Origin of the sequence: Stenotrophomonas mexicanensis, assembly GCF_032911605.1 — a bacterium.
GTDB classification, from domain to species: Bacteria; Pseudomonadota; Gammaproteobacteria; order Xanthomonadales; family Xanthomonadaceae; genus Stenotrophomonas; species Stenotrophomonas maltophilia_A.
Window position 1 is genome coordinate 1 of the sequence record NZ_JAWJTG010000006.1, and the last position, 56974, is coordinate 56974.

The 56974-nt window shown below is 66.6% G+C and carries 51 protein-coding genes (1 of these 51 cut by a window edge); 22 read left to right on the forward strand and 29 right to left on the reverse strand.

Features of this window, described 5'->3' with window-relative positions; all coding sequences use genetic code 11:
- Positions 1-438 precede the first annotated feature (438 nt).
- Both R1L06_RS04420 and R1L06_RS04425 read right to left on the reverse strand, forming a co-directional pair.
- A complete protein-coding gene (locus R1L06_RS04420; protein WP_317217019.1) occupies positions 439-1146 on the reverse strand; it encodes a YceI family protein in 708 nt (235 codons plus the stop codon).
- Positions 1147-1232: 86 nt separating this feature from the next.
- Positions 1233-1823, reverse strand: coding sequence for a malonic semialdehyde reductase (locus tag R1L06_RS04425; protein ID WP_004139510.1), 591 nt, complete (start codon positions 1821-1823; stop codon positions 1233-1235).
- A 120-nt stretch (positions 1824-1943) separates the two neighbouring features.
- Here R1L06_RS04425 and R1L06_RS04430 point away from each other — a divergent pair, with 120 nt between their 5' ends.
- The 6 genes from R1L06_RS04430 (at position 1944) to R1L06_RS04455 (ending at position 5872) form a co-directional block, all read left to right on the forward strand.
- Positions 1944-2909, forward strand: a complete 966-nt coding sequence (locus R1L06_RS04430; protein WP_317217020.1) for a mitochondrial fission ELM1 family protein — start codon at positions 1944-1946, stop codon at positions 2907-2909.
- Positions 2910-3037: 128 nt separating this feature from the next.
- Complete coding sequence (locus tag R1L06_RS04435; protein ID WP_004139505.1) at positions 3038-3265, forward strand: hypothetical protein; 228 nt, start codon at positions 3038-3040, stop codon at positions 3263-3265.
- A 48-nt stretch (positions 3266-3313) separates the two neighbouring features.
- On the forward strand, positions 3314-4165 hold the full coding sequence (locus R1L06_RS04440; protein WP_032130025.1) for a DUF2145 domain-containing protein: 852 nt from the start codon (positions 3314-3316) through the stop codon (positions 4163-4165).
- Positions 4166-4184: 19 nt separating this feature from the next.
- Positions 4185-4688: a hypothetical protein gene (locus R1L06_RS04445; RefSeq protein ID WP_004139502.1), complete on the forward strand. Its 504-nt coding sequence runs from the start codon at positions 4185-4187 to the stop codon at positions 4686-4688.
- Positions 4689-4720: 32 nt separating this feature from the next.
- Positions 4721-5236, forward strand: a complete 516-nt coding sequence (locus R1L06_RS04450; protein WP_317217021.1) for a hypothetical protein — start codon at positions 4721-4723, stop codon at positions 5234-5236.
- Between the two features lie 75 nt (positions 5237-5311).
- A complete protein-coding gene (locus R1L06_RS04455) occupies positions 5312-5872 on the forward strand; it encodes a queuosine precursor transporter (RefSeq protein ID WP_004139497.1) in 561 nt (186 codons plus the stop codon).
- Between the two features lie 362 nt (positions 5873-6234).
- On the opposite strand, the gene glnE is transcribed toward R1L06_RS04455, so the two are convergent.
- A complete protein-coding gene (gene glnE, locus R1L06_RS04460) occupies positions 6235-9030 on the reverse strand; it encodes a bifunctional [glutamate--ammonia ligase]-adenylyl-L-tyrosine phosphorylase/[glutamate--ammonia-ligase] adenylyltransferase (protein WP_317217022.1) in 2796 nt (931 codons plus the stop codon).
- Positions 9031-9414: 384 nt separating this feature from the next.
- Here glnE and scpC point away from each other — a divergent pair, with 384 nt between their 5' ends.
- Positions 9415-10929: a succinyl-CoA:acetate CoA-transferase ScpC gene (scpC, locus tag R1L06_RS04465; protein ID WP_012509864.1), complete on the forward strand. Its 1515-nt coding sequence runs from the start codon at positions 9415-9417 to the stop codon at positions 10927-10929.
- A gap of 134 nt (positions 10930-11063) precedes the next feature.
- Here scpC and hglS read toward each other — a convergent pair whose 3' ends face one another.
- The 9 genes from hglS to R1L06_RS04510 all read right to left on the reverse strand — a co-directional run bounded on the left by hglS (position 11064) and on the right by R1L06_RS04510 (position 22022).
- Positions 11064-12428 carry a 2-oxoadipate dioxygenase/decarboxylase HglS gene (hglS, locus tag R1L06_RS04470; protein WP_197617278.1) on the reverse strand — a complete coding sequence of 455 codons (1365 nt, stop codon included), beginning with the start codon at positions 12426-12428 and terminating at the stop codon, positions 11064-11066.
- A 176-nt stretch (positions 12429-12604) separates the two neighbouring features.
- Complete coding sequence (locus R1L06_RS04475; protein WP_317217023.1) at positions 12605-13093, reverse strand: hypothetical protein; 489 nt, start codon at positions 13091-13093, stop codon at positions 12605-12607.
- Between the two features lie 31 nt (positions 13094-13124).
- Entirely contained in the window at positions 13125-13877 is a 753-nt protein-coding gene (locus R1L06_RS04480; RefSeq protein WP_121504735.1) for an HAD family hydrolase, read from the reverse strand.
- Positions 13878-13972: 95 nt separating this feature from the next.
- A complete protein-coding gene (locus R1L06_RS04485) occupies positions 13973-14383 on the reverse strand; it encodes an EF-hand domain-containing protein (RefSeq protein ID WP_004139214.1) in 411 nt (136 codons plus the stop codon).
- 232 nt (positions 14384-14615) lie between these two features.
- Entirely contained in the window at positions 14616-14987 is a 372-nt protein-coding gene (locus R1L06_RS04490) for a hypothetical protein (RefSeq protein WP_032968343.1), read from the reverse strand.
- A 210-nt stretch (positions 14988-15197) separates the two neighbouring features.
- Positions 15198-15911, reverse strand: coding sequence for a M15 family metallopeptidase (locus R1L06_RS04495; RefSeq protein WP_317217024.1), 714 nt, complete (start codon positions 15909-15911; stop codon positions 15198-15200).
- Positions 15844-17397, reverse strand: a complete 1554-nt coding sequence (locus tag R1L06_RS04500; protein ID WP_317217025.1) for a serine hydrolase domain-containing protein — start codon at positions 17395-17397, stop codon at positions 15844-15846. The genes R1L06_RS04495 and R1L06_RS04500 overlap by 68 nt, the downstream gene beginning before the upstream one ends.
- Positions 17398-17480: 83 nt before the next feature.
- The gene (locus R1L06_RS04505; RefSeq protein WP_317217026.1) at positions 17481-20480 is read right to left on the reverse strand and encodes a TonB-dependent receptor; all 3000 of its coding nucleotides are present in this window, start codon (positions 20478-20480) and stop codon (positions 17481-17483) included.
- 51 nt (positions 20481-20531) lie between these two features.
- A complete protein-coding gene (locus R1L06_RS04510; protein WP_317217027.1) occupies positions 20532-22022 on the reverse strand; it encodes a transglutaminase-like domain-containing protein in 1491 nt (496 codons plus the stop codon).
- 132 nt (positions 22023-22154) lie between these two features.
- On the opposite strand from R1L06_RS04510, the gene R1L06_RS04515 reads away from it, so the two are divergent.
- The 7 genes from R1L06_RS04515 to lpdA all read left to right on the forward strand — a co-directional run bounded on the left by R1L06_RS04515 (position 22155) and on the right by lpdA (position 33423).
- Positions 22155-23591 carry a C40 family peptidase gene (locus R1L06_RS04515; protein ID WP_317217028.1) on the forward strand — a complete coding sequence of 479 codons (1437 nt, stop codon included), beginning with the start codon at positions 22155-22157 and terminating at the stop codon, positions 23589-23591.
- Positions 23592-24686 carry a dipeptide epimerase gene (locus tag R1L06_RS04520; protein WP_317217029.1) on the forward strand — a complete coding sequence of 365 codons (1095 nt, stop codon included), beginning with the start codon at positions 23592-23594 and terminating at the stop codon, positions 24684-24686.
- A gap of 654 nt (positions 24687-25340) precedes the next feature.
- Complete coding sequence (locus R1L06_RS04525) at positions 25341-26759, forward strand: ribosomal protein uL16 3-hydroxylase (protein ID WP_317217030.1); 1419 nt, start codon at positions 25341-25343, stop codon at positions 26757-26759.
- A gap of 9 nt (positions 26760-26768) precedes the next feature.
- Positions 26769-27665: a GNAT family N-acetyltransferase gene (locus R1L06_RS04530; protein WP_317217031.1), complete on the forward strand. Its 897-nt coding sequence runs from the start codon at positions 26769-26771 to the stop codon at positions 27663-27665.
- Positions 27666-27851: 186 nt separating this feature from the next.
- Positions 27852-30683 carry a 2-oxoglutarate dehydrogenase E1 component gene (locus R1L06_RS04535; RefSeq protein ID WP_032129626.1) on the forward strand — a complete coding sequence of 944 codons (2832 nt, stop codon included), beginning with the start codon at positions 27852-27854 and terminating at the stop codon, positions 30681-30683.
- A gap of 40 nt (positions 30684-30723) precedes the next feature.
- On the forward strand, positions 30724-31923 hold the full coding sequence (gene sucB, locus R1L06_RS04540; protein WP_032129627.1) for a dihydrolipoyllysine-residue succinyltransferase: 1200 nt from the start codon (positions 30724-30726) through the stop codon (positions 31921-31923).
- 63 nt (positions 31924-31986) lie between these two features.
- On the forward strand, positions 31987-33423 hold the full coding sequence (gene lpdA / locus R1L06_RS04545; RefSeq protein WP_008264626.1) for a dihydrolipoyl dehydrogenase: 1437 nt from the start codon (positions 31987-31989) through the stop codon (positions 33421-33423).
- Between the two features lie 149 nt (positions 33424-33572).
- Here the strand turns inward: lpdA and R1L06_RS04550 are convergent, their stop codons facing one another.
- The 11 genes from R1L06_RS04550 to R1L06_RS04600 all read right to left on the reverse strand — a co-directional run bounded on the left by R1L06_RS04550 (position 33573) and on the right by R1L06_RS04600 (position 47127).
- Positions 33573-33818, reverse strand: a complete 246-nt coding sequence (locus R1L06_RS04550) for a hypothetical protein (RefSeq protein WP_049420905.1) — start codon at positions 33816-33818, stop codon at positions 33573-33575.
- On the reverse strand, positions 33815-34027 hold the full coding sequence (locus R1L06_RS04555; RefSeq protein ID WP_295564941.1) for a hypothetical protein: 213 nt from the start codon (positions 34025-34027) through the stop codon (positions 33815-33817). Before R1L06_RS04555 ends, R1L06_RS04550 begins: the two co-directional genes overlap by 4 nt.
- 169 nt (positions 34028-34196) lie before the next feature.
- Complete coding sequence (locus tag R1L06_RS04560) at positions 34197-35786, reverse strand: alkaline phosphatase D family protein (protein ID WP_317217032.1); 1590 nt, start codon at positions 35784-35786, stop codon at positions 34197-34199.
- Entirely contained in the window at positions 35786-38029 is a 2244-nt protein-coding gene (locus tag R1L06_RS04565) for a TonB-dependent receptor family protein (protein WP_317217033.1), read from the reverse strand. Before R1L06_RS04565 ends, R1L06_RS04560 begins: the two co-directional genes overlap by 1 nt.
- A gap of 173 nt (positions 38030-38202) precedes the next feature.
- Positions 38203-39639 (reverse strand): replicative DNA helicase, encoded by a 1437-nt coding sequence (locus R1L06_RS04570; protein WP_032129633.1) that lies wholly within the window; start codon positions 39637-39639, stop codon positions 38203-38205.
- Between the two features lie 212 nt (positions 39640-39851).
- Entirely contained in the window at positions 39852-40412 is a 561-nt protein-coding gene (locus tag R1L06_RS04575) for an NADPH-dependent FMN reductase (protein WP_032129634.1), read from the reverse strand.
- Between the two features lie 66 nt (positions 40413-40478).
- The gene (gene asnB, locus R1L06_RS04580; protein WP_317217034.1) at positions 40479-42419 is read right to left on the reverse strand and encodes an asparagine synthase (glutamine-hydrolyzing); all 1941 of its coding nucleotides are present in this window, start codon (positions 42417-42419) and stop codon (positions 40479-40481) included.
- A gap of 3 nt (positions 42420-42422) precedes the next feature.
- Positions 42423-44702 (reverse strand): thiamine pyrophosphate-dependent enzyme, encoded by a 2280-nt coding sequence (locus R1L06_RS04585; protein ID WP_317217035.1) that lies wholly within the window; start codon positions 44700-44702, stop codon positions 42423-42425.
- Between the two features lie 78 nt (positions 44703-44780).
- The gene (locus R1L06_RS04590) at positions 44781-45437 is read right to left on the reverse strand and encodes a glutathione S-transferase family protein (protein WP_317217059.1); all 657 of its coding nucleotides are present in this window, start codon (positions 45435-45437) and stop codon (positions 44781-44783) included.
- Between the two features lie 175 nt (positions 45438-45612).
- Positions 45613-46155, reverse strand: coding sequence for a GNAT family N-acetyltransferase (locus R1L06_RS04595; protein ID WP_049460564.1), 543 nt, complete (start codon positions 46153-46155; stop codon positions 45613-45615).
- 126 nt (positions 46156-46281) lie between these two features.
- Positions 46282-47127, reverse strand: a complete 846-nt coding sequence (locus R1L06_RS04600; protein ID WP_317217036.1) for a glycine zipper 2TM domain-containing protein — start codon at positions 47125-47127, stop codon at positions 46282-46284.
- Positions 47128-47290: 163 nt separating this feature from the next.
- Between R1L06_RS04600 and R1L06_RS04605 the strand changes: the two genes are divergently transcribed.
- Together R1L06_RS04605 and R1L06_RS04610 are read left to right on the forward strand one after the other, a co-directional pair.
- A complete protein-coding gene (locus tag R1L06_RS04605) occupies positions 47291-47506 on the forward strand; it encodes a DUF6116 family protein (protein ID WP_032129638.1) in 216 nt (71 codons plus the stop codon).
- Positions 47503-48282, forward strand: coding sequence for a TatD family hydrolase (locus R1L06_RS04610; RefSeq protein ID WP_317217037.1), 780 nt, complete (start codon positions 47503-47505; stop codon positions 48280-48282). Before R1L06_RS04605 ends, R1L06_RS04610 begins: the two co-directional genes overlap by 4 nt.
- Before the next feature lie 72 nt (positions 48283-48354).
- Here the strand turns inward: R1L06_RS04610 and R1L06_RS04615 are convergent, their stop codons facing one another.
- Positions 48355-49182: a tRNA threonylcarbamoyladenosine dehydratase gene (locus R1L06_RS04615; RefSeq protein WP_049460567.1), complete on the reverse strand. Its 828-nt coding sequence runs from the start codon at positions 49180-49182 to the stop codon at positions 48355-48357.
- Between the two features lie 80 nt (positions 49183-49262).
- Between R1L06_RS04615 and R1L06_RS04620 the strand changes: the two genes are divergently transcribed.
- Both R1L06_RS04620 and R1L06_RS04625 read left to right on the forward strand, forming a co-directional pair.
- On the forward strand, positions 49263-49697 hold the full coding sequence (locus R1L06_RS04620) for a cytochrome c (protein ID WP_049398757.1): 435 nt from the start codon (positions 49263-49265) through the stop codon (positions 49695-49697).
- 136 nt (positions 49698-49833) lie between these two features.
- On the forward strand, positions 49834-50328 hold the full coding sequence (locus R1L06_RS04625) for a glycine zipper 2TM domain-containing protein (RefSeq protein ID WP_010486804.1): 495 nt from the start codon (positions 49834-49836) through the stop codon (positions 50326-50328).
- Positions 50329-50399: 71 nt separating this feature from the next.
- Here the strand turns inward: R1L06_RS04625 and R1L06_RS04630 are convergent, their stop codons facing one another.
- Complete coding sequence (locus tag R1L06_RS04630) at positions 50400-50609, reverse strand: cold-shock protein (RefSeq protein ID WP_005410290.1); 210 nt, start codon at positions 50607-50609, stop codon at positions 50400-50402.
- A gap of 236 nt (positions 50610-50845) precedes the next feature.
- Here R1L06_RS04630 and R1L06_RS04635 point away from each other — a divergent pair, with 236 nt between their 5' ends.
- The 3 genes from R1L06_RS04635 (at position 50846) to arsC (ending at position 52946) form a co-directional block, all read left to right on the forward strand.
- Entirely contained in the window at positions 50846-51331 is a 486-nt protein-coding gene (locus R1L06_RS04635) for a DUF456 domain-containing protein (RefSeq protein ID WP_049398758.1), read from the forward strand.
- Positions 51332-51450: 119 nt separating this feature from the next.
- Entirely contained in the window at positions 51451-52605 is a 1155-nt protein-coding gene (locus R1L06_RS04640) for a phospholipase A (protein WP_019337376.1), read from the forward strand.
- The gene (gene arsC, locus R1L06_RS04645; RefSeq protein WP_049420898.1) at positions 52605-52946 is read left to right on the forward strand and encodes an arsenate reductase (glutaredoxin); all 342 of its coding nucleotides are present in this window, start codon (positions 52605-52607) and stop codon (positions 52944-52946) included. Before R1L06_RS04640 ends, arsC begins: the two co-directional genes overlap by 1 nt.
- A gap of 70 nt (positions 52947-53016) precedes the next feature.
- Here the strand turns inward: arsC and R1L06_RS04650 are convergent, their stop codons facing one another.
- The 4 genes from R1L06_RS04650 to R1L06_RS04665 all read right to left on the reverse strand — a co-directional run bounded on the left by R1L06_RS04650 (position 53017) and on the right by R1L06_RS04665 (position 56155).
- Positions 53017-53652, reverse strand: coding sequence for a glutathione S-transferase family protein (locus tag R1L06_RS04650; RefSeq protein WP_049398760.1), 636 nt, complete (start codon positions 53650-53652; stop codon positions 53017-53019).
- Positions 53653-53710: 58 nt separating this feature from the next.
- Complete coding sequence (locus R1L06_RS04655; protein ID WP_317217038.1) at positions 53711-54046, reverse strand: hypothetical protein; 336 nt, start codon at positions 54044-54046, stop codon at positions 53711-53713.
- Between the two features lie 76 nt (positions 54047-54122).
- Complete coding sequence (locus R1L06_RS04660) at positions 54123-54518, reverse strand: hypothetical protein (protein ID WP_317217039.1); 396 nt, start codon at positions 54516-54518, stop codon at positions 54123-54125.
- 119 nt (positions 54519-54637) lie between these two features.
- Complete coding sequence (locus tag R1L06_RS04665; RefSeq protein WP_317217040.1) at positions 54638-56155, reverse strand: fumarate hydratase; 1518 nt, start codon at positions 56153-56155, stop codon at positions 54638-54640.
- A 147-nt stretch (positions 56156-56302) separates the two neighbouring features.
- Here R1L06_RS04665 and R1L06_RS04670 point away from each other — a divergent pair, with 147 nt between their 5' ends.
- On the forward strand, positions 56303-56974 hold the 5' portion of the coding sequence (locus R1L06_RS04670; protein WP_197615974.1) for an RNA polymerase sigma-70 factor. It continues 225 nt past the right edge of the window; only the first 672 of its 897 coding nucleotides appear in the window; its start codon is at positions 56303-56305; its stop codon lies off the right edge, out of view.

Genomic DNA, 56974 nt, shown 5'->3' on the forward strand with positions numbered 1-56974 from the left:
AGCACTCTCCGGCCCTGCATGAACCGGTAGTGGCCAACCTTGGTTGGCCCGCGAAATGCTCGTGTGCCAACCAAGGTTGGCACCTTCCAAAGCACTCTCCGGCCCTGCATGAACCGGTAGTGGCCAACCTTGGTTGGCCCGCGAAGTGCTCGTGCGCCAACCAAGGTTGGCATCTACCAAAGCACTCTCCCGCCCTGCATGAACCGGTAGTGGCCAACCTTGGTTGGCCCGCGAAGTGCTCGTGCGCCAACCAAGGTTGGCATCTACCAAAGCACTCTCCCGCCCTGCATGAACCGGTAGCGGCCAACCTTGGTTGGCCTGCGAAATGCTCGTGTGCCAACCAAGGTTGGCATCTACCAAGGCGTCCCCCACGCCCCAAAAAGAAGGCCCGCTTTTCAGCGGGCCTTCTGCCTTCTCACGACGAGTGAGCGGGGTGCATCAAGCGGCCGGCTTTTCGCCGGTGGCTTCGGTGGTGATGCGGATCTTCACTTCATCGCTGACGTTCGGGGCGTAGGCGCCGACGCCGAAATCGCTGCGCTTCAGGGTGGTGGTGGCATCGAAGCCGGCGGCCGGAACCTTGGCCATCGGGTGCTCGCCGCCGCCGTTGACGGTGACGTCCAGGGTGACCGGCTTGGTGATGCCCTTGATGGTCAGGTCACCGGCGACGGTCAGCTTGTTGGTGCCAGCAGCTTCCACCTTGGTGCTCTTGAAGGTGGCATCGGCGAACTTGGCGGCGTCGAAGAAGTCGGCGCTCTTCAGGTGCTCGTCGAACTTGGCGGTGAAGCTGTTCAGGCCGCTCAGCGGCAGCTTCACTTCCACGGTGGACTTGGTCACGTCTTCGGCGTTGTACACCAGGGTGCCTTCAACGTTGCCGAAGTGTGCGCTCGGGTTGGAGAAGCCGAAGTGGCTCCACTGGGCCAGCACGTCGGTGTGGGTCGGGTCCAGCTTGTAGGTGCCCGAGGCGATCTTGATCGCTTCGGCGGCCGGCGCGGCAGCAGCGGCATCGGCGGCCGGGGTGGCGGCCTGCTCGGTGGTGGCCGGGGCGGCGGCATCGGCGGCCGGGGCAGCGGTGTCGGCCGGCTTGGAGCAGGCGGCGATGGCCAGCGTCAGGGCCAGCGGCAGCAGCAGTTTACGGGTGGCGCTCATCTGAGGAACTCTCCGGATCGTAGGGTGGGTACACGGTGCAGCAAGAGCCTGCCACGGAACGGCAGGCCCGAAACCGATACAACGACTTACGCGATGCGCGCCGCTTCGTCGAACGACAGGCGCGGCAGACGCGGGAACAGGCCCGCCGAGTCACCGTAACCCAGGTTGACCAGGAAATTCGACTTGATGGAGGTGCCGGCGAAGAAGGCTTCATCCACCTTGGCTGCATCGAAGCCCGACATCGGGCCGGCATCCAGCCCCAGCGCGCGTGCGGCCAGGATCAGGTAGGCGCCCTGCAGGCTGCCGTTGCGGATGGCGGCTTCGTGGCGGCCTTCCTGCGGGCCGTCGAACCAGGCCTTGGCATCGGTGTGCGGGAACAGGTACGGCAGCTTCTCGTGGAAGTCCAGGTCGAAGCCGATGATGACGGTTACCGGGGCGGCCATGGTCTTGTCGTGGTTGCCTTCGGACAGGGCCGGGGCCAGCTTGGCCTTGGCTTCCTTCGAGGTGACGAAGACGAAACGGGCCGGCGTGGTGTTGGCGGCGGTCGGGCCCCACTTCACCAGGTCATACAGTTCCTGCAGCAGGCTGGCCGGGACCGGCTTGTCGAGGAAAGCGTTCTGGGTGCGGGCAGTACGGAACAGCTGGTCGAGGGCAGCAGCGTCGAGCGCGTGGGACATCGGTGGATCTCCAGGGCGGCTAAGGGAAGTCAGTGCCCGCGGGCGGCGCGGGGCGAAACGACGAGCCGCAGTGTAGAGTGTCGCGACTGTTGCAACACCCAGCAGGGCTGAAACGAATTAATGCCACAGGTGAAACGATCGAGTGCGCCCTGGACGGTCACGGACGGCCGTGCGGGCAATGTCCGCCAGGCGGTCGCGCTGGCCTCTGCGCTGCGCCAGGGCACCCATCGGCCGCTGGTCCTGCAGCCCCGCGCACCCTGGCGCTGGCTGTCGCCGCGGAGGCTGCCCGGTGATGTGAACGGCTACGGCGAGGCATTCGCGACGCTGGCCGCGGACGCACCGCCGCTTGCGATCGGCTGTGGCCGCCAGGCCGCCGGCGCACTGCGCGTGCTGCGCGCACGTGGCAGCCAGGTGGTGCAGATCCTCGACCCGCGCATCAATGCCCGCCACTGGGACATGGTGGTGGTGCCCGAACACGATGCCCTGCGTGGCAGCAACGTGCTGACCCTTCTCGGCAGCCTCAACCCGGTGGATGACGACTGGCTGGCCTGGGGCCGCGCCGCGTTCGCTGGCTTCAGTACCCTGCCCGGCCCGCGCACCGCGCTGCTGGTGGGCGGTCCGACGCCGCTGGCGCCCTGGGACGATACCGCGATGGTGGGCGTGTTCCAGGCGTTGGCCGAGCAGATCCGCAGCGAGGGCGGCAGCCTGCTGGCCACCACCTCGCGGCGCACGCCACCGGCCTTGGCCGAGATCCTGCGCGCGACGTTCGCCGACCTGCCGCACGTGATCTGGGGCGACGGCGGCGACGGTACGAATCCTTATGGCGGCCTGCTCGGCTGGGCCAACCGCGTGGTGGTCTCGCCCGATTCGGTGAACCTGCTGTCTGAAGCCTGCGCCACGCGCATGCCGGTGATGGTGGCGCTGGCCGATACCGTGCAGGGCCGGCTGGCGCGTTTCCAGCAGCAGCTGCGCGAGCGCGGCCGGCTGCAGGCGCACTGGCTGGACTGGCAGTACGACCGCATCGAGCCACTGCGCGAGACCGCGCGGATCGCGGCAGAAGTGAAACAGCGCCTGGCATTGGGGTAGTGCCGGCCGCTGGCCGGCAATCCTGGGCGCCTGGCATCACGGTAATGCCGGGTGCCCAGCGATTTCTGAACATTTCGATCCGGTACCGCGGTTAGAGTCCAGCTTCCCCCATCACTCTGAACGTCTTCATGCGTACCTTGCTCCTGCTGCCCCTGGCCCTGCTCGCGGCCTGCTCCACCACGCCCACCGAGCTGGATCCGATTTCGTATCAATGCCAGCAGCAGTTGGACGCGTACCGCGAACAACCGGCGCTGCGCGATCCGAAGGGCCAGCGCCCGCCGCTGCCGGTGGCCCCGATCAGCGATGCCTGCGACAAGGAGCTCCAGCGCAAGGGCGTGGATCGTCCCCTGCGCTGAGCAGCGTATGATCGGCGCGCGGGCCTGCCCGCCGTTGAAGGTATCGACATGGATCGTTTCTCCCACCTGCCGCGCGCCGCGCTGCTGATCGCCAGCCTGCTGGCGACCGCACCGGCCTGGGCCAACAGCACCGAATGCCGCGAGCGCTACCCGAGCGTGGCCGCGCAGGCGGCGATGCTGGACGTGGCCTGGACCACCGCTGAGCGCCTGGACGCGCTGCCCGATGTGGACGTGGTGGTGGCCGCGCGCGGTGGCCAGGACCTGAGCCGCTACGGCCTGCGCCACAGCCACCTGGCCTTCCTGGTGCGTGAGGACAATGGCCGCTGGCGCGCGATGCACCTGCTCAACCGCTGCAAGACCGACAGCTCGCAGCTGTACCACGAAGGGCTGGGCAACTTCGTCGGCGAGAGCGGCGGCCATACCGACCTGCGCATCGGCGTGCCCTCGGCGCCGCTGCGTGCCGCGTTGAAAGCGATGCTGGTGTCGCCGTCGATCCAGCCGAAGGCGCTGCACGAAACCAAATACAACGTGGTTGCCTACCCGTTTGCCACCGACTACCAGAACTCCAACCAGTGGGTGCTGGAGGTGCTGGCCGCGGCGATGGCGCAGACCGAAGGCGCGCCGGCCATCGTCAAGCGCGAACAGGCGCAGCAGTGGCTGCGCCAGCAGAAGTACCAGCCCAGCGTGCTGCATATCGGCCTCGGCAAGCGCGTGGGTGCGCGCCTGTTCGTGGCCAACGCCACCACCACTGACCATCCGGCCGGCGAGCGCATCTCCGGCAACTATTCGGTGGTGACGGTGGAATCGGTGTTCGACTTCCTGCACCAGCGCAGCCAGCTGCAGCAGGAACTGGTGATCCCTCACGTGCCGGTAGCTGGTGCTGCCGCCGCCACGCCCTGAATCCAGCAAGGAGAACGACATGCGTACCCTGCCCGCCGTCCTGATGCCGATGCTGATCGTCGCAAGCCTGGCCTGGTCCACGGCCGCTCATGCAGAGCGCCGCATCGTGATCATCCATGACCCGGGTCCGCAGGGACCGAGCCTGGAGATGTCCACACAGATGGTGACGTCGGCCCGCGCGGCGGCGGCGAAGGAAGCCCAGGATGCCGCCGATGCTGGCCAGCCGCTGGCCCGCCCGCAGCAGATCAAGCTGCCGCAGATGCAGGTGAGCGCGATCGCCACCACCGTGGATGGCCGCCGCGAAGTGCTGCTGCGCGATGCCAACGATCCGCAGAACACCGCATCGATGCAGTACCCGCGCGGCATCGGCGATCCCGCCGTGCAGTTCACCGTGGGCCAGACCGTGAACTTCGAACCGACCGGCGCCGACCAGGGCTGGCAGTTGAAGGACAACCAGGGCCGTCCACTGGAATACCTGCCCGAGGCCACCGGCCCGCGCGACATCTTCGATACCCGGCGCTGAGCCGCCGTCCCCACCCTGACCAGGAGGTCTCCATGTTCCGTTACCTGCGCGTTCCCGCCACTGCCCTGCTGCTTTCGGCGCTGGTGGTGCCCACCGTCCATGCCGGCGCCGCGCCGCAGTTGAACAGCGGCCAGACCAGCGTGTTGGTCACGTCGCTGATCGTGCTGTCGATTCCGTTGGCCACGTCGATGGGACTGGCCGAACTGTCCAAGGCCCCGTTCAAGGCCAGCGAGCGCAACGGCAAGGTCGCCGCACGCACGCCGGCGGTGCCGCTGCCACCGATGGAAGTGAAGCAGGTCGCCACCACGCCAGCCGGTGATCGCCAGGTGCACCTGCAGGTGCCCGGCAAGGCCGACCAGACCGCAACGCTGCAATGGCCGGCGGCTGCAGGCGATGATCCGATTGCCGGTTTCGTCGTCGGCCAGCAGGTGCGCTTCGACCCGACCGACGCGGGTGCCGGCTGGACCGTGAAGAGCGCGCAGGGCCAGGCGCTGGCCTATGTGCCGACCGCCTACGCCGCCGGCGATGTGATGAGCGAAACGCTGTAAAGCTGAACGGCCGGTTTTGGCATTGCCGCGAGCCGGGCGGATAATGGGCGATCCCCTTTGTCCCCCTGGCTCGCCATGTCCGTGCGTCCTGCCCCTGTGTTTGCCCCGTTGACCGCCCGCGCCCTGGTGCTGGCGGTGCTGGCCATGGGCGCGGTGGTGCTGCTGTCCAACGTACTGGTGCAGTACCCGATCAACGATTGGCTGACCTGGGGTGCTTTCAGTTACCCGGTCGCGTTCCTGGTCAGCAACCTGATCAACCGCCGCTTCGGCCCGGGCCCCGCCCGCCGCGTGGCGTGGATCGGTTTCGCGGTGGCGGTGCTGTTGTCGATCTGGGTGGCCACCCCGCGCATCGCCATTGCCTCGTGCTCGGCCTTCATCGTGGCGCAGCTGCTGGACATCACCGTGTTCGACCGCCTGCGGCGTGGCAGCTGGTGGCGCGCACCGATGGTGGCCACCACCTGCAGCGCGACGGTGGATACCACCATTTTCTGGTCGATCGCGTTTGCCGGTTCGACCCTGCCGTGGGTGAGCTGGGCTGCCGGCGACCTGGCGGTGAAGCTGGCGATCGGCGTCTGCCTGCTGGCCCCGTTCCGCGCGCTGTTGTGGAAGATGGCGCCGCTGCGCACCACCAGCTGACCGCCGTTGCTCTGGTAGGTGCCAACCTTGGTTGGCACACACCTTGAACCCGGTGGGTGCCGACCGTTGGTCGGCACGATCCTTCAGCGTTCATCGCTGCTGACAGATGGTGCCGACCAACGGTCGGCACCTACCAACGGCGACCATCGCCGAGCCATTGATCTGGTAGCTGCCAACCTTGGTTGGCGCTTTGCATTCATGCCAACCAAGGTTGGCATCTACCAACAGCGGGTCATCGCCGGCCATTGATCCGGTGGGTGCCGACCGTTGGTCGGCACGCCCTGCAGAACCCATCGCTGCCGACAGATGGTGCCGACCAACGGTCGGTACCCACCCAAAGTTGTTGCAGCATTTGCACCCACTCAGGCGAATGGCAGCTCCGCGGCAATGCACGCGGCGGTAATCGCGGCACATGCCTCTTCAATCGCGGGCGTGGTCGGTGCCAGTCGCGGGCGCCGGTCCAGGGTGCAAGCCAGACCCACGTCCAGCAGCGTGGCATGTGCTCCATGCAATGCCTGCGCCGTGTCTTCCGGCAGGAAACCAGCAACGGCCAACGCATCGATCAACGATGGCGTATCGCGCGGCTGCAGCAACGCCACGTGCTGCGCACTGCGCGCGAGCACGCCGGTCTGCAGCAGGAACTCCAGGTCCACCACGCCACCGGCACCCTGCTTCAGGTCCAGTCGCGCGGCATCGCTGCGGTCAAGTTCGGTGCGCATGCGGCCGCGCATCTTCAGCACGTCCGCGTACAGCACACCCGTGTCGCGCTCACGCCCAAGCGTCTGCGCACGCACCTGCTCGAAGTCGGCCAGCAGGCTGGCATCGCCGGCCACGCCACGCGCGCGCACCAGCGCCTGGTGTTCCCAGGTCCACGCGCGTTCGCGCTGGTATTCGGTGTAACTGGCCAACGAAGACACCAGCGAACCCTTGCCGCCATCCGGGCGCAGGCGCACGTCGATGTCGTACAGGCGCCCGGCGGCGGTGACCGCACCAAGCAGCGCCATCACCTTCTGCGCCAGGCGCGCATACCAGCGCCCCGGCTCCAGCGGACGCGCGCCATCACTGGCATCCACGCCGGCCGGGTTGTCGTGCAGGAACACCAGGTCCAGATCGGAACCGAAGCCCAGCTCAAGCCCACCAAGGCTGCCGTAGCCGATGATCGCGAAGCGCCCGCCGGGAATCTCGCCGTGTGCGGCATGCATGTCCGCTTCGGCCATCGCCAACACGGTGACCACCACGGCCTGCGCCAGCTCGGCCAGTTGACGCGTGCTGTCCACCGCACCCTGGCGGCCATCCAGCGTGGCCATCGCCATGCGGAAGCTGAGTGCCAGCCGCGTTTCATTGAGCCAGCGCAGTGCGGATTCCGGATCTTCCACCGCCAGTACCTGTTGGCACTCCGCCAGCATGCCGGCGGCATCGGGCATCGGCCCGGACACGCGCACGTCCAGTAGTTCGTCCAGCAGCAGCGGATACGCCGCCAACCGTTCGGCCAGCAGCGCGCTGCGCGCCAGCACGTCCACCAACCGCGCCAGTGCGCTGGGCTGTTCGTCCAGCAAGGCGAGATAGCTCGTCCGGCGCAGCACCGCCTGCAGCAGGCCAAGCACGCGCTTGAGCGCGGCATCCGGCTGCGGTGAACGCGTGGCCGCATGCAGCAGCGCGGGCAGCACGCGATCCAGCCGCGCACGCGCGGCATCGGACAACGACTTCACGCCGGTGCCCTGGGCGAAATCGCGTAGCGACTGGTCGGCGCCGTTGGCATCGAGGAAACCGGCTTCGGCCAGCAGCGGTGCGTTGCTGCCTTCGGGCAGGCTGCGCCAGTAGTTGGCCAGTGCATCGGGCGCGGCCTGGCCCTTGCGCGGTGCCAGCAGCGCGGCGAATTCAGTACTGACGCGCTGCTGCTGTTCGGCCAGCGCCGCGCGCAGCACCTCCCAGTCCGGATAGCCGAGCCCGACGGCGATGCGTTCGCGGTCAAGTGCGTCGCTGGGCAGCACGTGAGTCTGCGCGTCGCGCAGCATCTGCAGGCGATTTTCCAGCCGGCGCAGGAACAGGTAGGCCTCGCGCAGCGCGCTGCCATCCTCGGGCGCGATCTGCCCGGCGGCCACCAGTGCGTCCAGCGCCACCAGCAGCCGACGCTCGCGCAATGCCGGTTCGCGACCACCGCGGATCAGCTGCAGCGCCTGGCACAGGAATTCGATCTCGCGGATGCCACCGGCACCGCGCTTGATGTCGTCGTGCAGTTCGCGGCGTGCGACTTCAGCGGTGATGGCCGCCTTCATTTCGCGCAGGCCGTCTAGCGCGGTGAAATCTAGGTAGCGGCGGTACACGAACGGGCGCAGGGTCTGCAGCCACGCCTCACCGGCCTCGATATCGCCGGCCACCGCGCGCGCCTTCAGCCAGGCATAGCGCTCCCAATCACGGCCCTCGCGCTGGAAATACTGGTCCATCGCCGCGAACGAGAGTGCAACGCGGCCGGCGCTGCCGAACGGACGCAGGCGCAGGTCGACGCGGTGGCTGAAGCCATCGACGGTGGTTTCATCCAGCAGCTTGGCCAGGCGCTGGCCGAGACGGGCGAAATATTCTTCCGCCGCCAACGGACGCGGTCCATCGGATTCACCGCCCTGCGGATAGGCGTAGACCAGATCCACATCGGAACTGAAGTTGAGCTCGCCACCGCCCAGCTTGCCAAGGCCGAACACCACCAGCTGCTGCGGGATGCCGTGTTCATCGGCGATGACGCCGTGACGCTGGGCGAATTCCTGCTGCAGGGCGTCCAGTGCCAGCCGCAGGCAGTCCTCGGCCAAGGTGGTGGCACCGGCGAGGGTCTGCGGCACGTCGTCGAGGCCGGCCAGGTCACGCCAGATCAGCCGTGTGGACATTGCCGTGCGCCAGCGCCGGATCTGCGCCGGCCAGTCGCTGGGCTGCAGCGGATCGAGCACCGGCGCCGGGATCGGCGGGCAGCCGGGCGCGGCCAGCTGTGCCAGCAAGGCCGGTTGCCGCACCAGGGTGTCCAGCGCGAAGTCGCTGCTCACCGCCAGCCGGGTCAGCAACGGCAGCAGGTTGGCCGGGATGGGCTCGGGCAGGACCTGGGCCAGGCGCGCCAAGGCGCGGTCGACAAGAGGCTGCAGGGTGGCGGGCAGGTCAGCGGTGGCGAGGCTCATGGGCTGATTGTATCGACCCGGCCGGGACGCAACGGACCCGGTAGTGCCGGCCGCTGGCCGGCAGATCCGACGATCCTGCCGAAGGTTGCTGGGGTTGCCGGCCAGCGGCCAGCACTACCGATAATGGAGACCGCGTATTCATACTGGACGACAGGCAATAAAAAAGCCCGCTTGCAGCGAACTGCCAGCGGGCTCTGCTCCCTCCCCCACGTCGGGATGCAGGTCCATCGTGCGGGCTGCGAAAGCACTTTGCACGCTGCACTGCAAAACAAAACCGGCGGGTTTGGGTGACCCCTGCGGGAAAAGCCATTCCACGAAGGTAGAACCCCCCGTACGGATGAGGATGGCCGATAATCGGAATTCCCCCCAGCAACACGTGTCGTCATGTCTGTTGATCGCATCGCCAACGCGCGTCTTCGTGACCGCGTGGTCTCCGCGGAGGCCGCAGCCGCGCTGATCCAGCCCGGTGAAACCGTGGCCATGAGCGGCTTTACCGGCTCCGGGTATCCCAAGGCCGTTCCCGTCGAACTGGCCCGCCGCATCGAAGCGGTGCATGCCCAGGGCCAGCCCTTCCAGATCAGCCTGATGACTGGCGCCTCCACCGCGCCGGAACTCGATGGCGCGCTGGCCAAGGCCGATGGCATCGCCATGCGCATGCCGTTCCAGAGCGACCCGGATGCGCGCAACCGCATCAACGAGGGCAAGCTGGATTACATCGACATCCACCTCAGCCACGTGGCCCAGCACGTGTGGTTCGGTTTCTATGGCGAGATCGATACCGCCGTGATCGAAGTCTCGGCCATCCGCGAAGACGGTTCGCTGGTGCCCTCCACCTCGGTCGGCAACAACAAGACCTGGCTGGACCTGGCCAAGAAGGTGATCGTCGAGGTCAACGAATGGCAGCCGGCCGGCGTCGACGGCATGCATGACATCTACTACGGCACCGCGCTGCCGCCGCACCGCAAGCCGATTCCGCTGGTGAACGCCAACGACCGCATCGGCGACACCGCGCTGCGCTGCGACCCGGACAAGATCGTGGCCGTGGTGCGCACCAACGGCCCGGACCGCAACAGCCCGTTCAGCCCGATCGATGCGACCAGCGAGCAGATCGCTTCGCACCTGATCGAGTTCCTCAAGCATGAAGTGAAGAAGGGCCGTCTGCCGCCGAACCTGCTGCCGCTGCAGTCGGGCGTGGGCAATATTCCGAACGCGGTGCTGGCCGGCCTGGCCAAGAGCGGCTTCCGCGACCTGGCCGCGTTCACCGAAGTAATCCAGGACGGCATGCTCGACCTGCTGCGTGACGGCGTGCTGAGCTATGCCTCGTGCACCGGCTTCGCGCTGAGCCCGCAGGCCAACGAGACGTTCAAGGAGAACATCGATTTCTACCGCGAGCGCATCATCATGCGCACGCAGGAGATCTCCAACCATCCGGAACTGGTGCGCCGCCTCGGCTGCATCGGCATGAACGGCATGATCGAGGTGGACATCTACGGCAACGTCAATTCGACGCACGTGATGGGCACGCGGATCATGAACGGCATCGGCGGTTCCGGTGACTTCGCCCGCAACGGCTTCCTGTCGGCGTTCCTGAGCCCGTCCACCGCGAAGAACGGCACCATCTCGGCGATCGTGCCGATGGCCAGCCACGTGGACCACACCGAACACGACGTGTCGGTGATCGTCACCGAACAGGGCCTGGCCGACCTGCGTGGCCTGACCCCGCGCAAGCGCGCGCAGGTGCTGATCGACAACTGCGCGCACCCGGATTTCCGCCCGCAGCTGCAGGACTACTTCGACCGTGCCAGCCGCGAGAGCTACGGCAAGCACACCCCGCATCTGCTGCCGGAAGCGTTGTCGTGGCACCAGCGTTGGCTGGATACCGGCACGATGAAAGGCTGAGACCCGCTTTTGTAGAGTCGAGCCATGCTCGACTGCTTTTCTCGGCAGCCGAGCATGGCTCGGCTCTACAGAGGGCAGCGCCATGACCCCAGGCACGGACATCGGGTAGAGCCGGCCGCTGGCCGGCTCTACCTTCACGCGGTGCGCAGGCTCGCCAACGATTCGGCCTGCAGCCGCTCGTAGATCTCGAACTCGTCATTCACCGCCACGCCCAGCGCCTGCTCGAAGGCCTCGCGGTTGGCGTGTGCGGCATACGCACGCTGTTCTTCACCGCCCAGGTTCGACTGGAAGATGCCCGCGGCGCTGACCGGCAGGAAATCCTCGTAGACGATCGGGTCGGCCGTGGCCAGGCCCGCGGCCACCAGTACTTCAGCCGGCAGATCGGCCACGCGCTCCGGCGCGGCGCGGCCGGCATCGGTCAGCTGGTAGCGGTAATAGCCCAGGCCTTCCTGGCGCAGCGTGTCATGGTCATCCGGGAAGCTGGCGAACACCGCCTGCAGGCGCTGGCCGTAGTCGCCGCCGGTGCTGCCTTCGCCACCGGCATCGCGTGCCTGCGACAGCAGCTGGTCGTAGAGCGCGCGGCCCTTCGGGGTCAGGGCAAGGCCACGCTGTTCGATCTCGCCGAAGCGCGCGGTGTGGGTGCCGGCATCGCCACCCTCGCTGTCCGGGAAATGCACGGCTTCTTCCAGTGCCTTGAAGCTGGTCTGCCGCAACAGGATCGGGCAGGCACGGCGCGGCGGGCCTTCGATCACCGCCTTGGCCGCCATGCCATGCTCGATCATCGCCGCCTGCGCCGCGTCGATATCCAGCGTGCGCGGGGTCAGGTGGTTGATGTGCGGGCCACGGAAACTGACCACGTCGGCCACCAGCCGATGCGCGTTGTGCAGCGCGTGGTAGGTCGGCAGATCGACGGTGGCATCGCCGTGCCAGCGGAAGGTTTCCAGTGCTTCATCGACGAAGCGCTCGGCATCGGCCTGCGACAGCCCGCCGTCACGCTCGGCCTGCTCGATCAGCGCCAGCGCGCCCTCGGTGAAGATGCGGCGACGTGCAAGGATCTTTGCCGATTCGGCACGCAGCGCTTCGTCTTCGATCAGCTCCAGGCGCAGCAGCGAGGTGAACACGCGGAACGGGTTCTGCGCCAGCGCGGCGCCGGTCAGCGGGCGGAACGCGGTGGAGTGCACCGGCACGCCGGCCACCGACAGGTCGTAGTAGCCCACCGGGTACATGCCCATCACCGCGAACAGGCGGCGCAGCGTGGCCAGTTCCTGCACGGTACCAACGCGGATCGCGCCGTGGCGCTCTTCATCCAGGCGCGCACGCTCGTCGTTGCGCTGCAGCTGCGCGGCCAGCGCAGGGTCCTGGTCAAGCACCTGCGCGTTGATCCGCTCCACCAGTTCCACCAGCGTGCCGTACAGCGGCACTTCGGTGCGGTACATGCGGGACATGGCCTGCGCGAACAGGCGGCGGATCACATCAGGCGAAACGAAAGAGGCGCTCATCAGTCACTCGATTACGGGAACGGGGAACAGCTCGGACCCGTATTGTCGCCGGAGCGCGCGGTGGCGGCGATATGCAGAGCAACATGAAACAAACCGGTAGTGCCGGCCGCTGGCCGGCAACCTCGGGATGCCTGGAATGATGCAGCTGCCGGCCAGCTGCCGGCCAGCGGCCGGCACTACCGCTTGAGCTGGCGCCTCAGGGTGGCATCCAGGGTGATCGGCCGGTCCCAGTGCTGGTAGCTGGCCACGATGGCGTGGCGCAGCGCGCGGTAGTGCAGGTTGTCCGGCTTGGCCGGCATGCGCTTCACCACCGCCTCCCAGCCGCCCTCCGGGTCCTGGCTGAAGGCGCGCACGCTGTCGCGGCAGGTCTGGCCGCTGGCCTTGGCCCAGAAGCAGGCGAAGTAGATATCCCCGGCCTGCCAGCCATGGGTGGTGAACAGCGCGCTGATGTAACCGCGCGGCACCTCGGCATAGCGCGACACCTCGTCGAGGAAGGCGTCGGGGTAGCGTTCGGCGTAGTGGTTGATGTCCTGCAGCTGGGCATCGACCCAGCGGTCACCGGTTTCCACCGTGTAGGCCGCCGAACGCTCGGCGGTCTGCTGGGCCAGCACGGTGGCCGGCACCAGCAGCAAGGACAACAACAGCGCGCTCAGTCGGACGTTCATGCCCCGATTCTGCCGCAGCCGCCGGGTCCTGTCAGGCCGCCGCCGAGGCCTTGGCCTCGATCGCGGCCAGTGCGGCCGGCCAATCATGGGCGGTATCGGCAGTGACCATGCGCGGTTCGTCGTCGGCCACGCCGTGCTGGGTCTCGTGGGCCCAGGTCACTGCGTACGGCGTATGCACGCCCCAGCCGCCCAGGGTCACCACCGGCTCGATGTCCGAGCGCAGCGAGTTGCCGACCATCACGAAGCGCTGCATCGGCAGGTCGAATTCGGCCAGCACGCGGGCGTAGGTTTCCGGGTCCTTCTCGGAGACGATCTCGATGCGCGGGAACAGCTCGGCCAGGTTGGCGACCTTGATCTTCGCTTCCTGGTGGAACAGGTCGCCCTTGGTGATCAGCACCACCGGGTAGTGCTCGGCGATGGCCGCCACCGCTTCGCGCACACCGTCGATCAGTTCGACCGGGTGGCGCAGGGTGTCGTGGCCGATGTCCAGGATGCGCTGGATGTCCTTGGCCTCGATGCGCTGGCCGGTGATGTCGATGGCCGCTTCGATCATCGACAGCGTCATGCTCTTCACGCCGTAGCCGAAGGTACCCAGATGGCGCTGCTGCACTTCCAGCAGGTGGCGCGCGGTCTGCGTGTCATGCACGTCGACGTAGCGCGACAGCAGGTCAAGATAATCCTGCTCGGCCTTGCGGTAGTAGTCCTCGCTCTTCCACAGCGTATCGTCACCGTCAAAACCGACCAGGCCGATGGCGCGCGACGGCGCAGGCGTGGAGGTGTTCATCGCACAAGGATACAGGGGTGCTGGTGACGATAAAAACCCGGGCGGCCGCAGCCGCCCGAGTCCCCATGCACCGGTCTTCCCGAATCAGGCGTGGATCAGCGGCCCTGCGCCGCGCCGGCACCTGCACCAGCCTGCTGGGCGGCCACGTAGGCCTTGTACTCATCGGCGCTCAGCTCGCCGTCCTTGTTGGTATCGGCCTGGTCGAACACCTGGGCCAGGCCAGCGTTCACCTGCGCCTCGGTCTTGCTGATGGTGCCGTTGCCATCGGTATCGATGCTGGCCCAGGTCTGGCCACCGCCATTGGCCTGTGCCGAAGCCGCTGCGGCCGCGTTGGTCGCCTGGTCAGCCGCCTGCCCTGCCTGTGCCGCCGACTGCTGCGCCTGCGCGGCCTCGTTCTGTGCCTGCGCGGCCTGCTGCTTGGCCGACTGGGCCATCGCCGGAATGGCCAGCACGCTGCCGGCGGCGACGATCAGGGCGATCAGGGGCTTGCGGTTGCGAATAGTCATCAGGGGTGTCTCCTACCAATTGGGTGGTGTTGCGCGGCGTGTTGTCTCCGCACGGCACCTACCCTGCCACCGCCTTTCTGAATCGATTTTGCCCCGCGACCGGCGTCAACACGCACGATTAACCACTCGCCTACGCGCATGCTTTAGCGCGGTGGTTAGCATGAAGTGAGTGGCTCATAAGCTGCGCATTCAGCGCTGCCTGATTTAACCGGCAGCGAACGAAAAACCTGCGTCAGTCGACGTTCTGAGCCGATGACCGCGAACTGAACACCACCCAGCCGAGGGCAACACCAGCGAGCGCGCCGGCGATTTCCAGCACCACGCGGCTGCCGAGTTCGTTCGGATCGTGGATGGTGGCGAGGAAAAGACGCGCATACAGCGGCGACTCCAGACGCACGATGCCCATGTAGAACAGCTTCCAGGCATCGATGCCGGCAGAGATGATCACGGCGATGACGCAGGACCAGCCGATCGCGTGGCCAACCGTCCAGTGCAGGAGCCGGCACAGCTGCGACCACAGGAAGTACACCAGCAGCCCGACCAGCAGGGCGATGGCGCCCGCTTCGAGGGTACCGAGCAGGCCGAAGTGCAGGGGAAGGTTCATCGGGTGGGCAGGGATGAAGAGGCGGCCAGTGTAAGGGATCTGCCTCGGACCCAATCCGTTAGCCCCGGTAGATCCACGCCATGCGTGGATGAATCCCCATCGAAATCGAATACTCCGATGATTGAACGAAAGGCGTCCACGCATGGCGTGGATCTACCGTGTCGACCAAGGTCGACACCTACCAACAGCAGCGCCCCTCTGCCGATGTCCCTACCGCACGGGGACGTCGTATGCGGTGCCCGGGTCCGGTTCGGGCTGCAGGGTGTAGTGCCACCACTCCTGCGGATAGTTGACGAAACCACGGCGTGCCATCGCCTGCACCAGCTGCTTGCGGTTCGCCTGCTGCGCAGCACTCAGCCCGCTCGTCTGCGTATGCGCGCGTGGCCCAAAGAAATCGAAGTCGGTGCCCATGTCCAACGGCGTACATGCACCACTGCCGCAATCCAGCAGCCCCAGATCCACCGTGGCACCGCGACTGTGGCCGGAGCGCTCGGCGATGTAGCCGTCGGCCAGCAGCCGTGGCTTGTCCAGATCCGGGTACTGCAAAGCCTTGCGCGAGCGCTCGCGCGGATCGTTCACCCAGGCCATGAAGGCCTGCACCGAACGCACCGGCCGGTAGCAGTCGTAGAGGCGCAGGCCAAAGCCATCCGCGCGCAGGTCCTGTTCCACCTGTGCCAGTGCCTTCGCCACCGGCGCCAGCAGGTAACAGGACGGCGCCTCGTAACCCGGCACGCGCGCGCCGGTGAAGTTGTTGGCGCCGGCGTAGCGGATGTCCATCTCGATGCCTGGCGACAACGTGCGGATCTCCACGAATCCGGCGCTGACGGCATCGGTGGCCGGCGAAACACGCGGCGGCTCAGCGGCGCTGGCGCTCGCTGCCAGGGCAGTCGCCAGTACGAGTGAAATGCAGGTCCTGGAAGTCATAGCTGAAGTCGATGTCCGGGTCGATGGCACGCAGGTCCAGTGTGGGCGGCGCACCGTCACCGGGCTGCAGCCAGGCCTGTGCGTCTTCGCCCAGCGTATCCCAGCGCAGCAGCCAACGCCCCTGCAACTGCAGCACCATGGCCTGCAGCCGGGGCGACTTGTCCACGCTGAAGCGCAGGCCATCCTTGCCCGGGCACAGCGAGGCCGGGCCCAGCCAGGGATCGGCGTAGCGGCCCTGCCAGCGCTGCAGATCGGTGACGGCGGCCGGTTGTGCGCCCCTGGTGGAGGGCACAGGACTCCCCGTGGCGGCGCGCACGGCCCGATCAGCCGCCAGTTCCGCCAGGTAGTACCCCACATGCTGCGCGTCTTCCGGCGCGGTGAACTGTTTCAGCGTCGACTGCATCAGCGCGGTACGCGCGTCTTCGGCCTCGCCGTTGATCAGTATCACCACACCGACCTTGCGGTCCGGCAGCAGCGCCAGCGAGGAATACATGCCTGTCAGGGTACCGGTATGGGCGACTTTCCAGTGCCCGTCCATGTCCGACACCCGCCAGCCCAACCCATAGCCGTAGAAACGGGTGTTGTCCCAGTCGCGTTGGCGCTCGCCCAGCGGCATTGGCATGTGCAGCGTCCACAGCATGCGGCGCTGCTCGGCGCCCAACCACGCCGGTACCAGCGCCGGGTCCAGCAGCACCTGCATCCAGCGGGTCATGTCGCGCAGCGAACAGCGGATGCCACCGGCCGCCATCGACGTCAGATCGGGGCTGAGCGCTCCATCACCAGCGACCACCACGTTGCGGCCATCGCGCCGCACATGCGGTTGGGCGACATTGCCGATCTGCTTCACCGACCATGCGCCCACCTGGCAGCGGGTCATCCCCAGCGGCTCAAACACCCGCTCGCGCATCAGCTGGTCATAGGGCTTGCCACCGGCGGCCGCAGCCACCTCACCGGCAACGACGTACATCAGGTTGTCGTAGGCATAGCCGCTGCGGAAACTGGTGACCGGTTTCAGGTGTGCCAGCCCGGCGATGACGTCGCTGCGGGTGAAGGCATTGGGCTCAGGCCACAGCATCAGGTCGCCGGCACCCAGGCCGAGGCCGCTGTTGTGGATCAGCAGATCGCGTACCTGCAGATGCTCGCCCACCCACGGGTCATGCATGCGGAACGCTGGCAGGTGACGCTGCACCGGGTCAGCCCAACCCAGCTTGCCCTGCTGCACCAGCGTGGCCAGCAGCGCGGCGGTCATCGCCTTGCTGTTGGAGGCGATCTTGAACAGCGTGTCCTCGTCGATGCGGCCACCGTCACCACGCGCGCCTTCAGTGTGGCGATAGACCACCTGGCCATCCTCGACCACCGCCATCGCCAGCCCCGGCAGGTGCTCGTGCTGGTCTACAAAGGCGATGGCGGCATCCAGTCGTGCGCCATCCACTGCTTGGGCAGCGGGGCTCGCCAGTACAGCGACCAGTAGCAACAGACGATGCAAGGCAGTCTCCGTCAGGCGGTGCCGGATCATATCCGGCGATCACAGACCCGCGCCGCCCGGCAGGGCGGCGCATGGATGCGTCCTCAATAGCTCCAGGTCACCGTCAGCTGTGCGTAGCGCGGTGACTGGAATCCAGTGCCATAACCATACATCGGGTTCGGCGTTCCGATGCTGTCCTGCGGCTCGTAATCCTGGTCCACGGTCACCACGCGCTGCTGGTTCAGAACGTTGTACACCGCCAACTTCAGGCGCAGGTCGGTGGGGATCGGCACTTTGTACGAAACACTCACGTCCAGATCGTAGGTCCACGGCGTACGCCCATCGCCACCGCGCGGGGAATGCACGAACACACGTTCGGACGGTACCGTCGCCTGGCAGTTGGACACGCACACGTAGTAGCTGTGGAAGTCGGTGTCGTCGAAAGGATTGCCGGCACCGAAGCGCGTGATCGGGCTGCCCGACTGTACGCCCAGGGTGGCGGCCACGCTCAGGTTCTCGGTCAACGCGTAGCTGCCGCGGAACTTGAACTGATGGCGGCGATCGTTGGCCAGGTAGCCGTAGCCGCGATAGTTGACCCACGGGTTGTCGAAGTTCTCGGTGCGGCCGGCATCGGCGAAGTCGGTATCGGAGTTGACCGGGCCTTCGGCGTTGCCGCGCCCATAGGCCAGGGTATAGGACGCGTTGAAGCCCCACTTGCCATCCCACGCACGGTCGACCTGCAGTTCCAGCGCCTTGTAGTCGCGCTTGGGCTTTACCCAGCCGCGCTGGCCCACGTAGTTGCCATCATCGTCGTACAGGGCCCAGCCTTCCCTGGATGTGTCGATGTTGATCCAGCCATCATTGGTGCCATCACAGTTGGTGTCGCCCCAGACAGTGTTGGTGCGTCCCGGGTTGCCCATGATCCACACCCCGTCGATGGCACCGCATTGGCCGGTGGCGGTGATGTTCATGTCATCGATGGCGTTGTGCAGGCGGCGGTAAGTCACGCTGGCGCCAACCGACCAGGCCTCGTTGATCATCTGCTGGAAGCCCAGGATCGCTTCATCCTGGTAGACCGGATCCATGTCCCGGTTCACTTCAGCGCGCAGGTCGGGCACGCTGCCATCGCCCTGCGAATTGTCCACCGGTCCGATCTGCGCGCCCAGCACCGGCACATTGTTGGCCGCGCCGCTGTAGCCCAGGAACTCATACCAGGTGCGTTCGTCGAGGAAGCCACCGGCCTGCTTGATGTTGATGACGTTGGCCACCGGCAGGAAGTAGCGCCCCAGGTTGCCAAACACCTTGGTGGTGCCATCGCCACGCACGTCCCACGAGAAGCCGAGACGTGGCGCCACCATGTCATCGATCTTGATGTAGCTGCTGCCATCGCCGCCCTTGTTGTCGAAGGCTTCCAGGCGCACGCCCATGTTCAGCAGCAGGTTCGGCGTCACCTGCCAGTTGTCTTCCAGGTACCAGGCCGAGTTGATGGTCTCAAATGCACCCTCCACCTCATAGCGGCGCGTACGCGCCACCAGGCCACTGGCCGGCACCACGCCGCCGTTGAGTGAACTTCCCGGAGTACGCGCATAGATGTCGTAGCGCAGGCCGCCCGGACCGGGGTAGGCACGGCTGTAGTCGGAGGTATTTTCCTCGCGGTCCATGCCGAAGCGCAGCAGGTGATTGCCCAGTGTCCATTCGAAATCGGCGCGGGCGGCCTTGCGGGTATCCAATGCTGATTCCAGCTGCGAGCTGCTGGTGCAGCTGCGGTCACCCTGCAGCAAGGGTGGCACGCCCTGGCTGGCCGTTCGGTTGTCGAACACACGGTTGCAGTTCTCGTCCATCAACGAGCTCTGCATGCGGTTGCGCTTGTTCTCGCCATACATCAGCTTCATGGTCAGGTCGTTGTTGACCTGCCAGCTATAGGTACCGGACCAGTTCTTGCCGCCCACCGTGTTGTAGATCTGGTTGCTGCGCTCACCTGCAGCCTGTCCCGTGGCGTAGTCGTAATCGTAGACATCGGTGAGCGTCTTGCTCTTGTCCGAGAAGCCGAACAGCGACAGCATCTGGTTGTCGGTGATCTGCCAGTCGATCTTTCCGCCCCAGAACGGATCATCGGCCTTGCCCTGGCTCAGGCGGGTGCCAGCGTCGTTGGTCGATGTCGGCCGGTAGTCGCGAGCTTCGTACATGCCGAAGAAGAACAAGCGGTCCTGCACCAACGCACCGGACGCGAATACGTTCAGCGCACTGCGACTGTAGTCGTCGCGGCTCGCGGTGATGTAGCGGCTGCCGCTGCCGTCGTAGCGGTCGCGTGCCTGTGACTGCCAGGCTCGCGGTTCGAACACCAGCTCGGCGCCCGCCTTGAACTCGTTGCTGCCCGAGCGGGTGACTGCGTTGATGACACCGCCGGTGCTGCGCCCGAACTCCACCGAGTAACCGCCTGTCTTGACCTGGAATTCCTGGTAGAACGAGAACGGTACCGACGAAAAGCCGACCCGGTTGTAGAAGTCGGTAACGTTCAGGCCGTTGATGTAGACGGTGTTCTCGGCCACGGACGAACCACCGAAGGAAATGCCCTGGCCGCCCAACGAGCCCTTGCCCTTCACCGCGCCGGGCGCGAGCAGTGCCACGGCGGTGATGTCACGGTCCACCGGCAGGCGCGAAAGCTCTTCGCGGGTGATGTTCGTGGCCGATTCGGTGGACTTGACATCCACCATCGACACCACCTGCGGTGCACGTACCTCGACCGTTCCCAGCGTGCTGACCGCACCCAGCGGCACATTCACCGTGGTCGCACTGCCAAGGCTGACGGTGACCTGACCAACACGGCTGGCCGCTCCGCCCGGCAGGCTTACGTCCATCTCGTAGGTACCGACCGGCAGCAACGGGATGCGGTAGCTGCCATTGGCGTCGGCCTGCACCGATCGGACGAACCCCGTGGCGGGGTTGCGTACGGAGACCGTGGCACCGGCCGGTACTTGGCCTGCATCGCTCACCAGCCGGCCAACCACCGAACCATCCTGTGCGAATGCGCTGGGCGCGATCATGCCCAGACACGCCCCCAGGGCGACGCACAACGCCGCCCGCTTGATGCTGTAAGCCTTCATCCCCTGCTCTCTCCTGCAAGAATTGAATGGTGTGGAATGCGATGTGTCGCGCTAGCGTTGCCCGGCTGGCAGTACCCGCCACTGGAAGTCGTAGCTCCATTGGTCGAAGTACAGGTTGCCGCCTGCCCACTCGGCCTCGCCGCGCTGCGAGTCGACCGTTTCCGAGCGGAAGTGCTGCTTGGCCGGCACGAAGCGCTGGCCGAAATCGTCGTTGAAGGCGATGCGGTAGCCATCGAGGCCACCCAGGTAGAAATCGCGCAGGGCCGGCACGTCGCTGGCCAGCGCGCCTGTGGTCACGTCCATTGGCAGCCAGCCATACGGCGCCAGGTAGACCTGCCCCCAGTCATGCAGGTTGTTGTAGCCGCTGCCATCGTCGGAGAACACCATGCCCGACTGCCAGCGCGCGGGAATGCCGTTCATGCGCAGCAGCGCGATCAGCAACAGGGTCTGCTGGCCGCAGTCGGCATGTCCGGCACGCAGCGCGTAATCGCTGATGTTGCTGAGCGTGGAGTATTCGCGCGCACCGGCCCATGGAATGCGATCCACAGCAGCAAACAGCTTGCGCACCACTTCATACGGGCGGGTTTCCCCCTGCAGCACCTGGTCGGAGAACAGCTTCAGTGCCGGCGTGAATCGCACGTGCGACGGCTGCTCGGCCAGGTAGGGTTTCAGCGCCGGATCGGCCGGTGTCGGCTGCACCTTGGCCGGATCGATCGCGGTATGCCGGGCCAGGATCGTGACCGCGTAGCGGACCTCGAAGCGCGTCGGCTGCCCCGCCACCGCCTTGGCTTCCAGATAGGCGGTGCGCTGCAGGGTGCTGGCTGGTGCCACGCGCGCCCTGCCGGGGGTGCTGCCCAGCCACTGCACGCGTTCCTGTTGGCCAGGAATTTCGCGCGGATATGGAATCCAGGCACGAACCGTTTCCCCCGCCGGTACCGCATCGGCCTTGACCGTGAGCGACTGGGTGAATTCAATGCGCTGCGGCAGTACCGACGCTCGGCCACTTTGTTCCGCTGCGGCAAGCACGCGCGCGTGGTGCGCGTTGAGCACCTCGTTCGGGCCCGGCGGCGACATCGGTGCATCCGCGCGGCGGCGTGCGCGTGCCTCATCGCTGAGCAGGAACAGGTTCGACGGTGCGCGCTTGAAATACCAACGCGTGCCATCGATGTCGAGATGCTCAATCAGGCCGAGCTGATCCCAGCGCGCGAATTCCTCGTCGGTCAGGTCGGGAATCCAGCGGCGCACGGCAGACTTGGCGGCGGTTTCGTCGAGGGAAAAATCCAGGCGGATGCGGCGCATGCGTTCTTCCTGGAACGCGATGTCGTCGAAACTGACGCCAGGCTCCGCCGCGTCGGCGGCCGACCAGGTGTTCAGTTCGCTGTGAGCTTCAAAGAACCGTCCCGCGTCGATCATCTGCACGACGCGCGCGAACTGGATGGCCGAGGGGGGCGGCTCCGCTCCCGCCGACCACGCGCACAGCAGCAGCGCAGCACTCAGGCCGGCAGCAGCAGGCAGACGCAGTTTGCGAACGGCAGGATCCACAGCGACACTTCCCAAGCGCGGGTGGTAACGGCTGTGTAACACGGGCCGGGAGACCGGTCAATAATTTATTCTTGCTTTCGACGTCGAAAGGAATAAATATTCCAACAGGCATTCGAGGAGGGTGTGCAGCGCATGATCCTGGCTTCCCGCGAACCGCGCCGGCACTGGCCGCGCCGGTTGACCCTGGCCCTGTGCCTGCTGGCCGCACCGGCCTTCGCACTCGCTTCCCCGACGCCTGATCCCGGCGCGCCGCTGCCCTATGTGATCGGCCTGCACGAGGCCTACCTCACCCCCCAGTACTGGGCCGCGCGCCTGGACAACGCCGATGTGCCGATCCTGGACCGCAGCCAGATCGAGGCACAGAACGCACGGATGCGGTCACAGGACAGCCACATCCAGGACATCGCCGCACTGCCCGCGCAGCTTGATGCGGCGGCGGTGCGCGCCAGCATCACCTCGCTGTCGAGCTGGCCCACCCGCACTCTGTACAACGACAAGGGCCAGGCCATTGCGCCGGCACTGCGCAGCGCGATCGAAGCCAATCTGGGCCTGCAGTCCATTCCCGCACAGACGACACCGCAATACGGGCTGGTGGTGAAGCGCGCTGCACTGCGTACTTTCCCCACCCGCGAGCGCGTCTTCAGCAGCGTCGGTGACACCGACATCGATCGCTTCCAGGAATCGGCGCTGTTCCCCGGCGACAAGGTCGCGGTGGTCCATCGCAGTGCCGACGGCCGCTGGTTGTTCGTGCACAGCGAGCGCTACAGCGCATGGATCGAGGCCGATGCCACCGCCAGCGGCGACAAGGCCACGGTGCTCGGCTACGGCGCGAAGGGACCGTACCGGATCGTCACCGGCGCCACCGCACAGACCGCCTACACCCCGGAAGAACCGCGCGTCTCGCGCCTGCAGCTGGACATGGGCGTGCGCCTGCCGGTGCTGGCCGACTGGCCGGCGTCAGAGCCGGTGAACGGCCAGCAGGCGCACGCCGCGTGGGTGGTTCAGCTGCCGGTACGCGAGGCCGATGGCCGGTTGAAACTGGTACCGGCGCTGCTGCCGCGCTCGCAGGACACCGCCGCCGACTACCTGCCGCTGACCCCGCGCCTGCTGCTGCAGCAGGCATTCAAGTTCCTCGGCGAGCGCTACGGTTGGGGCCACGACTACGACACCCGCGACTGCAGCGGTTTCGTTTCCGAGATCTACCGCAGCTTCGGCGTGCTGCTGCCACGCAATACCAGTGCTCAGGCGATCAGTCCGGCGCTGGACCGCGTACCGTTCACCGGCAAGGACGGCAAGGCCGTGCGCGACCGCGCCGTCACCGATCTGCAGGTGGGCGATCTGGTCTACATCCCCGGGCACGTGATGATGGCCATCGGCCACGTCGACGGCCGCACCTGGGTGATCCACGATACGGCGGGCGGCAGCTGGTTCGGTGCTGACGGCAAGCGTGTGCAGGCCCATCTCAATGGTGTTTCGGTCACCCCGCTGGAGCCGATGATGGCCAGCGACAGCGTCCGCTACATCGACCGCATCACCAACATCCAACGCCTGCGTGCCAAGACCCCCTGAATGAAGATCACTGCCATCGAACTGGGCATGCTGCGCGTGCCGCTGAAAACACCGTTCAAGACCGCCCTGCGCACGGTGGAAACCGTGGAAGACGTAGTGGTGCTGATCCGCACCGACTCCGGCCACACCGGCTACGGCGAAGCGCCGGCCACCGCGGTGATCACCGGTGATACCCACGGCTCGATCATCGAAGCGATCCGACACTTCATCGCGCCGCGCCTGATCGGCCAAGACGTGGCCAACCTCAATCGCCTATGCGGTCTGGTGCAGACCGCGATGGAGCGCAACACCAGCGCCAAGGCGGCGGTGGAGATCGCGCTGTACGACCTGTGGGCACAGCTGCATGGCGCGCCGCTGTACCAGATGCTGGGCGGCGGCGACCCGGTGATCACCACTGACATCACCATCAGCGTGGACTACATCGACAAGATGGTGGCCGATTCGCTGTCGGCGATCGAACGCGGCTTCGAGTCGCTGAAGATCAAGGTCGGCAAGGACATCGGCCTGGACATCGAACGGGTCAAGGCGATCCACGCTGCTGTGGAAGGCCGCGCCCTGCTGCGGCTGGATGCCAACCAGGGCTGGACCGCCAAGCAGGCGGTGCATGCCATGCGCACGCTGGAGGAAGCGGGCGTGGTGCTCGAGCTGCTGGAGCAGCCGGTGAAGGCCGCCGACATCAGTGGCCTGAAGTACGTGACCGACCGCGTCAACACGCCGGTGATGGCCGACGAAAGCGTGTTCAGCCCGAGCCAGGTGATGGACCTGATCCAGCAGCGCGCAGCCGACATCATCAACATCAAGCTGATGAAGACCGGCGGCCTGTCCAACGCGATCCGCATCGCCGACATCGCCGGTATCTACGGTGTGCCCTGCATGATCGGCTGCATGATCGAGTCCAGCATCAGCGTGGCCGCGGCGGTGCACCTGGCGGTGGCCAAGAGCGATGTGATCACCAAGGTCGACCTCGACGGCCCCTCGCTGGGCCAGTTCGACCCGGTCAGTGGCGGCGTGCACTTCAACGAATCGGAGATCAGCATCAGCGACGTACCGGGGCTGGGCATCACTGAAGTGCGTGGGCTGGAGATGCTGGGTTGAACCGCGCAGTCGAGCATGGCTCGACTCTACAAGGGCCGTGCGTATCTGATGCTTGGTCGGGCGTTACTTTTCTTTTCGCGAAAAGAAAAGTAACCAAAAGAAACGCTCCGCCAGCCGCGAGCCGACGTGCTGCGCACGTCGGTGCCCTGCGCTCCTCGGCCCGCCGAGGGACGGCGCGGAACTCGCTGCGCTCAGACACCCGCGCCTCTTCGCCCTCGCCGGACCTGCGGTGCTCGGCTCGCTACAAGGCGGACTCAACGTCCAAAGCAACAGCTGCACCCAGTAAATCCACGCCACGCGTGGATGCACCTGCTCTTGCTTCTGCCCTGCCCCGTAACCCCTTCGCGGCTGGCACGCGCGCGATGTGTCCGAGGTCGGGCGGGTGGGGTTTGCAGGGGTGTCCGCCGCATGGATGCGGCGGCCAAGCTTACAGGGACGTACTTGCAGCGTCCCCCGCGCAGCCCACCCGCCCGGCCAAGCGCGGCTTTTGCTTTCAGCGACCAACCCAGACCCCGCCACGAGGGGCTCCGCCGTTGGCCGGACACCCCGCGACAAACCCGCGCACGTGCGCAATGCCCACGAACGGCGGACAATGGAGATCTCAGGCGGCCCGCCGCGCCGCCCCTCCCGCTTTCCGCTGCAAGGAACTCCCCCATGGCCGCCCGCAAGTCCTCCGCCCCCCTCATCGAAGTCACCGCCCGCCCCGGCCAGCCGCTGGGCATGGCGCCGGCCACCTTCCTGCGCGACTTCTGGCAGAAACGCCCGCTGCTGATCCGCAACGCCTTCCCCAACTTCCAGACCCCGGTGCAGCCGGAAGACCTGGCCGGGCTGGCCTGCGAGGAAGGCGTGCTGGCACGCCTGATCGAGCACGACAAGACCCAGGACGGCTGGCGCGTGCGCACCGGTCCATTCCAGGAAGACGTGTTCCCCGCCCTGCCCGACCACGACTGGACCCTGCTGGTGCAGGACGTGGACAAGTGGGACCCGGACGTGCGCGCCCTGATCGAGCACTTCAGCTTCCTGCCGCGCTGGCGCATGGATGACGTGATGATCAGCTTCGCCGCCACCGGCGGCTCGGTCGGCGCCCATGTCGACCAGTACGACGTGTTCCTGCTGCAGGCCCATGGCCATCGCCGCTGGCAGATCGACGCCAGCGAATCGATCAAGGGCAAGCAGCCGCCGCTGGGCTTCCGCCCGGACGTGGAACTGAAACTGCTGAAGGTGTTCAAGCCGACCCACGACTGGGTGCTGGCGCCGGGCGACATGCTGTACCTGCCGCCGAACGTGCCGCACCACGGCGTCGCCGAAGATCCCTGCCTGACATTCTCGTTCGGCATGCGCGCGCCGTCTTCGGCCGAGCTGATCAGCGACTACCTGGACACCCTGATCGCCGATGCCGACGAGAACATCCGCTACCAGGATGCCGACCTGAAGGTGCCGGCCGACCCGAACGAAATCGACACAGTGGCGATGGCGCGGGTGATCACCGCGCTCAACGCCATCCGCATGAACGACCCGGACAAGCTGGGCGACTGGTTCGGCCGCTTCATCACCACCTACCGCGCGGCCGGCGAAGTGATGGCCCACCAGGCCGCACCGGCACAGAAAGAAGTGGTCCAGGCCCTGGCATCGGGCCTGCTGCTGCAGCGCCACCCGTGGGCCCGGCTGGCCTGGCGCCGGGCCAAGCGTGGCGCCAGCCTGTATGTCAGCGGCCAGGACTTCGCGCTGCCGGTGAAGGACGCGCAGCGCCTGGCTGGCACCGAACAGCTGGACGCCGCCGCTTATCGCGGCCTGTCCGACAAGGGCCGTGCCGTGGTCCAGCAGCTGCTGGTCGGCGGGGTGTTCCAGCTGATCGACCCGAATGAGGTATACGAGGCCGAAGACGAGGACGAGGACGACGGCGAGGATGCCGTGGTGCTCGGCGAGGTCGTCGAAGGCCGCGACCGCGTGGATGCGATCGACGCCGATGCGGTGTCCGACGATGTCCACTCCGTGACCGTGCACGACGACGGCATCGAGGTCATCGTCAACTTCGAGGACGACGAGGAAGACGACAGCGCCGGCCGGGCCTGAGCCATCGCCATGATCCGGGTCCAGCAGGTCAGCCACGCCGATGCCCACGTTGCCATCCACGAGGTGCGCCAACGCGTGTTCGTGCAGGAACAGGGCATCGCCGCCGAGCTGGAACGCGATGCGCTGGACCCGGTCAGTGCCCATGTGCTGGCGCTGGACAGTGACAACCAGCCGGTCGGCACGGGCCGGCTGGCCCCGGATGGCCGCATCGGCCGCATGGCGGTGCTGGCCAGCCATCGCAGCCGCGGGGTCGGCGAGGCCCTGCTGGAAGCACTGGTGGAGGCCGGGCGCCGGCTCGGCCTGGCCGAGCTGCATCTGCATGCCCAGCTGCCCGCCCGTGACTTCTATGCCCGCCAGGGCTTTCTGCCCGAAGGCGAGGTGTTCGAGGAGGCCGGCATCGGCCACCAGCAGATGCGCCGCCGGCTGGGCGCGGCCAGCGCCATCGACAGCCGCGCCGAGGCAGTAGCCATCACCACGGCCATCATCCACCGCGCCCGTCGCCAGCTGTGGCTGCACAGCCGCCAGCTGGACCCCGGGCTGCTCGATGCGCCCCCGATACAGGCCGCCCTGCGCCGCTTCGTCACCGCCCGCCACGACAAGCAGCTGCGGGTGATCGTGCACGACGCCGCCGCGATCGCCTCTGCCGGGGCGCCGCTGCGGGCGCTGGCCCAGCGCCTGCCCAGCGTGATCCAGTTCCGCGAGGTCACCGACCCGGTCGACCGTGCGCTGGCCTCGGCCTGTCTGCTCAACGATGCGGGCGACTTCTACTTTCGTCTGATCGGCCATCGCCTCGACGGCGAAGCCGGCATCGCGCTGCCGGCACGTTCGCAGCCGTTCGAGCAGCAATTGCAGCGCGTCTGGGACCGTTCGCGTGATTGCAGCGAACTGCGCGCGCTCGGCATCTGAGCGGAGCGGGCTGACTCAACCTGTCTGGAACCGGCACCGGGGGACGCGCGATACCTCTGGTGGTGCCCCTTCGTGTCCGGTTGGGGGTACAATTTGGCTGTTTGAACGCGCCCGCGCAGGGCTATTCATCTTCCTGCCGGGTCCTTCTGAAGCCATACCCCACAAAGCGAATCAACACCCTCCATCGTGGACAATCAACTGAAGCAGTTTGCGCAATCTTCGCAACTCGCCGGCGGCAACGCCTCCTATGTCGAGGACCTGTACGAGCAGTACCTGGTCTCCCCGGATAGTGTCGATCCCAAATGGAAAACCTACTTCGACGGCTTCAAGGGCCGTGAAGCAGGTGACATTCCGCACTCGGCCGTCATCTCCCACATTGCGGACGCGGCCAAGGATGCGCTGAAGGCCGGTACCGGCAACGGTGCAGGCGACGAGCGCGAGCGCAATGTCGGTCGTCTGATCACTGCCTACCGTTCGCGCGGCCACCTGGACGCCCGCCTCGATCCGCTGGGCCTGGCCGCACCGGTCAACACCCCGGACCTGGGCCTGCCGTTCCACAGCCTGTCCGATGGCGACCTCAACAGCGAGTTCAGCACCGGCGGCGTCGGTGGCCAGCCGCGCATGAAGCTGCGCGACCTGCTGGCACGCCTGAAGGCGACCTACACCGGCTCGATCGGTGCGGAGTTCATGCACATCTCCGAGGTCGAGCAGCGCCAGTGGATCTACAAGAAGCTGGAACTGGCCGGTGGCAACTACCAGCTGGACGCTGATACCCAGCGCCGCACCCTGGAGCGCCTGACCGCGGCTGAAGGCCTGGAGCGCTACCTGCACACCAAGTACGTCGGCCAGAAGCGCTTCTCGCTGGAAGGCGGCGACTCGCTGATCCCGATGATGGACACCATCATCCGCAGCGCCGGCAAGGATGGCGTCAAGGACGTGGTGATCGGCATGGCCCACCGCGGCCGCCTGAACGTGCTGGTCAACACCCTGGGCAAGAACCCGCGCAAGCTGTTCGACGAATTCGAAGGCAAGTTCGAGCACGACGAGCACGCCTCGGCCGGTGACGTGAAGTACCACATGGGCTTCTCCGCCGACGTCGCCACCGATGGCGGCCCGGTGCACCTGGCGCTGGCCTTCAACCCGTCGCACCTGGAAATCGCCGACCCGGTCGTGGCCGGTTCCGTGCGTTCGCGCCAGGAGCGCCGCAAGGACACCGCGCGCAAGCAGGTCATGCCCATCCTGATCCACGGCGACGCGGCCTTCTCCGGCCAGGGCGTGGTCATGGAACTGTTCCAGATGTCGCAGGCCCGCGGCTTCGCCGTCGGCGGCACCGTGCACATCGTGGTCAACAACCAGGTCGGCTTCACCACCTCCAACCCGCTGGATACGCGTTCCACGCGCTATGCCACCGACGTGGCGAAGATGATCGCCGCCCCGGTGCTGCACGTGAACGGCGATGATCCGGAAGCCGTTGTGTTCGCCGCGCAGCTGGCCTTCGAGTTCCGCCAGAAGTTCGCCAAGGACGTGGTCATCGACCTGATGTGCTACCGCCGCTGGGGCCACAACGAGGCCGACGAACCGGCGATCACCCAGCCGCTGATGTACCAGGTGATCCGCAAGCACGCCACCACCCGCGAGATGTACGCCGAGCAGCTGGAAAAGGCGGGCGTGATCGCCGCCGGTGCCGGCAAGGCGATGGTCGATGCTTACCGCGAGAAGCTGGATGCCGGTGAAGTGACCACCGAGCTGGCCAAGGTCGAGAAGACCCCGCCGACCAGCCCGCTGTTCGTCGATTGGCCGAAGCTGCTGGAAGGCAAGCTGTCCGACCCGATCTCGACCAAGGTCGAGAAGAACAAGCTGGTCGAACTGGCCAAGCTGATCAACACCATTCCGGACGAAGTGCAGCTGCACTCGCGCGTGGCCAAGGTCTACGACGACCGCCGCAAGATGGCCGCTGGCGAGATCCCGGGCGACTGGGGCTTTGCCGAGAACCTGGCGTACGCCACCCTGCTCGACGAAGGCAGTGCCCTGCGCCTGGTCGGCCAGGACGTGGGTCGCGGTACGTTCACGCACCGCCACGCGATCCTGCACGACCAGAAGACCGACAACTACTACATGCCGCTGCGGCAGCTGGTGGATTCGCCGGAGAAGGCCACCGTCATCGATTCGCTGCTGAGCGAAGAAGCGGTGATGGCCTACGAGTACGGCTTCTCCACCACCGATCCGAACACGCTGTGCATCTGGGAAGGCCAGTTCGGCGACTTCGCCAACGGTGCCCAGGTCGTCATCGACCAGTTCATCGCCGCCGGTGAAGCCAAGTGGGGCCGCATCTCCGGCCTGACCCTGCTGCTGCCGCATGGTTATGAAGGGCAAGGTCCGGAACACAGCTCGGCGCGCCTGGAGCGCTTCCTGCAGCTGTGCGCACTGGAGAACATGCTGGTGGTGGTGCCGTCGACCCCGGCGCAGGCCTTCCACATGCTGCGTCGCCAGCAGCACCTGACCACCCGCAAGCCGCTGGTGGTGATGTCGCCGAAGTCGCTGCTGCGCCACAAGCTGGCCGTGTCGACCCTGGACGAACTGGCCAACGGCGAGTTCCAGCACCTGATCGGCGACGCCAATGCGGACGCCAAGAAGGTCAAGCGCGTGGTGCTGTGCTCGGGCAAGGTCTACTACGACCTGCTGGAAGACCAGACCAAGCGTGGCCAGGACGACGTGGCGATCATCCGCGTGGAGCAGCTGTATCCGTTCCCGCGTGCGCTGCTGGCTGCCGAACTGAAGAAGTACGGCAAGGCCACCGACGTGGTGTGGACGCAGGAAGAACCGCAGAACCAGGGTGCGTGGTACCAGATCCGCCACCACCTGCAGTTCTGCCTGGCCGATGGCCAGAACCTGCACTACGCCGGTCGCGCACGTTCGGCTTCGCCGGCTGCCGGTCACATGGCTGACCACGTCCGCGAACAGCAGCAGCTGGTCGCCGATGCACTGGTCAACCCGTTCAACGACACGTTCGCTGAATAATCCTCCCCCTATTTAGAAGACAAACCAGGAAGCTCCCGCAATGGCCACCGAAGTCAAAGCCCCGGTACTGCCCGAATCCGTCGCCGACGGCACCATCGCCACCTGGCACAAGAAGGTGGGCGACGCCGTCAAGCGCGACGAAAACCTGCTTGACCTGGAAACCGACAAGGTCGTCCTGGAAGTGCCGTCGCCGGTCGACGGCGTGCTCAAGGAAATCAAGTTCGCCGAAGGCTCGACCGTGACCTCCAGCCAGGTCGTGGCGATCATCGAGGAAGGCGCCGTCGCTGCTGCCCCGGCTCCGGCCGCTGAAGAGAAGAAGGCCGAGGCCGCTCCGGCCGCTGCCGCTCCGGCCGCCGCCGCTGCTCCGGCCCCGGCTGCCAAGTCAGCCGCCGACACCCTGCCGCCGGGCGCCCGCTTCACCGCCATCACCGAAGGCGTGAACCCGGCCGACGTCGACGGCACCGGCCGTCGCGGCGCGGTGACCAAGGAAGACATCGTCAACTTCGCCCGCAACGGCGGCGCCGGCAAGGCCGGTGGCGCACGTCCGGAAGAGCGCGTGCCGATGACCCGCATCCGCAAGCGCATCGCCGAGCGCCTGATGGAGTCGAAGAACTCGACCGCCATGCTGACCACCTTCAACGAAGTCGACCTGTCCAAGGTGTCGGCGGCGCGCAAGGAACTGCAGGACGAGTTCGTCAAGGCCCACGGCATCAAGCTGGGCTTCATGAGCTTCTTCGTGAAGGCCGCGGCCAATGCCCTGCAGCGCTTCCCGCTGGTCAACGCCTCGATCGACGGCGACGACATCATCTACCACGGCTACTCGGACATCTCGATCGCCGTGTCGACCGAGAAGGGCCTGGTCACGCCGGTCCTGCGCAACGTCGAGCGCATGTCGTTCGCCGACATCGAGAAGACCATCGCCGACTACGCCAAGAAGGCCCGTGATGGCAAGCTGAGCCTGGAAGAACTGCAGGGCGGCACCTTCACCGTGACCAACGGCGGCACCTTCGGTTCGCTGCTGTCGACCCCGATCATCAACCCGCCGCAGAGCGCCATCCTGGGCATGCATGCCATCAAGGAGCGTCCGATCGCCCAGAACGGCCAGGTCGTGATCGCGCCGATGATGTACCTGGCGCTGTCGTACGACCACCGCATCATCGACGGCAAGGACTCGGTGCAGTTCCTGGTGGACATCAAGAACCAGCTGGAAAACCCGGGCCGCATGCTGTTCGGCCTGTAAGACACCTCCCGCCCCTCCGCGCCCGCGCGGAGGGGTTCTGGTAATGCATCAAGGAATAATTCAATGGCTGAACAATTCGACGTCGTCGTCATCGGTGCCGGCCCGGCCGGTTACCACGCTGCCATCCGCGCGGCCCAGCTGGGCCTGAAGACCGCCTGCATCGACGCAGCGCTGGGCAAGGACGGCAAGCCGGCGCTGGGCGGCACCTGCCTGCGCGTGGGCTGCATCCCGTCCAAGGCGCTGCTGGATTCCTCGCGCCAGTTCTGGAACATGGGCCACATCTTTGGCGACCACGGCATCAGCTTCAAGGATGCCAAGATCGACGTCGAGGCGATGGTTGGCCGCAAGGACAAGATCGTCAAGCAGTTCACCGGCGGCATCGGCATGCTGTTCAAGGCCAACAAGGTCGCCGCCTACTACGGCTTCGGCGAACTGCAGCCGGGCAACGTGGTCAAGGTCACCCAGCATGACGGTTCCATCGTCGAGCTGAAGGGCACCAACGTCATCATCGCCGCCGGTTCGGATTCGATCGAACTGCCGTTCGCCAAGTTCGACGGCGAGACCATCGTCGACAACGTCGGCGGCCTGGACTTCACCGAAGTGCCGAACCGCCTGGCCGTGATCGGCGCCGGCGTGATCGGCCTGGAACTGGGCAGCGTGTGGAAGCGCCTGGGCGCTGAAGTCACCATCCTGGAAGCACTGCCGGAGTTCCTGGCCGTGGCCGACGCCGAAGTGGCCAAGACCGCTGCCAAGGAATTCAAGAAGCAGGGCCTGGACATCCGCCTCGGCGCCAAGGTCTCCAAGACCGAGATCACCGGCAAGGGCAAGAAGAAGGAAGTCGTTGTCACCTATACCGACAGCGAAGGCGAAAAGACCCTGACCGTGGACAAGCTGCTGGTGGCCGTTGGCCGTCGCGCCGCCACCAAGGGCCTGCTGGCCGAAGGCACCGGCGTCAAGATCAACGAGCGCGGCCAGATCGAAGTCGACGCGCACTGCCACACCGGCGTCAACGGCGTGTGGGCGGTCGGCGACTGCGTGCGCGGCCCGATGCTGGCGCACAAGGGCTTCGAGGAAGGCATCGCGGTGGCTGAGCTGATCGCCGGCCTGCCGGGCCACGTCAACTTCGACACCATCCCGTGGGTCATCTACACCGAGCCGGAACTGGCCTGGGTCGGCAAGACCGAAGCCCAGCTGAAGGCCGAAGGCATTCCGTACAAGGCTGGCAGCTTCCCGTTCGCCGCCAACGGTCGCGCCGTGGCGATGATCGAGCCGGCAGGCTTCGTGAAGATCCTGGCCCATGCCGAAACCGATCGCATCCTCGGCATGCACCTGGTCGGCGCCAACGTCTCCGAGCTGGTGCACGAAGGTGTGCTGACCATGGAGTTCAGCGGCTCGGCCGATGACCTGGCCCGCATCTGCCACGCCCACCCGTCGCTGTCGGAAGTGATCCACGACGCGGCGATGGCGGTCAGCAAGCGCGCCATCCACAAGGCGAACTGATCTGCATCCGGGTAGGTGCCGACCGTTGGTCGGCACGCGCCTGCAAACAAGGAACCCCGCCTCGGCGGGGTTTTTTGTTGGCGTTGATGATGTAGAGCCGAGCCCACGCTCGGCTATCCCGGGAAAAGCAGCCGAGCATCGGCTCGGCGCTACACCTTTCCAGCCGGCTTCTTCGGCGGATCGTCACAGATGCGGTGCTGGACCACGGTTTCACCGCCCTTCCACTCCTTCACCACCCGGCAGCGCTCCTTGGGTTTGACCGCCTTGGCCGCTGCAGCATCCGCCTCATCGGCAGCGGCGGCCTGCTGGCGTTCCAGCCATGCGGACGGCGGCACCGGTGTGGCCAGTACCGGACCCGCAAGCAGGACCAGACCCACCAGCAACACCGTCCTCATGCAGCCACCGCTCGGCCACCGAGCAGGCGCGCCGGCAGCATGAACAGCGCGCGCAGGAACGCGAACAGGGCCGAGAAGGTGATGCCGACCAGGCGGAACGGCAGGCTCAGCAGCCACACGAACGGCCAGACGATCAGGGCGAGGATCGCCAGCGGCCAGCACAGCACGAACAGCAGGCACCACACACCGAGCGCGAACAGGGTCTTCATCACGGTCTCCTTGGGGCGGCACCCTGCCGCCTGCGGACACCTTGGCGCCCCGCCCTGGCCGCCCGCAAACGGTTTGCGACGAAACCCGGGCTGAGGGCGATGAAACCGATTGCGGGGAAACCGGAGATTCAGGAGGTTGCCGGCCAGCGGCCGGCACAACCGCAGGGATTTACACCGGGACAGCGCCCGGACGGCCGTGGGTCACCTGGAAACGCGCCGCGGTGCGCACCGCAGCGTTCGCACGCAGCACACTGTCGGCGAAGCGCAGTTCCGCATCCACGGTCTGCCGGTTCAGCTGCAGCTTCCACCAGCCACGGCGGTCACCGTCGAAATAGCGGATATGCGGGTTCTGCGGAATCGACGGCCCGTAGTACGGCCCGTATGGCGTGTCGTCGCCGCCACTGCTGATCGCCGGAGCGATGAATTCGGTGGCTACGACCGGCGCACTGGCCGCGTCGAAATCCAGCTTCAGGTCGTTGACGAAGGTGGAATGCCAGTCGCCGCCCAGCACGATGGCATTGCCCTGCCCGCCTGCCTGCATCGCCTGCAGCAGCCGGTTACGTGCGGCGGGATAGCCATCCCAGGCGTCATTCCAGAAGCGCTCGCGTGGCGTGCCACCGTCCAGCCGCAGCTGCGCCATCAGCAACTGCTGCACCACCACGTTCCAGCGCGTGCCCTGCGCGGCCGCCATCGACTGCGCGAACCACGCCTCCTGGCCCGTGCCGAGCATGCTCATGCGCGGGTCCAGTGCAGCATCACAGCGTGGCGACTCGCCCACGCCACAGGGATTGGCCGGGCGGAACTGGCGGCAATCGAGCAGGGTCAGCTGTGCCAGATCGCCGTAACGCAGGCGCCGATGCACGCGCAGGCCGCCGTTGCCCGCAGGCGTGCTGCGCATCGGCAGATGCTCGTAGAACGCGCGGTAGGCGGCGGCGCGGCGGATGATGAAGTCCTCCGTTGATACGCCGGGTTTTTCCGGGTGGATGCCGGAGTAATCATTCTGTACTTCATGGTCGTCCCAGATCACCGCGAACGCGTGTGCGGCATGCGCGGCCTGCAGATCCGGATCGAGCTTGTACAGCGCGTACTGGTCACGGTAGCGCTCCAGGCTGACGGTCTCGCCGCTGAAACGCTCGGCGTCCAGTGTGCGGCCGCGCGCGTTCTGCAGCGGGCTGTATTCGTACAGGTAGTCACCGGCATGCAGCACCAGGTCGACATCGCTCTGCGCGATATCGCGCAGGACCGGGTAGTAGCCGCTGTTCCAGGCCTGGCAGGTGCACAGGGCCAACCGAAGCTGCTGCAGTTGCGTGTCCAGCGGCGGCGCGGTGCGGAAGTGGCCGACCGCGCTTTCCTCATCGCCGTCGCAGGCGAAACGGTAGTAGTAGTCGCGGCCTGGGCGCAGGCCGTTGACCTCCACGTGCACCGAATGCGCCAGCTCGGGTACCGCGGCCGCAGTCCCCCGCTGCACCAGCCGGCGCATGCCCGGGTCCTCGGCCACGAACCAGCGCACCGGCACCGCCCGCGACGGCATGCCGCCGCCATTGAGCGGGTCCGGTGCCAGCCGCGTCCACAATACGGCCCCCTGTGGATCCGGATCACCGGCGGCGACACCGAGGGTGAACGGATCGCGCCCCAGCCGCGGCCGTGGGCCGGCCGTGGCCAGCCCCGGCATCGCCGCCAGCGCGATCGCCGCCCCCGTGCCCTGCCACGCCATGCGCAGCAGGCGACGACGGCTTTCCGGATCGACAGGCCCGCGCATCAGAAGCGCACGGTAGCGGTGGCCATCACCTGGCGCGGCGCGCCGACCTGCATGGTCGCCAGGCTGCGGGTCGGGTCAGCGGCGTAGGTGCCATTGGTGTTGATCGAGGACAGGTAGCGCTTGTCGGTCAGGTTGGTCAGGTTCAGCGCTACGGTCAGGTTCTGCGCCGGGCCGAGCTTGCCGAAGTCATAGGCCGCCGAGGCGTTGACCAGCCAGTAGCTCGGCACCGACACATCGTTGGTATAGGTCACATAGCGCTTGCCGACATGGTTGGCGGCCAGCCGCAGGTCCCACGGACCCGGGGTCCACGCCAGGGTGCTGGCGAACATCCATTCCGGGGTGTCGACGGTCGTCTTGCCGCGGGTCGGCACCACGCCGTTGTTCACGTAGTCGTTGTCGTAGGTGCTGTCATTCCAGGACAGCGCATTGGACCAGGTCAGGTCCTGCATCGGCTTCAGCTGCAGGGTCGCCTCGGCGCCGCGGCTGGTCACCGAACCGACGTTGGAGAACAGTGCCGGGCAACCGAGGATGCCCACGCACTGCGCGATGGCCAGCAGACGGTTGTCGAACTTGACGTCGTACACCGCCACCGAGGCTTCATAGCCGCGGCCGTAGCCACGCCAACCCAACTCGATGGTGCGCGACTGTTCCGGCTTCAGGTTCTTCGCGCTGGCATCGAAGGCGGCCTGCGGCACATTGAACGGGCTGCCCACGCCCAGCGCATAGGCGGCGACGTTTTTGGCGAACGAACCGAAGATCTCGTTGCCTTCGTTGAGCTTGAAGTTGAAGCCGGCCTGCGGCAGCAGGCCCTTCTTCGAGGTCAGGCTGCTGTTGTTGGCATAGCTGCCCAGCGGCGTGCGCACGCTGGTGCGGGTATGCGGCGACTTCGCGCCGATGTCGATGGTCAGGCGGTCATCGAACAGGCGGAAGCGGTCCTGCACGTAGAACTGGCGGGTGATGGTGGTGTAGCGCTGGTGCCACACGCGCTGGTCCGGGTTGCGCAGGAAGAAGTCGTCGGTGATCGGGCCGTCGATGTAGTAGAAGTTGCGCTGCACGCTGTGGCCGTTGTCCTCGTACCAGAGGCCGGCTTCCAGTTCGTGGCCACCGACGTTCCAGGTGAACGCCGAGGTCACGCCGGTACGGTCGATCGCGTACTCGGTGGTGCGGATCGAGATCGGAATCTCGCGGCTGGTGCCCGGGTTCGACGGATTGGACGGGCTGAACCAGTGGCCCTGGCCACGGTTGCTGTGGTTGTAGACGTTGACCTTCAAGCGCATCGACTCGTTCAGGCCGAAATCGCCGGCAATGCTGGACAGGTCATCGTTGCGCAGGCCGTGGCCGGAGTAGTACGCATCCCACGGGCTGTTGACGCCGCCGCTGAACTTGCCGCGTGCGGCGGCGACGGCGCGGTCCCAGTCCGGCGCGTAGTTGTCCCAGTCCCAGCCGAGGCGATCGATCATTTCCAGCGACAGATCCTGGTAATCGGCCTCGACCCGGCGCGAGGCGTTGAACAGCGCGGTGATCTTGCTGTCCGTTCCGAAGTTGTAGGTGGCCTTGCCGTTGAACTGCTTCAGCTCCTGCGAGCCCTTGCCCTTCCACTTGTTACCTTCCGAATACACGCCGGACAGGTAGGCGGCAAAGCCCTGGTGCTCGCCGGTATCGAGGCGTGCATAGCTGCGGCGTGCGCTGTCACTACCAAAGCTCTGTGCCAGCACGACCCCATACTCGGTGGACGGATCGATCGAGTAGAACTGGAACACGCCGCCGAGGTTGCTGGTGGACGGCGTACCCAGTGCGCCGATGCCGGTGGAGACCTCCGCACCGCCCAGGTTCTCGCTGATCACCGCGCGGCTGATATGCAGGCCGTTGCTGTTGCCATAGGCCATGTTGCCCAGCGGGATGCCATCGAGGGTGTAGCCCAGGCGGTTCTGGTTGAAGCCACGCAGGCTGATGGTGGTGGACCATTCGTAGGCGCCTGTGGCATCGGCCGATTCGAAATGCACGCCCGGCTTGGTCGCAAGCAGCTTCAGCGGATTGGCACCCGGCGGCAGCACCTTCATGTCCTCGGCGGTCACGCGCTGCACCTGGCGCGCTTCACCGCGGCCGATCACCGAGACCGAATCGAGGGTGGTGGCCGACTGTGCGTCGGTGGCGGGGGCGGTTTCAGCGGCAGCCAGCGACGGCAGCGAAGCACAGACCAGCAGGGCCAGCAGATTGCGGCGAAGCGGAGCGTGGGACGGCATGGGGGCGGATTCCTTGGGCACGCTGGACGCCGAAGGGCGGCGTCGAAGGGCAGCAGCGGCGGAATCGTAAAAGCGTCGCGTTACATGTCATTTACACGCCACATACGGACGTTTGGCGTTTCGAATGGTTTGCCGGCCGTGGGGTGGTTGCCGGCCAGCGGCCGGCACTACGGTTATTCGAATGAACCGACCGAGTCGTGGGCCAGGTTGTCGAAGCGGGTGTACTCGCCGAAGAACTTCAGCTTGCACGACCCGGTCGGGCCGCCACGGTGCTTGCCGATGATGATCTCGGCCAGGCCCTTGTCCGGCGAATTTTCCTTGTTGTAGTAATCGTCGCGGTAGATGAAGACGATCATGTCCGCATCCTGCTCGATTGCGCCCGATTCGCGAAGATCGGCCATCACCGGGCGCTTGTCGGTACGCGTTTCCAGCGAGCGGTTGAGCTGCGACAACGCGATCACCGGCACGTGCAGTTCCTTGGCCAGGCCCTTCAGCGAACGCGAGATCTCCGAGATTTCGGTCGCGCGGTTTTCGCTGTTGCCCGGCACGCTCATCAGCTGCAGGTAGTCGATCACCACCAGGCCCAGGTCATGTTCGCGCTTGAGGCGGCGGCACTTGGAGCGCAGCACTTCCGGCGACACGCCAGGCGTGTCGTCGATGAAGATCTTGGTTTCCTTCAGCATCTTGATCGCGCTGGTGACGCGGCTCCAGTCCTCGTCTTCCAGCTGGCCGGTACGCAGGCGCTGTGCGTTGATGCGGCCGTTGGAGGAAATCAGGCGCATCGCCAGCTGCGATGCCGACATTTCCATCGAGAACACCGCCACGCCCTTCTTCGACTTGATCGCCGCGTACTCGGCGATGTTCAGTGCGAAGGTGGTCTTGCCCATGGCCGGGCGCGCGGCAAGGATGATCAGGTCGGTCGGCTGCAGGCCGGAGGTCATCGCATCGAAATCGTTGTAGCCGGTCGGCAGGCCGGTGATGTTGCCGCCGTTCTCGAAGCGGCTGCGCAGCTCTTCGAAGGCATCCTTCAATGCACCGGGCATCGCCACGAAATCGGTACGGCCGCGTGCGCCCTGTTCGGCGATGGCGAACACGCTCTTTTCCGCCGAGGCCAGCAGCTCGCTGCTCTCTCGTCCCTCGGGCTGGAAACCGTCGTTGACGATGTCGGTACCCACCTGGATCAGCTGCCGCAGCACCGCCTTGTCACGCACGATCTCGGCGTAGGCCACGATGTTGGCCGCCGACGGCGTGGTACTGGCCAGTTCGATCAGATAGGCACCATCGCCCACCAGTTCCATCTTGCCCTGCGATTCGAACCACTCGCCCAGGGTCACCGCATCGAACGGCCGCTCGCGCTCGGACAGCTCACGGATCGCGCGATAGATCATCTGGTGGTCGCGGCGGTAGAAATCGCCTTCGGTCAGCTGGTCATTGACCCGGTCATAGGCCTCAGGGGCCAGCATCAGGCCACCCAGCACCGCCTGCTCGGCTTCCACCGAATGAGGCGGTACCCGCAACTGGTCGATGCGCGACTCGTCGCGATCGCGATCGCGATCGAAGCCATCACCGCGCTCTCTGCGGTTGGAACGGAAGCCGGGGCGAGCGGACATGCTGCGGTGTTTCCTGCGAAAGTGGGCCGGACGAGTGTAGGCATGCGCCGACCCCGGCGGCCATGGACAAGCCTGTGGATAAGCCGTGGAGAAACGGGGGATATCCGCCGGTGCCTGGCCAGACTGGCGTGGGGGCGTCGCACTGCCTGCGACGGGCGCCATTGCGGCACCCGAGCGGACATTATCGCAGATGGGGCTGGCAACCGCTGGCGTCAATCGCCCTTGACGTGAACCGCGATCAGCGCCAGGAACCGGTCCACGTAGCCCTGCAGGAATTTCTGCGTGCCTTCATTGTGGACCGTGCCATCGGCATCGATCAGGCCGTCCTTGAAATGAATGAACGCCTCGGGCTGGCCGAGCACGTGCATGTCCAGGAAGGCCAGGCTGTTGCGCAGGTGCTGCTGGGCCACGGCGGTGCCGATCTGGCCGATGGAGGCGCCGATCACCGCCGCCGGTTTGCCAGCAAACGCGCTGTCACCGTAGGGGCGCGAGCCGATATCGATGGCGTTCTTCAGCACGCCCGGCACCGACCGGTTGTATTCCGGGGTCACGAACAGCACCGCATCGGCGGCACGGACCTGGTCCTTCAGCCGGGTACCCTGCGCCGGATAGTGGCCATCGAAGTCCTGGTCGTACAGCGGCAGATCACCGATCTGCACGTACTGGAAGCGCGCACGGTCGCCGGCAATCTTCTCCAGCGCATGGGCCAGTTTGCGGTTGCAGGAATCCTTGCGCAGGCTGCCGACGAACACGGCGATGGTGGGGACGGACATCGGGACATACTCCTCACGGTGCGGGAGGCCCAGCCTAGTCGCCGGGCCCTTGCATGCCGGTGAAGATCAGCCGCCGGTCACGCCCGCGCGCACCTGCCGCCAATGCGCCTGCCAGGCCTGGAACATCAGCACGTTCCACAGATGGGTATGCCACTTGCGTTGGCCGCCGAGGAACTGCTGCCACAGCGGCTGTACCGCGGCCGCCGACAGCACGCCCTCCTGCTCCAGCCGCGCGGGCTGCAGCAGGTCTTCGGCCCACGGCCGCAGGTCGCCCTTCAGCCAGTCACTGACCGGCGCGCCGAAGCCACGCTTGGGCCGGTGCACCATCGACTGCGGCACATAACGGCCCAGCACGCGCTTGAGCAGCACCTTGCTGGTGGTTTCACTGCGCTTGAAGCCCAGCGGCAGCGACCAGGCGAACTCGGCCACGCGAGAATCCAACAGCGGTGCGCGGGCTTCCAGGCTGACCGCCATCGAGGTGCGGTCGACCTTGCACAGCAGGTCATCCGGCAGGTAGGTCACGTAATCGGCCAGCATCATCGCATCGGCCGGTGTGCCGGCACCGTGCAACGGGTCGGCCAGGTCGTAGAAGCTGCCCGCGGCCTGCGCCCCGGGCACTGCCGCCGCCGGGTCGCGCCAGCGCGAGATGCGGTTGCGGTACACGTCACCGATGCCACGCGCGCCGGATTCTGCCAACAGCGCGGCCAGGCCGCCGGTACGCGAGGCCTCGCCCTGCTGGGAGCGCGCGCCCATCCAGCGCCGCAGCGGCCCCGGCACACGGCCCAGCATCTGCCAGTTGCGCAGCGCGCGTACATAGCGGGTATAGCCGAAGAACAGCTCATCGCCACCATCGCCGGACAGCGCCACGGTCACGCCCTGCCGCGCCAGGCGGGCGACCAGCGCGGTCGGCACCTGCGAGGCATCGGCGAAGGGTTCGTCGAACATCGCCGGCAACTGCGGCACCACCGCCAACGCATCGGCACCGCTGACGTAGAGTTCAGTGTGGTCGCAGCCCAGATGCGCGGCCAGTTCCTTGGCCAGCGGCGCCTCGTCGTGGCCCGAACCGGTGAACCCGATACTGAAGCTGTGCACCGGCTGGCCACTTTGTGCCTGCATCAGCGCGGCCACCAGCGACGAATCGGTGCCGCCGGACAGGAACACGCCCACCGGCACGTCGGCCACCATGCGCAGCGCCACCGCGTCACGCAGCAGCCCGTCCAGCTGCTCCTCGGCTTCCTCGATGCGGCCCTGGAACGGCGCAGCCAGCGCCGCCTGCATGCGCGCACGCGCATCCCAGTACGGGCGCTGCGCCTGTTCCGGCCGGTGCGCGGCCGCACCCGCCGCCACGGCTTCCGCATCCAGGCGCAGCACGCGCCCGGGCATCAATTTGTAGCAGCGCTGGTGGATGCTGTGCGGCGCCGGAATGTAATCCAGCCGCAGCAGCAGGGTCAGGGCGTCACGGTCGATGTCGTTGTCGAAGGCCGGGTGCTGCCACAGCGCCTTCAGTTCCGAACCGAACACCAGCGTGTCGCCGGCCCAGCCGTAGTACAGCGGCTTCTTGCCGACACGGTCGCGGGCCAGCCACAGGCACTGCTCCTGGCGGTCCCACAGCGCAATGGCGAACATGCCGTTGCAGCGCTGCAGGGTGTCTTCCATGCCCCACTGCAGGATCGCTGCCAGCAGCACCTCGGTGTCGGAGTGCCCACGGAAGGCGCGCCCCAGCGGCTCCAGTTCGGCACGCAGGGCGGCGAAGTTGTAGACCTCGCCGTTGTAAGCCATCACGTAGCGACCATCGGACGAGGCCATCGGCTGGTGGCCCAGCGGCGACAGGTCGAGAATGCTCAGCCGACGGTGCGCCAGCGCGATGCCGGCCCCGGCATCGACCCAGCTGCCGCCATCATCCGGCCCGCGGTGGTGCAGCGCCTCGCCCATGGCCAGGACCTGCGCCTGCAGCACCTCGGCCGACGCCACCGGCGCCGGCAACAACATTCCCGCCAATCCACACATGCATCAAGGTTCCTGCGCCAGTTCAAGGGCGGCGCCAATCACCGCATTGTCGCTTGGAAGCCCGAACATTGCTGCCCCCGCCAGCGGCGTATAGGTATCGGCACCGCAGACCCGGCGCAGCGGCAGGTGGCCGAAGCCGGCCTCGACCAGGGCGGTGACCACGCCCTCGCCCACCCCGCCACTATGGCGGCCCTCGTCCAGCACCAGCACCCGCCGCGCACTGGCCGCCTGACTGGCGATGAAGCCGGCATCCAGCGGCACCAGCCAGCGCAGGTCGACCACCCGCACCTGCCAGCCCAGCTGCTGCTCGATTGCCCGCGCCGCGCGCAGCGCCATCGGCACGCCGTTGCCATAGGTGTAGACCACCAGGTCGCCTGCCTCCGGCGCATAGACCCGCCCTTCGCCCGGCACCAGCGCCTGGCCCTGGGCGGGGTAGTCGAACAGCCACTGGCCATCGCCCGGCGCATGCAGGTCCTTGCTCATGTACAGCGCGATCGGCTCCAGGAACACCGCCACCCGCCCGTCCACCCGCGCCAGCGCCGCCAACGTGCGCAGCATCATCACCGCATCGTCGCCGCGCGACGGGCAACCGACCACCAGGCCGGGAATGTCGCGCAGCGCGGTGATCGAATTGTCGTTGTGGAAGTGGCCACCGAAGCCTTTCTGGTAGCCCAGCCCGGCCACCCGAACCAGCATCGGGTTGCGGTATTGGTCATTGGAGAAGAACTGCAGCGAGCACGCTTCGCCGCGCACCTGGTCGATGGCGTTGTGCAGGTAGGCCAGGTACTGGATCTCCGGAATCGGCAGCATGCCCATGTTGGCCAGGCCCTGCGCCATGCCCAGGATCATGGTCTCGTCCAGCAGGGTGTTGAACACCCGGCGCGGGCCGAAGCGGCGCAGCAGGTCCTTGGTGACGGTGTAGACCCCGCCCTTCTGCGCGACGTCCTCGCCGAACAGCAGGCTCTGCGGATACTTGGCCAGCAGCTCCTGCAGGCCGTGGTTGATCTGGATGGCGAGGTGCCGCGGTGGCTGCCGCTCAGGCAGGGTCTCCGCACCGCCATACAGTGCTTCGCGCGCATCAGCGGGCACCTCGCGCAGCGCTTCGGCCTGCACCGCCGCCGGTGTGTACGGCGCCAGCGGCGCCATCACCTCCTGTAGCGACTGCAGCGTCGGGCGGCCTTCGGCATCCGCCGCCGCGGCCATGCAGCGCGCGCGCATCGTCTCGTAGGCCACTTCGATGGTGGCCGCATCCATCCAGCCCGACTCCATCGCGATCTGCGCCGAGCGCAGCAGCGGATCCTGCGCCTCGGCCGCGCACAGCTCCGGCAGCGCGCGCCATTCCACCTCGAAATCGGTGCCGGCGTGGCCCATCAGGCGGGTGGTTCGCAGATGCAGGAAGGTGGGCCGCCGCGTGCGCCGGCAGTGCTCCACCGCCGCCTGCACCTGGGCGTGCCCGGTGGCCAGGTCGAGACCATCAGCGAAGAAATAGTCGAGCCCCGGCTGGCGGCTGAAGCGCTCGGCAATCCAGCCTTCCGGCGTCTTCACTGAAATGCCCAGCCCGTTGTCCTCGCAGACGAACAGGATCGGCGCCGGCAGCTTCTGGTAGGCCGACCACATCGCGGTGTTGAACGCGGTCTGCGCGGTGGCATGGTTGGCCGAGGCGTCGCCGAACGAGCACAGCACGATGCTGTCGGCCGGGATCGGCAACGGCTGCCCCAGGCGCTTGCCGCTCTCGATGGCCAGCGCGGTGCCCAGCGCTTTCGGCAGGTGCGACGCGATGGTCGAGGTCTGCGGCAGCACCCACAACGGTTTGCTGCCCCACACCTTGTGGCGGCCCCCGCTGGCCGGGTCATCGGCGCTGGCGGCGAAAGACAGTGCGGCATCGCGCAGCGGATCGATGCCCGGCAGCTGGCGCGAACGCTCGGCCATGAAGGCACCGGAGCGATAGTGCAGGAAGGCTGGATCGGTATGCCGGCAGGCCCGCGCCAGCAGCGCGTTGCCCTCGTGGCCGGAGGAACCGATGGTGTAGAAGACCTTGTTCTGCACGCGCAGCACGCGTGCCATCAGGTCCAGCTGGCGGCTGGCCAGCTGCGAATCGAACAGCTCGCCAAACGCGGCGGCAGTGAGCGTGCTGCCCGGCAGGATCGGCGCATCCGGTGCCGGGCGCGGACGCGGGGTGCCGCGCCAGCCACGTACCGCATCGAGGAAGTTGACGTCGCACACTTCGGCGCGGTTGAGCACGCGCATGCGTGCGGGAATCGGATCTGGAACCACAGCGAACATCGAACACCCTCCGTGTCGTTGTTGCATTCCGCCCGGCGTTGGCCAGGCGCTACCCTGTGGGGGTCACCCTGGTAAGAGTCACGCAGCCTCGAATCGCGAGCGCACTTCGGCAGTCACGGCCGGCATCGGCAGGAAGCGCGGTTGTTCACGCACGCGCTGCAGCCAGCCACGCACTTCCGGGAATGGCTGCAGGCTGATACCGCCCTCTCCCGCCACGTCGGTATAGGCAAACAGCGCGATATCGGCGACGCCATATCCGTTGCCGGTGAACCACTGCGCTTCGCGCAGATGTTGCTCCATTACTGCCAGCGCGGTGGCGGCGCGCTCGTGCAGGCGCGGCAGTTCGGCGCGGCGCGGTGAATCAGAGGGGGTCCAGCCACGGATGAAGCGCGCCACCGCCACGCACGGCTCGTGCGTGTACTGCTCGAAGAACATCCAGCTCAACGCCTGCGCGCGCTCCCAGCCATCGGTGGGCAGGTACGGCGTGCCCTCGGCCAGCCAGAACAGGATCGCGTTGGATTCGGTCAGCACGCGGCCGTCGTCGCGGACGATCAGCGGCACCTTGGCATTCGGATTCAACGCCAGGAATTCGGGGGTGTGGGTCTGGCCATGGGCGCTGTCCACCTCCACCCAGCGGTAGCGGCTGCCGAGCTGCTCCAGCAGCAGGCGCACCTTGTGGCAATTGCCCGAGACCGACATGCCATGCACCGTCAACGGGACGCGCTCTTCCACCATCGCCTGCTCCATCGGATCCGGCCGGCGGCCAGCTGCGTGCAGTCTGGCAAGCGCGCCGGGGAATGCCAAGCGCGGGTGCAGCATGGCAACACGGTAGTGCCGGCCGCTGGCCGGCAACCGCGTTGCGGCAGATTCGTGCGATTGCCGGCCAGCGGCCGGCACTACCGGGCAACGATCAGCGCGCGCGCTGCCGCCACTGCTCGCGCGACTGGCCCCAGATCTGCATCGGCTTGTCGTTGTACGGCGCTGGCAACTCCCCCATGCGCAGCAGGGTGCTGCCGAGCTTGCGCGCCACGGCCCGCGAGTTGTCGTTGTTCTCGGCGATGGTGTGGATCACTTCGTCCCAACCCAGCGTGTCGAACGCCCAATCGATTGCTGCGACCGCCGCTTCCGGCGCATAGCCCCGGCCCCAGCTGGCATGACGGATGCCCCAGCCGACCTCGGTACCGGGCCAGTCCTGCGGTTGCCAGGGCCCCATCCGCCCGATCCAGTCACCGCTGGATTTCTCGATCACGCTGAACATCGAGAAGCCAAACAGCTGCCAGGCGCCGGCCAGGCTGCAGAAGCCACGCCAGGCCACCGAAGGCGGCTGCACGCCACCAAGGGTGCGCATCGTTTCCTCGTCGGCGCAGAACGCCAGATACGGCTCGTAGTCCTCGCGCAGCAGCGGCCGCAGGATCAGCCGTTCGGTTTCGATGCGCAGGTCGAAGATGCTCATGCCGGCTCCATGTCGAAGGAAGCGTCCATGATGGTGGATTCGCGCCCCGCGCGGATGAATTTCGCCGGCTGCAACGAAACGGGCCGGCATAAGCCGGCCCGTCAGGTACTGCATGCGGCATCTGGATTACTGGCGCGTGCTGGCCGCCGTGGCACCGGCAGCAGCGGTCTGCGTGACCAGCTGGCCGTCGACCACCGGCAGGCGATCGCTGGCCGGCTTGTTGTCCATGCGCACCGTCTTCTCGGCGCCGTCGTAGCGGTAGGTCACGTTGTAGCCCTTCACCACGTCGTTGGTACCCATGGCAATGCGGTTGCCCGGCTTGCTGGCCATGCGCATGGTACCGGTGGTGCCATCCTCGTTGCGGTAGGTCACGTTGTAGCCGGTGACGCGGCTCGACTCGGAGGTCGCGGTCTCGGTGTGGCACTGGCGCTCGGTGCGGTTGACCACGCGGCCACCCACATGGCGCTTGTCGATCTGGTTGCCGATGAAGCCACCGGCCACCGCGCCGGCCGCAGTGGCGGCCTTCTTGCCATTGCCGCCGCCGACCTGGTTGCCCAGCAGGCCACCCACCACAGCACCGACCACGGTACCGCCGACGTTGCCGTCACGTTCCGGCAGGCGCTCCTGCACCGTCACGTCCTGGCAGACTTCATGCGGGGTCTGGGTGGTGGAGGTCTCACGCACCGCGTCGGTGCCGATCACGGTGGCGTAGGCCTTCTGCTTCTCGGTGATCGGGTCGACCTTCAGCACATCGGCATATTCCAGCCCACGCGGTGCGGTCGGGTCGAGAGTGTCACCACGCGCGCCATCGTCGGTGGCGTTGCCATCGACCAGGCGCGATTCACTATTGGGGGTTCCGGCGCTGATGGAATCGGGCGATTTGTCGCCACTCTTCATGAAGGCGGCAGTGGCGATGCCACCGACCAGCAGCGCGCCCGCTGCGACCAGGACAGTTGTAGTTGTGCTTTTCATGACCTGCTCCTTGCGGACCATCCGCAACGTTCTCGAACCAGATTGCAGCATGCGCTGCCTGAACGGAATCTCCACATTTCCTGCTCATTCCCGTAACCCATTCAGCATCGGGAAATGCTGGGCCCGTGGTAGCGTTTGCATATTCCCCAGGAGGACCCCCGCCATGGCCAACCCGATGCTGCTGCCGGTACTGCAATGGGCGCGCCGGCTGCGCTACCCCACCCTGTTCAAGCTCACCGCGGGCCTGTTCGCGCTGACCCTGTTCATCCCGGACCCGATTCCGTTCGTCGATGAGCTGGTGCTCGGCTTCGGCACCCTGCTGCTGGCCAACTGGAAGCGCCGCAACGCCACCACGCCTCCGCCGCTGGAGCAGCATTGAGCCTGCTGGTCGACAGCCACTGCCATCTGGACGCCAGCGAGTTCGACCGCGACCGCGCCGCGGTGGTCGAGCGTGCGCAGGCCGCTGGCGTGCACCAGCAGGTGGTGCCGGCGGTGACCGCAGCCAGCTGGCCGAAGCTGCGCGAGGTCTGCCAGCAGGCGCCGGGGCTGTACCCAGCCTACGGCCTGCATCCGATGTTCCTGGCCGAGCACCAGCCTGGGCACCTGCCGCTGCTGCGCGAGTGGATCGAACGCGAACGCCCCTGCGCGATCGGCGAATGTGGTCTGGACTTTTTCGTTGAAGGCCTGGATGCCGAGGCGCAACAGGCATATTTCATCGGTCAGCTGGAACTGGCCCGTGAGTTCGAGCTGCCGGTGATCGTGCATGCACGGCGCGCGGTGGATGCGGTGATCGCCGCGATCCGTCTCGTCGGTGGCCTGCGCGGCGTGGTGCACAGCTTTTCCGGCAGTCCGGAACAGGCAGCGCAACTGCACAGGCAGGGCTTCCTGCTCGGGCTCGGCGGCCCGTTGACCTACGAACGCGCGCAACGCCTGCAGCGGCTGGTGCGCGAGATGCCGCTGGAACAGCTGCTGCTGGAGACCGACGCCCCGGACCAGCCTGACGCCGGCATCCGCGGCCAGCGCAACGAACCGGCACGGCTGGCGATCATCGCCCGCCACGTGGCGGCGCTACGCGGGATGGAGCTGGACGCGGTGGCCCAGGCCACGACGGAGAACGCGCGGCGGCTGTTCGCGCTGCCCGCAATGCAACGGTAGGTGCCGGCCGCTGGCCGGCATCTGCGCTGATTCAATCATTCCGGAGTTGCCGGCCAGCGGCCGGCACTACCATCACGCGTCAGCGTGATCCTCGACCACTTCGGCCTTCACCTTCTTCGGCTCCAGCAGCATTTCAAGCGCCTTGCCGACCGCCGCGAACGCGAACGCACCGGTGATGTGGGTCGCCGCACCCAGGCCCGCGCCGCAGTCCAGCTTCAATGCCGCATCTGCGCCCAGGTTCGGGCGGATGCCACAGACGCTGCCATCGGCCTGCGGGTACTTCACATTCTCCAGCGAATACACCGCCGGCACGCCGAAGTAGCGCTTGGCATTCTTCGGAAAGTTGAACTCGCTGCGCAGCTTCTTGCGGATCAACGCCAGCATGGCGTCGTGCTCGGTGCGCGAGACATCGCGGATGCGCACCAGGGTGGGATCGGTGCGGCCACCGGCGGCACCCACGGTCAGCAGCGGCAGCTTGCGGCGGCGGCACCAGGCAATCGTCTCGACCTTGACCCGGAAGCTGTCGCAGGCATCGATCACCAGATCAAAGCCACGGTCCAGCAGTTCGGCCATGTTCGACACCGTCAGGAACGCCTGTACGGCATCGACCGCGATGTCCGGGTTGATCGCGCGGCAGCGTTCGGCCATCGCTTCGGCTTTGTTGCGGCCGTAGTTGCCTTCCATCGCCGGCAGTTGCCGGTTGGTGTTGGACACGCAGATGTCATCGGCATCGATCAGGGTCAGGTGACCGACCGCCGAACGGGCCAATGCCTCCACCACCCACGAGCCAACGCCACCCATGCCCACCACCGCCACGCGGCTGCTCTGCAGGCGCTCGAGTGCGCCCACGCCATACAGCCGTTCGATGCCGGCGAAGCGTTGTTTGACCTGTTCGTTCATCCGGCTATTTTAACGTGCAGGCGCCAGCGCCTGCAGCGCGCCGGCATCGAACCCACCGTTGCACGTCCGGAGAGCCCGCCATGAACGCCAGCCCGCCCCGCCGCCCGTCCACCGCCTACCGCTATCTGTTCGTGCTCGGCCTGGGCCTGTTGATCGGCCTGATCGCCACGGTGATGGTCGGCCGCGCCCTGCAGGCCCGCCGCGATCCGTTCCCGGACAGCCTGATGCAGGTGATGCAACGGCAATCACAGCTGCTGCAGCAGGCCCAGCAGCAGAACCGCTGCAGCCTGGCCGACAGCGTGCCGCGGTTGCAGGCGATGCGCCTGCTGTCCAACGACCTGGACCTGGCCTTTCCCGGGCTGAAGGACAGCGCGCAGTTCCAGCAGCATGCCAGCCAGCTGCGCGGCAACCTCAACGCCGCTCTGGCGGCGCCGCCCAGCGACTGCACGGCCCTGGCCCGGGTGGTGGAAACGGTGCAGGCCGACTGCCGCGCCTGCCACCAGGACTTCCGCTGAGCCGCATTCATCCTGCAGCCGGACAAGGCCTGCGCGGTTGGCGCCTTGTTCACGTTCAAAAGGGGACGATTCGTCCACCCTGCTGCATGACGCAGTACCACCCCAGACACCCGCCTTCACGGCCAGGAGACGCCCCATGAAGATCCAGCTCATCGCCGCCAGCGCCATCGCTACCCTTGCCCTGGCTGGCTGTGCCACCTCGCCCGGCTACGGCGGTGGTGGTTACAACAACGGCTACAACAATGGCGGCTACGGCAACAATGGTGGCTACAACCAGGGCCGCTGCGCCGACTGCGGCATCGTGACCCGCATCAACACCGTGCAGTCCGGCCGTACCGCGCCCAGCGCGACCGGCGCGATCCTGGGCGGCATCGTCGGCGCCGTGGCCGGCCACGAAATCTCCGACCATACCGGCGGCAGCCGTGGCAACAAGAACATCGCCGCCGCTGCGGGCGCGGTCGGTGGCGCACTGGCCGGCAACCAGATCCAGAAGAACGTGACCAGCGACACCTACGACATCAGCGTGCGCATGGACGATGGCCGCACCATCGTGGTCAACCAGCGCGACCTCGGCGGCATCCGCGAGAACACCTACGTGCGCGTGGTCAACGGCAAGGTCATCCTGCGCTGACCTGCATCGGGCCGATGGCAAAGAAAAGGCCCGCTTGCGCGGGCCTTTTCATTTGACGGTATGCAGCGCGATCAGGTCGGCTGAACGGCGTCGGCCTGCAGGCCCTTCTGGCCCTGCACGACGGTGAAGGTGACCTTCTGGCCTTCCTTCAGGCTCTTGAAGCCCTGGGTCTGGATGGCACGGAAGTGCACGAACACGTCTTCGCCGTTTTCACGGCTGATGAAGCCGAAGCCCTTTGCATCGTTGAACCACTTGACGGTACCGGTCTCGCGATCAGACATCTCACTAACTCCCTGGTGACTCTCTCTTGTTGTAGGAAACGCCTGGTGGGCGGCTGACAAGCAAGGGGGAAGCGAGGTGCATCGATGCAGCGGATCGGGAAGATCTTGCTTCATCAGGCCACGATCCACGGTGACCTTGCCAAGCTCAGCGACTGCAACTTAACCCGCCCAAAACGAAAAAGCAACTGGCAAAATCTTTCACTGTCAACCCCAAAACGACCACCATACGGGACAGCATGGGACTCTCATTCATCTTATATCTGCTAGCGGTCATTTTTGTCCTCGTCGGCATCGCCGGAATCATCCTTCCGGCCCTCCCCGGCATCCCGCTGGTGTTCATCGGACTGCTGCTGGCGGCGTGGGCCGACGGCTTCGCCCACGTCGGCTGGCCGACCCTGGTCGCGCTGGGCGTACTGACCCTGCTCTCGCTGCTGGTGGACGTACTGGCCACAGTGGTGGGTGCGCAGCGGGTCGGTGCCAGCCGCAAGGCGCTGTGGGGCACGTTCGTCGGCAGCATCGTCGGGCTGTTCTTCATGCCGATCGGCCTCTTTGCCGGGCCCCTGATCGGCGCCTTGGCCGGCGAGTACTGGCACACCCGTGAACTGGGCCGCTCGACCAAGGTGGGTCTGGCCACCTGGCTCGGCATCCTGCTCGGCCTGGCGCTGAAACTGGCTGTGGTGATCGCGATGCTGGGCCTGTTCGCCTTCGCCTGGTTCCTGTAAGCCGCACCGTCTTCACGCCGCGCGCACGCGGTGGCCGTGCATAAACCGTGGGGGCTGGCCGCGATGCGGTACAGCCGCCACACTGTGCGATTCCCGTATTCACCGAAGGGCCTGCTGGAATGACCCTCCCCCCGCTGCTTCCCCGCCTTGCGCCGCTGGCGCTGGCCCTGGCCAGTGCCCCATTGGCCGCGCAGGAATTCGTGCCCAGCACCGATACCTCGCCCGCGGCGTGTGCCGCCATCACCACTGACGCGGCGCGCCTGGCCTGCTATGACCGCCTGTTCGCGCATACGCCGCAGGCCACGGCCGCCGCCGATGCCGCTGCCGAGGCGGCCGCGCAGGCCCGTCGCGAAGAACGCCAGACCGCACGCGTGAGCCAAGGCGAAGAGAAACTGCGCGAGCGGGTCAGCGACCTGTTCCGCCCCGCTGCGCCGGACAGCGCGCTGGCCAATGCCGGCCGCGGTTCGCTGTTGGACAGCCGCTGGGAACTGGCCGAGGACTCCAAGCTCGGCCCATTCCAGCTGCGTGCCTACAAGCCGGTGTACCTGCTGCCGGCGTTCTGGACCAGCGACCGCAACACCACGCCGCATTCGCCGAATCCGGCCAACACGGTCACCACGCCGCAGGTGCTGGACAGCGCCGAACTGAAGTTCCAGATCAGCTTCAAGACCAAGATCGCCGAGAACCTGTTCGGCGACAACGGCGACATCTGGGCCGGCTATACCCAGAGCTCGCGCTGGCAGGCCTACAACGGCGAGGATTCGCGCCCGTTCCGCGAAACCAATTACGAGCCGGAAGTGATGATGGTGTTCCGCAACGGCTACTCGATCGGTGGCTGGCGCGGCCGCATGACCGGCATCGCGCTGAACCACCAGTCCAACGGCCGCGCCGATCCGCTGTCGCGCAGCTGGAACCGGGTCATGCTCAACATCGGCCTGGACCGCGAGAACTGGGCGCTGGTGCTGCGGCCGTGGTACCGCATTCCCGAGACCCGCAGCGACGACAACAATCCGGACATCGAGGACTACATGGGCCGCGGTGATGCGACCCTGACCTGGAACCGCAACGGCCACGAAGTCTCGTTGATGGCACGCCATTCGCTGCGTACCGGCAGCCGTTCGCACGGCGCCCTGCAGCTGGATTACGGCTTCCCGATCAGCAACCTGCTGCGCGGCCACGTGCAGATCTTCGACGGCTACGGCGAAAGCCTGATCGACTACAACCACAAGGCCACCTACGTGGGCGTGGGCGTGTCCCTGCTGGAGTGGTTCTGATGGACGTGACGATCTGGCACAACCCGGCCTGCAGCAATTCGCGCGGCGCACTGAAGCTGATCCGCGATGCCGGCTTCGAGCCGGAGGTAATCGAGTACCTCGGCAATCCACCCGATGTGGCCACACTGCGCCAGGTGCTGGCCGAATCCGGCCTGGACGCGCAGGCGCTGGTGCGCAGCAAGGAAGCACAGTTCACCGAACTGGGCCTGGAAGATGCGGACGAGGCCACGCTGCTGGCCGCGATGGCCGCACACCCGCGCCTGATCAACCGCCCCGTGGTGCGCACGCCCAAGGGCACCCGGCTGTGCCGTCCACCGGAAACGGTGCTGGAGATCCTGTAACGGAGAAGGGGACGGAGGGGATTAAGTCGTTTGTGCACAAACGACTTAATCCCCTCCGTCCCTTTTCTGTTTACCGCCAGTCGGTGATGCCTTCGCGGCGGTATACCTCGGCGAACGCCGGGCGCGCCTTCATCGACGTGGCATGTGCCTTGAGCACAGGCCAGGTGTCGCTGGGCTTCGGCATGTTGCGCGACCAGCGCATCAGCATCACCAGCATGTAGTCGACCACGCAGGGCGTGGTGCCCAGCAGGTAGGGGCCATGCGCCTGCAGGTGCGTGGCGACCTGCTGCCAGGCCGCCTCAAGGCGCTGACGGGCCATCTCGCGGCTCGCTTCGATATTTGCCTCGCCCGCCATTTCATGCGGATAGAACCAGGCACGATAGGCCGGCTGCAGCGTATTGGCACACCAGAACATCCAGCGGTAGGCATCGGCGCGCTGCGGCGTGCCCAGTGCGGGCAGCAGGTTGGCCTCCGGATGGCGGTCAGCCAGATACAGCGCGATCGCCGCCGCTTCGGTCAGTACCAAGCCATCGATCAGCAGCGTCGGCACCACACCGGCCGGATTCAGCGCCAGGTACTCCGCCGACTTGTGCTCGCGCGCGTCGAAATCCAGCAGCACCAGTTCGTGCTCGATGCCCAACTCGATCAGCAGCCAGTGCACCACCAGCGCGGCGGTACTGGTTGAACCATACAGCGTGGTGCTCATGCGGAAGATCCTGTGCAGGTGGATCAGCCGATTATGCGCCCACGCGCGCAATCGTTGCTCAGCCGCAGCGGCTCATGCAGGTATCGCGGCCTTCGCTACAGGACATGATCGGCGTGCGTATCGCGCAGTCGTGCGTCTTCAGTTCACAGGAACGGCGCAGCTCGGGGTTGGCAACGTCCTTGCAGCGTTTGTCCGGCGCCGGCGCCATCTGTTGTTCGCAGCTGAAGTCGTTGCTGCCGATACTGCCCCGCGCCATGCAGCTGCGATAGTCGGCCTGGCACTGCATGCGGCACTGCGAGGAGGCGGAAAAATCCGCACCTTCGTAGGATGACGTTGTGCTGCAGCCGGCCAGGACCAGCAGGAACACAGCCGCGACGGATCGATGCAGGCGCATGGGCACATCCAGTGCAGGGGTGTGCCGACCCTAGCAGACTACGGTCGCTCGTGCAGGCAGCGACGCGCGCCCCCGATCAGTACACTGGAATGCCGGTGTCGGTGCGGATTTCATTCACGGTGCCGCCGCAGGAGAGCAGGCACTGGGCGTACGGAGCACTGCATGAAGGAAGCGCCGGGGAACCGCAATAGGTGCCGGCACCGTTGCCCCCTTCGCAATTGTGCCGCTGCCTGTCGTCGGCGATGCCACTGCAACGACTGATGATCCGGCTCTTCTCGCTTTCGCAGCTGCGCTGATCCGACTCCGCGCGGGCGCGGTTGTGGAAGTCGCACGTCGCCTTCTGGCTCTCGCAGACCGACGCGCAGATCCTCCCCGCTTCGTGGGTTGGCGGTTCGACGAAATAGCGTGGCCCGCAGGCACTGCACGCCAGCGCAGCGACCAGCAACACGAAAACACGCGACCACTGCAGCACGATGGACTCTCTTCCAATACGTCAGACAGCGCACGTTAGCAGAGCACACCATCCACGGGCAGGCTGCATACAACAACGGCGCCACACGGGCGCCGTTGTCTGGAGCGGAACGGGAGGGATTACTCCACCACCACCGGAATCTTGCCGATGCGGGCCTGCCATTCGCGCGGGCCGGTCTTGTGCACCGATTCACCAGTGGAGTCGACCGCCACGGTCACCGGCATGTCCTGCACGGTGAATTCGTAGATCGCTTCCATGCCGAGGTCGGCGAAACCAACCACCTTCGCCGCCTTGATCGCCTTGGACACCAGGTAGGCCGAACCACCAACGGCCATCAGGTAGGCCGACTTGTTGTCACGGATCGCCTCGATGGCCGCCGGGCCGCGCTCGGCCTTGCCGACCATGCCCAGCAGGCCGGTCTGTTCAAGCACCTGACGGGTGAACTTGTCCATGCGGGTCGCCGTGGTCGGACCAGCCGGGCCCACCACTTCGTCGCGCACCGGATCGACCGGGCCGACGTAGTAGATGAAGCGGCCCTTCAGATCGACCGGCAGTTCCTCGCCCTTGTTGAGCATGTCGACCATGCGCTTGTGCGCGGCGTCGCGGCCGGTCAGCAGCTTGCCGTTCAGCAGCAGGGTCTGGCCCGGCTTCCAGCTGACCACATCTTCCGGCGTGATCGTGTCCAGGTCCACGCGGGTGCCCTTGGACGAATCGTAGGTCAGCTTCGGCCAGTCCTCCAGCGACGGCGGGTCCAGCATCACCGGGCCGCTGCCATCCAGGGTGAAGTGCGCATGGCGGGTGGCCGCGCAGTTCGGGATCATCGCCACCGGCAGGTTGGCCGCATGAGTCGGGTAATCGTTGATCTTGATGTCGAGCACGGTGGTCAGGCCACCCAGGCCCTGCGCGCCAATACCCAGCGCGTTGACCTTCTCGTACAGCTCCAGGCGCAGCTCTTCAATGCGGTTGGACGCACCACGGGCCTGCAGCTCGGTGATGTCGATCGGCTCCATCAGCGCTTCCTTGGCCAGCAGCATCGCCTTCTCGGCGGTGCCGCCGATGCCGATGCCGAGCATGCCCGGCGGGCACCAGCCGGCGCCCATGGTCGGCACGGTCTTCAGCACCCAGTCGACGATGGAATCGGACGGGTTGAGCATGGCGAACTTGGTCTTGGCTTCCGAACCACCACCCTTGGCGGCGACGATGACGTCGACGGTGTTGCCCGGCACCACCTTGACGTTGACCACGCCCGGGGTGTTGTCCTTGGTGTTGATGCGCTTGCCGGCCGGATCAGCCAGCACCGAAGCGCGCAGCTTGTTGTCCGGGTGCATGTAGGCACGGCGCACGCCTTCATTGGCCATGTCTTCCACGCCCATGGTGGCGTCGTCCCAACGCACGTCCATGCCGATTTCCAGGAACACGGTGACGATGCCGGTGTCCTGGCAGATCGGACGGTGGCCTTCGGCGCACATGCGCGAATTGATCAGGATCTGCGCCATCGCTTCCTTCGCGGCCGGCGACTCCTCGCGCTCGTAGGCGGCGGCAAGGTTCTTGATGTAGTCGACCGGGTGGTAGTACGAGATGTACTGCAGCGCGTCGGCGATGGACTGGATGAGGTCTTCCTGCTTGATCGATGTCACGACTTGCTCGCTTGCTGGAGGCTGGCGGGGGTAATCCCCCCATTTTACCCCCTCCCCCGGCCGCAGGGTGGTAGTGCCGGCCGCTGGCCTGCACTATCCACGCACACCCTCTGTCACGCCACGCGCCACTGCGGCGTCCTTGCCCACATGAACGCTGAAACCGCTTTCCAGACCCACCGTCCGCGCCTGATGGCGCTGGCCTACCGCCTGCTCGGCAGTCGCGCGGACGCCGAAGACGTGGTCCAGGATGCCTGGTTGCGCTGGTCCGGCGCCGACCCGGCGGCCGTCCGCGACCCCGAAGCCTGGCTGGTCACCACCACCACCCGGCTCGGCCTGGACCGGCTGCGCGCAGCCAAGCGCGAGCGCGTGCATTACGTCGGCCCGTGGCTGGCCGAGCCACTGGCGGTCACCCTGGAGCCCGACCCAGCGCCCGGCCCCGCCCAGCTGCATGCGTTTGCCGACGATGTCTCGGTGGCTTTCCTGACCCTGCTTGAACAGCTCGGCCCCGAGGAACGCGCCGCCTTCCTGCTGAAGGAAGCCTTCGACCACGATTACCGTGAGATCGCCGACCTGATCGGCCACAGCGAGGCCAACTGCCGGCAGCTGGTGCATCGTGCCCGGCAGCGCCTGCAGGCCGGGCGGCCGCGCTTCAACGCCGACGCCAGCCAGCACCGGCAGCTGCTGGCGCGCTTCATGGACGCTTCCCAGCGTGGCGACAGCGAAGCGATCCAGGCCCTGCTGCACGCCAACGCGCTGCTGGTCTCCGACGGTGGCGGCGTGGTCACCGCAGCGGTGCGCCCGCTGCTGGGCGCCGAACGC

Coding starts and splice junctions, on each gene's coding strand:
- R1L06_RS04420 (WP_317217019.1), bottom strand. CDS start 1,146: ATGAGCGCCACCCGTAAACTGCTGCTGCCGCTGGCCCTGACGCTGGCC.
- R1L06_RS04425 (WP_004139510.1), bottom strand. CDS start 1,823: ATGTCCCACGCGCTCGACGCTGCTGCCCTCGACCAGCTGTTCCGTACT.
- R1L06_RS04430 (WP_317217020.1), top strand. CDS start 1,944: ATGCCACAGGTGAAACGATCGAGTGCGCCCTGGACGGTCACGGACGGC.
- R1L06_RS04435 (WP_004139505.1), top strand. CDS start 3,038: ATGCGTACCTTGCTCCTGCTGCCCCTGGCCCTGCTCGCGGCCTGCTCC.
- R1L06_RS04440 (WP_032130025.1), top strand. CDS start 3,314: ATGGATCGTTTCTCCCACCTGCCGCGCGCCGCGCTGCTGATCGCCAGC.
- R1L06_RS04445 (WP_004139502.1), top strand. CDS start 4,185: ATGCGTACCCTGCCCGCCGTCCTGATGCCGATGCTGATCGTCGCAAGC.
- R1L06_RS04450 (WP_317217021.1), top strand. CDS start 4,721: ATGTTCCGTTACCTGCGCGTTCCCGCCACTGCCCTGCTGCTTTCGGCG.
- R1L06_RS04455 (WP_004139497.1), top strand. CDS start 5,312: ATGTCCGTGCGTCCTGCCCCTGTGTTTGCCCCGTTGACCGCCCGCGCC.
- glnE (WP_317217022.1), bottom strand. CDS start 9,030: ATGAGCCTCGCCACCGCTGACCTGCCCGCCACCCTGCAGCCTCTTGTC.
- scpC (WP_012509864.1), top strand. CDS start 9,415: ATGTCTGTTGATCGCATCGCCAACGCGCGTCTTCGTGACCGCGTGGTC.
- hglS (WP_197617278.1), bottom strand. CDS start 12,428: ATGAGCGCCTCTTTCGTTTCGCCTGATGTGATCCGCCGCCTGTTCGCG.
- R1L06_RS04475 (WP_317217023.1), bottom strand. CDS start 13,093: ATGAACGTCCGACTGAGCGCGCTGTTGTTGTCCTTGCTGCTGGTGCCG.
- R1L06_RS04480 (WP_121504735.1), bottom strand. CDS start 13,877: ATGAACACCTCCACGCCTGCGCCGTCGCGCGCCATCGGCCTGGTCGGT.
- R1L06_RS04485 (WP_004139214.1), bottom strand. CDS start 14,383: ATGACTATTCGCAACCGCAAGCCCCTGATCGCCCTGATCGTCGCCGCC.
- R1L06_RS04490 (WP_032968343.1), bottom strand. CDS start 14,987: ATGAACCTTCCCCTGCACTTCGGCCTGCTCGGTACCCTCGAAGCGGGC.
- R1L06_RS04495 (WP_317217024.1), bottom strand. CDS start 15,911: ATGACTTCCAGGACCTGCATTTCACTCGTACTGGCGACTGCCCTGGCA.
- R1L06_RS04505 (WP_317217026.1), bottom strand. CDS start 20,480: ATGAAGGCTTACAGCATCAAGCGGGCGGCGTTGTGCGTCGCCCTGGGG.
- R1L06_RS04515 (WP_317217028.1), top strand. CDS start 22,155: ATGATCCTGGCTTCCCGCGAACCGCGCCGGCACTGGCCGCGCCGGTTG.
- R1L06_RS04520 (WP_317217029.1), top strand. CDS start 23,592: ATGAAGATCACTGCCATCGAACTGGGCATGCTGCGCGTGCCGCTGAAA.
- R1L06_RS04525 (WP_317217030.1), top strand. CDS start 25,341: ATGGCCGCCCGCAAGTCCTCCGCCCCCCTCATCGAAGTCACCGCCCGC.
- R1L06_RS04530 (WP_317217031.1), top strand. CDS start 26,769: ATGATCCGGGTCCAGCAGGTCAGCCACGCCGATGCCCACGTTGCCATC.
- sucB (WP_032129627.1), top strand. CDS start 30,724: ATGGCCACCGAAGTCAAAGCCCCGGTACTGCCCGAATCCGTCGCCGAC.
- lpdA (WP_008264626.1), top strand. CDS start 31,987: ATGGCTGAACAATTCGACGTCGTCGTCATCGGTGCCGGCCCGGCCGGT.
- R1L06_RS04550 (WP_049420905.1), bottom strand. CDS start 33,818: ATGAGGACGGTGTTGCTGGTGGGTCTGGTCCTGCTTGCGGGTCCGGTA.
- R1L06_RS04555 (WP_295564941.1), bottom strand. CDS start 34,027: ATGAAGACCCTGTTCGCGCTCGGTGTGTGGTGCCTGCTGTTCGTGCTG.
- R1L06_RS04560 (WP_317217032.1), bottom strand. CDS start 35,786: ATGCGCGGGCCTGTCGATCCGGAAAGCCGTCGTCGCCTGCTGCGCATG.
- R1L06_RS04565 (WP_317217033.1), bottom strand. CDS start 38,029: ATGCCGTCCCACGCTCCGCTTCGCCGCAATCTGCTGGCCCTGCTGGTC.
- R1L06_RS04570 (WP_032129633.1), bottom strand. CDS start 39,639: ATGTCCGCTCGCCCCGGCTTCCGTTCCAACCGCAGAGAGCGCGGTGAT.
- R1L06_RS04575 (WP_032129634.1), bottom strand. CDS start 40,412: ATGTCCGTCCCCACCATCGCCGTGTTCGTCGGCAGCCTGCGCAAGGAT.
- asnB (WP_317217034.1), bottom strand. CDS start 42,419: ATGTGTGGATTGGCGGGAATGTTGTTGCCGGCGCCGGTGGCGTCGGCC.
- R1L06_RS04585 (WP_317217035.1), bottom strand. CDS start 44,702: ATGTTCGCTGTGGTTCCAGATCCGATTCCCGCACGCATGCGCGTGCTC.
- R1L06_RS04590 (WP_317217059.1), bottom strand. CDS start 45,437: ATGGTGGAAGAGCGCGTCCCGTTGACGGTGCATGGCATGTCGGTCTCG.
- R1L06_RS04595 (WP_049460564.1), bottom strand. CDS start 46,155: ATGAGCATCTTCGACCTGCGCATCGAAACCGAACGGCTGATCCTGCGG.
- R1L06_RS04600 (WP_317217036.1), bottom strand. CDS start 47,127: ATGAAAAGCACAACTACAACTGTCCTGGTCGCAGCGGGCGCGCTGCTG.
- R1L06_RS04605 (WP_032129638.1), top strand. CDS start 47,291: ATGGCCAACCCGATGCTGCTGCCGGTACTGCAATGGGCGCGCCGGCTG.
- R1L06_RS04615 (WP_049460567.1), bottom strand. CDS start 49,182: ATGAACGAACAGGTCAAACAACGCTTCGCCGGCATCGAACGGCTGTAT.
- R1L06_RS04620 (WP_049398757.1), top strand. CDS start 49,263: ATGAACGCCAGCCCGCCCCGCCGCCCGTCCACCGCCTACCGCTATCTG.
- R1L06_RS04625 (WP_010486804.1), top strand. CDS start 49,834: ATGAAGATCCAGCTCATCGCCGCCAGCGCCATCGCTACCCTTGCCCTG.
- R1L06_RS04630 (WP_005410290.1), bottom strand. CDS start 50,609: ATGTCTGATCGCGAGACCGGTACCGTCAAGTGGTTCAACGATGCAAAG.
- R1L06_RS04635 (WP_049398758.1), top strand. CDS start 50,846: ATGGGACTCTCATTCATCTTATATCTGCTAGCGGTCATTTTTGTCCTC.
- R1L06_RS04640 (WP_019337376.1), top strand. CDS start 51,451: ATGACCCTCCCCCCGCTGCTTCCCCGCCTTGCGCCGCTGGCGCTGGCC.
- arsC (WP_049420898.1), top strand. CDS start 52,605: ATGGACGTGACGATCTGGCACAACCCGGCCTGCAGCAATTCGCGCGGC.
- R1L06_RS04650 (WP_049398760.1), bottom strand. CDS start 53,652: ATGAGCACCACGCTGTATGGTTCAACCAGTACCGCCGCGCTGGTGGTG.
- R1L06_RS04655 (WP_317217038.1), bottom strand. CDS start 54,046: ATGCGCCTGCATCGATCCGTCGCGGCTGTGTTCCTGCTGGTCCTGGCC.